55 protein-coding genes (1 of these 55 running past the window's edge) are annotated in these 57,671 nt (G+C 47.6%); 12 read left to right on the forward strand and 43 right to left on the reverse strand.

Going from position 1 to position 57,671, the window contains the following annotated elements; translation table 11 throughout:
• Window positions 1-102: 102 nt before the first annotated feature.
• Window positions 103-2,550, reverse strand: a complete 2,448-nt coding sequence (locus NXS08_RS03250; RefSeq protein ID WP_259137361.1) for an Rne/Rng family ribonuclease — start codon at window positions 2,548-2,550, stop codon at window positions 103-105.
• A 476-nt stretch (window positions 2,551-3,026) separates the two neighbouring features.
• On the opposite strand from NXS08_RS03250, the gene NXS08_RS03255 reads away from it, so the two are divergent.
• The 5 genes from NXS08_RS03255 (at window position 3,027) to NXS08_RS03275 (ending at window position 11,186) form a co-directional block, all read left to right on the forward strand.
• Entirely contained in the window at window positions 3,027-4,571 is a 1,545-nt protein-coding gene (locus NXS08_RS03255; RefSeq protein ID WP_259137191.1) for a cytochrome ubiquinol oxidase subunit I, read from the forward strand.
• Between the two features lie 19 nt (window positions 4,572-4,590).
• Window positions 4,591-5,715 (forward strand): cytochrome d ubiquinol oxidase subunit II, encoded by a 1,125-nt coding sequence (gene cydB / locus NXS08_RS03260; RefSeq protein ID WP_259137193.1) that lies wholly within the window; start codon window positions 4,591-4,593, stop codon window positions 5,713-5,715.
• Window positions 5,716-5,887: 172 nt separating this feature from the next.
• Window positions 5,888-7,717, forward strand: a complete 1,830-nt coding sequence (gene cydD / locus NXS08_RS03265; protein WP_259137197.1) for a thiol reductant ABC exporter subunit CydD — start codon at window positions 5,888-5,890, stop codon at window positions 7,715-7,717.
• Window positions 7,717-9,489 carry a thiol reductant ABC exporter subunit CydC gene (cydC, locus tag NXS08_RS03270; RefSeq protein ID WP_259137199.1) on the forward strand — a complete coding sequence of 591 codons (1,773 nt, stop codon included), beginning with the start codon at window positions 7,717-7,719 and terminating at the stop codon, window positions 9,487-9,489. Before cydD ends, cydC begins: the two co-directional genes overlap by 1 nt.
• Window positions 9,490-9,500: 11 nt before the next feature.
• On the forward strand, window positions 9,501-11,186 hold the full coding sequence (locus NXS08_RS03275; protein WP_259137201.1) for a GAF domain-containing protein: 1,686 nt from the start codon (window positions 9,501-9,503) through the stop codon (window positions 11,184-11,186).
• 91 nt (window positions 11,187-11,277) lie between these two features.
• Here the strand turns inward: NXS08_RS03275 and NXS08_RS03280 are convergent, their stop codons facing one another.
• From NXS08_RS03280 to NXS08_RS03320, 9 genes are read right to left on the reverse strand one after another with little or no spacing between them, the layout of a single operon-like run.
• Window positions 11,278-11,892, reverse strand: a complete 615-nt coding sequence (locus NXS08_RS03280) for a response regulator transcription factor (protein WP_259137364.1) — start codon at window positions 11,890-11,892, stop codon at window positions 11,278-11,280.
• A 32-nt stretch (window positions 11,893-11,924) separates the two neighbouring features.
• On the reverse strand, window positions 11,925-12,824 hold the full coding sequence (gene mutM, locus NXS08_RS03285; RefSeq protein WP_259137203.1) for a bifunctional DNA-formamidopyrimidine glycosylase/DNA-(apurinic or apyrimidinic site) lyase: 900 nt from the start codon (window positions 12,822-12,824) through the stop codon (window positions 11,925-11,927).
• A complete protein-coding gene (rnc, locus tag NXS08_RS03290; RefSeq protein WP_259137205.1) occupies window positions 12,817-13,593 on the reverse strand; it encodes a ribonuclease III in 777 nt (258 codons plus the stop codon). Before rnc ends, mutM begins: the two co-directional genes overlap by 8 nt.
• A gap of 2 nt (window positions 13,594-13,595) precedes the next feature.
• Entirely contained in the window at window positions 13,596-14,162 is a 567-nt protein-coding gene (locus NXS08_RS03295; RefSeq protein ID WP_259137207.1) for a DUF177 domain-containing protein, read from the reverse strand.
• Window positions 14,163-14,185: 23 nt separating this feature from the next.
• Window positions 14,186-14,890 (reverse strand): hypothetical protein, encoded by a 705-nt coding sequence (locus NXS08_RS03300; RefSeq protein WP_259137209.1) that lies wholly within the window; start codon window positions 14,888-14,890, stop codon window positions 14,186-14,188.
• Between the two features lie 23 nt (window positions 14,891-14,913).
• On the reverse strand, window positions 14,914-15,393 hold the full coding sequence (gene coaD, locus NXS08_RS03305) for a pantetheine-phosphate adenylyltransferase (protein WP_259137211.1): 480 nt from the start codon (window positions 15,391-15,393) through the stop codon (window positions 14,914-14,916).
• Window positions 15,386-15,955: a 16S rRNA (guanine(966)-N(2))-methyltransferase RsmD gene (gene rsmD, locus NXS08_RS03310; protein ID WP_259137213.1), complete on the reverse strand. Its 570-nt coding sequence runs from the start codon at window positions 15,953-15,955 to the stop codon at window positions 15,386-15,388. Before rsmD ends, coaD begins: the two co-directional genes overlap by 8 nt.
• 38 nt (window positions 15,956-15,993) lie before the next feature.
• Entirely contained in the window at window positions 15,994-18,087 is a 2,094-nt protein-coding gene (locus tag NXS08_RS03315) for an ATP-dependent DNA helicase RecG (protein ID WP_259137216.1), read from the reverse strand.
• Between the two features lie 5 nt (window positions 18,088-18,092).
• A complete protein-coding gene (locus tag NXS08_RS03320) occupies window positions 18,093-19,685 on the reverse strand; it encodes a hypothetical protein (protein WP_259137218.1) in 1,593 nt (530 codons plus the stop codon).
• A 207-nt stretch (window positions 19,686-19,892) separates the two neighbouring features.
• Here NXS08_RS03320 and rpmB point away from each other — a divergent pair, with 207 nt between their 5' ends.
• Complete coding sequence (gene rpmB, locus NXS08_RS03325) at window positions 19,893-20,084, forward strand: 50S ribosomal protein L28 (protein WP_259137220.1); 192 nt, start codon at window positions 19,893-19,895, stop codon at window positions 20,082-20,084.
• A gap of 68 nt (window positions 20,085-20,152) precedes the next feature.
• Here the strand turns inward: rpmB and NXS08_RS03330 are convergent, their stop codons facing one another.
• The 9 genes from NXS08_RS03330 to NXS08_RS03370 form a co-directional block, all read right to left on the reverse strand.
• Window positions 20,153-20,650 (reverse strand): methylated-DNA--[protein]-cysteine S-methyltransferase, encoded by a 498-nt coding sequence (locus NXS08_RS03330; RefSeq protein WP_259137222.1) that lies wholly within the window; start codon window positions 20,648-20,650, stop codon window positions 20,153-20,155.
• A 39-nt stretch (window positions 20,651-20,689) separates the two neighbouring features.
• Window positions 20,690-21,631 carry a thiamine-phosphate kinase gene (gene thiL / locus NXS08_RS03335; RefSeq protein WP_259137224.1) on the reverse strand — a complete coding sequence of 314 codons (942 nt, stop codon included), beginning with the start codon at window positions 21,629-21,631 and terminating at the stop codon, window positions 20,690-20,692.
• A gap of 12 nt (window positions 21,632-21,643) precedes the next feature.
• Window positions 21,644-22,492, reverse strand: a complete 849-nt coding sequence (locus NXS08_RS03340; RefSeq protein ID WP_259137226.1) for an RNA methyltransferase — start codon at window positions 22,490-22,492, stop codon at window positions 21,644-21,646.
• Window positions 22,493-22,499: 7 nt separating this feature from the next.
• Window positions 22,500-22,880, reverse strand: coding sequence for a 50S ribosomal protein L20 (gene rplT, locus NXS08_RS03345; protein WP_259137228.1), 381 nt, complete (start codon window positions 22,878-22,880; stop codon window positions 22,500-22,502).
• Between the two features lie 29 nt (window positions 22,881-22,909).
• Complete coding sequence (gene rpmI, locus NXS08_RS03350; RefSeq protein ID WP_259137230.1) at window positions 22,910-23,104, reverse strand: 50S ribosomal protein L35; 195 nt, start codon at window positions 23,102-23,104, stop codon at window positions 22,910-22,912.
• Window positions 23,105-23,138: 34 nt separating this feature from the next.
• A complete protein-coding gene (infC, locus tag NXS08_RS03355; RefSeq protein WP_259137366.1) occupies window positions 23,139-23,771 on the reverse strand; it encodes a translation initiation factor IF-3 in 633 nt (210 codons plus the stop codon).
• A 309-nt stretch (window positions 23,772-24,080) separates the two neighbouring features.
• Entirely contained in the window at window positions 24,081-24,818 is a 738-nt protein-coding gene (locus tag NXS08_RS03360; protein WP_259137232.1) for an SseB family protein, read from the reverse strand.
• A 5-nt stretch (window positions 24,819-24,823) separates the two neighbouring features.
• Window positions 24,824-25,459 (reverse strand): hypothetical protein, encoded by a 636-nt coding sequence (locus NXS08_RS03365; protein WP_259137234.1) that lies wholly within the window; start codon window positions 25,457-25,459, stop codon window positions 24,824-24,826.
• A gap of 155 nt (window positions 25,460-25,614) precedes the next feature.
• Complete coding sequence (locus tag NXS08_RS03370) at window positions 25,615-26,832, reverse strand: dicarboxylate/amino acid:cation symporter (RefSeq protein WP_259137236.1); 1,218 nt, start codon at window positions 26,830-26,832, stop codon at window positions 25,615-25,617.
• Between the two features lie 234 nt (window positions 26,833-27,066).
• Between NXS08_RS03370 and NXS08_RS03375 the strand changes: the two genes are divergently transcribed.
• Together NXS08_RS03375 and NXS08_RS03380 are read left to right on the forward strand one after the other, a co-directional pair.
• A complete protein-coding gene (locus tag NXS08_RS03375; RefSeq protein ID WP_259137238.1) occupies window positions 27,067-27,507 on the forward strand; it encodes a hypothetical protein in 441 nt (146 codons plus the stop codon).
• 8 nt (window positions 27,508-27,515) lie between these two features.
• Window positions 27,516-27,758 (forward strand): RNA-binding S4 domain-containing protein, encoded by a 243-nt coding sequence (locus NXS08_RS03380; protein WP_259137240.1) that lies wholly within the window; start codon window positions 27,516-27,518, stop codon window positions 27,756-27,758.
• 29 nt (window positions 27,759-27,787) lie between these two features.
• Here the strand turns inward: NXS08_RS03380 and dnaE are convergent, their stop codons facing one another.
• The 21 genes from dnaE to NXS08_RS03485 form a co-directional block, all read right to left on the reverse strand.
• Complete coding sequence (gene dnaE, locus NXS08_RS03385) at window positions 27,788-31,330, reverse strand: DNA polymerase III subunit alpha (RefSeq protein WP_259137242.1); 3,543 nt, start codon at window positions 31,328-31,330, stop codon at window positions 27,788-27,790.
• A gap of 41 nt (window positions 31,331-31,371) precedes the next feature.
• Window positions 31,372-32,289 (reverse strand): RluA family pseudouridine synthase, encoded by a 918-nt coding sequence (locus tag NXS08_RS03390; protein ID WP_259137245.1) that lies wholly within the window; start codon window positions 32,287-32,289, stop codon window positions 31,372-31,374.
• Entirely contained in the window at window positions 32,282-32,830 is a 549-nt protein-coding gene (gene lspA / locus NXS08_RS03395) for a signal peptidase II (RefSeq protein WP_259137247.1), read from the reverse strand. Before lspA ends, NXS08_RS03390 begins: the two co-directional genes overlap by 8 nt.
• 107 nt (window positions 32,831-32,937) lie before the next feature.
• Entirely contained in the window at window positions 32,938-33,528 is a 591-nt protein-coding gene (locus tag NXS08_RS03400; protein WP_259137249.1) for a DivIVA domain-containing protein, read from the reverse strand.
• Between the two features lie 137 nt (window positions 33,529-33,665).
• Window positions 33,666-33,971, reverse strand: coding sequence for a YggT family protein (locus NXS08_RS03405; RefSeq protein ID WP_259137251.1), 306 nt, complete (start codon window positions 33,969-33,971; stop codon window positions 33,666-33,668).
• A gap of 17 nt (window positions 33,972-33,988) precedes the next feature.
• Window positions 33,989-34,450: a cell division protein SepF gene (locus tag NXS08_RS03410; protein WP_259137253.1), complete on the reverse strand. Its 462-nt coding sequence runs from the start codon at window positions 34,448-34,450 to the stop codon at window positions 33,989-33,991.
• Window positions 34,451-34,549: 99 nt separating this feature from the next.
• Entirely contained in the window at window positions 34,550-35,311 is a 762-nt protein-coding gene (locus NXS08_RS03415; protein WP_259137255.1) for a polyphenol oxidase family protein, read from the reverse strand.
• A 12-nt stretch (window positions 35,312-35,323) separates the two neighbouring features.
• Window positions 35,324-36,562, reverse strand: a complete 1,239-nt coding sequence (ftsZ, locus tag NXS08_RS03420) for a cell division protein FtsZ (RefSeq protein ID WP_259137257.1) — start codon at window positions 36,560-36,562, stop codon at window positions 35,324-35,326.
• A gap of 166 nt (window positions 36,563-36,728) precedes the next feature.
• Window positions 36,729-37,826 (reverse strand): cell division protein FtsQ/DivIB, encoded by a 1,098-nt coding sequence (locus NXS08_RS03425; RefSeq protein ID WP_259137259.1) that lies wholly within the window; start codon window positions 37,824-37,826, stop codon window positions 36,729-36,731.
• Between the two features lie 28 nt (window positions 37,827-37,854).
• Window positions 37,855-39,228, reverse strand: a complete 1,374-nt coding sequence (murC, locus tag NXS08_RS03430; RefSeq protein WP_259137261.1) for a UDP-N-acetylmuramate--L-alanine ligase — start codon at window positions 39,226-39,228, stop codon at window positions 37,855-37,857.
• Between the two features lie 12 nt (window positions 39,229-39,240).
• Entirely contained in the window at window positions 39,241-40,380 is a 1,140-nt protein-coding gene (gene murG / locus NXS08_RS03435; protein WP_259137263.1) for an undecaprenyldiphospho-muramoylpentapeptide beta-N-acetylglucosaminyltransferase, read from the reverse strand.
• Between the two features lie 112 nt (window positions 40,381-40,492).
• Window positions 40,493-41,719, reverse strand: a complete 1,227-nt coding sequence (locus tag NXS08_RS03440; RefSeq protein ID WP_259137264.1) for an FtsW/RodA/SpoVE family cell cycle protein — start codon at window positions 41,717-41,719, stop codon at window positions 40,493-40,495.
• Window positions 41,716-43,203 carry a UDP-N-acetylmuramoyl-L-alanine--D-glutamate ligase gene (murD, locus tag NXS08_RS03445; protein WP_259137266.1) on the reverse strand — a complete coding sequence of 496 codons (1,488 nt, stop codon included), beginning with the start codon at window positions 43,201-43,203 and terminating at the stop codon, window positions 41,716-41,718. Before murD ends, NXS08_RS03440 begins: the two co-directional genes overlap by 4 nt.
• Entirely contained in the window at window positions 43,200-44,285 is a 1,086-nt protein-coding gene (gene mraY, locus NXS08_RS03450) for a phospho-N-acetylmuramoyl-pentapeptide-transferase (protein ID WP_259137268.1), read from the reverse strand. Before mraY ends, murD begins: the two co-directional genes overlap by 4 nt.
• 45 nt (window positions 44,286-44,330) lie before the next feature.
• On the reverse strand, window positions 44,331-45,713 hold the full coding sequence (gene murF, locus NXS08_RS03455; protein WP_259137270.1) for a UDP-N-acetylmuramoyl-tripeptide--D-alanyl-D-alanine ligase: 1,383 nt from the start codon (window positions 45,711-45,713) through the stop codon (window positions 44,331-44,333).
• Between the two features lie 33 nt (window positions 45,714-45,746).
• Complete coding sequence (locus tag NXS08_RS03460; RefSeq protein ID WP_259137271.1) at window positions 45,747-47,393, reverse strand: penicillin-binding protein 2; 1,647 nt, start codon at window positions 47,391-47,393, stop codon at window positions 45,747-45,749.
• A gap of 134 nt (window positions 47,394-47,527) precedes the next feature.
• The gene (locus NXS08_RS03465; RefSeq protein ID WP_259137273.1) at window positions 47,528-47,920 is read right to left on the reverse strand and encodes a hypothetical protein; all 393 of its coding nucleotides are present in this window, start codon (window positions 47,918-47,920) and stop codon (window positions 47,528-47,530) included.
• Window positions 47,917-48,942, reverse strand: coding sequence for a 16S rRNA (cytosine(1402)-N(4))-methyltransferase RsmH (gene rsmH / locus NXS08_RS03470; protein ID WP_259137276.1), 1,026 nt, complete (start codon window positions 48,940-48,942; stop codon window positions 47,917-47,919). The genes NXS08_RS03465 and rsmH overlap by 4 nt, the downstream gene beginning before the upstream one ends.
• Window positions 48,943-49,095: 153 nt before the next feature.
• Entirely contained in the window at window positions 49,096-49,521 is a 426-nt protein-coding gene (gene mraZ, locus NXS08_RS03475) for a division/cell wall cluster transcriptional repressor MraZ (RefSeq protein WP_259137279.1), read from the reverse strand.
• Between the two features lie 283 nt (window positions 49,522-49,804).
• Window positions 49,805-50,098 carry a hypothetical protein gene (locus NXS08_RS03480; protein WP_259137281.1) on the reverse strand — a complete coding sequence of 98 codons (294 nt, stop codon included), beginning with the start codon at window positions 50,096-50,098 and terminating at the stop codon, window positions 49,805-49,807.
• Between the two features lie 9 nt (window positions 50,099-50,107).
• Window positions 50,108-51,718, reverse strand: a complete 1,611-nt coding sequence (locus NXS08_RS03485) for an ABC-F family ATP-binding cassette domain-containing protein (RefSeq protein WP_310546910.1) — start codon at window positions 51,716-51,718, stop codon at window positions 50,108-50,110.
• Window positions 51,719-51,786: 68 nt separating this feature from the next.
• On the opposite strand from NXS08_RS03485, the gene NXS08_RS03490 reads away from it, so the two are divergent.
• The 4 genes from NXS08_RS03490 to NXS08_RS03505 are packed head-to-tail and all read left to right on the forward strand — an operon-like array spanning window position 51,787 to window position 56,082.
• Window positions 51,787-52,458, forward strand: coding sequence for a queuosine precursor transporter (locus NXS08_RS03490; protein WP_259137370.1), 672 nt, complete (start codon window positions 51,787-51,789; stop codon window positions 52,456-52,458).
• Complete coding sequence (gene tgt, locus NXS08_RS03495; protein WP_259137284.1) at window positions 52,458-53,765, forward strand: tRNA guanosine(34) transglycosylase Tgt; 1,308 nt, start codon at window positions 52,458-52,460, stop codon at window positions 53,763-53,765. Before NXS08_RS03490 ends, tgt begins: the two co-directional genes overlap by 1 nt.
• A gap of 1 nt (window position 53,766) precedes the next feature.
• Complete coding sequence (locus NXS08_RS03500; protein ID WP_259137286.1) at window positions 53,767-54,909, forward strand: CPBP family intramembrane glutamic endopeptidase; 1,143 nt, start codon at window positions 53,767-53,769, stop codon at window positions 54,907-54,909.
• A gap of 60 nt (window positions 54,910-54,969) precedes the next feature.
• Complete coding sequence (locus NXS08_RS03505) at window positions 54,970-56,082, forward strand: CPBP family intramembrane glutamic endopeptidase (RefSeq protein ID WP_259137289.1); 1,113 nt, start codon at window positions 54,970-54,972, stop codon at window positions 56,080-56,082.
• 81 nt (window positions 56,083-56,163) lie between these two features.
• Here the strand turns inward: NXS08_RS03505 and NXS08_RS03510 are convergent, their stop codons facing one another.
• The 3 genes in view from NXS08_RS03510 to NXS08_RS03520 are tightly spaced (at most 27 nt apart) and all read right to left on the reverse strand, a layout consistent with a single transcriptional unit that may run on beyond the window.
• Window positions 56,164-56,568 (reverse strand): metal-sulfur cluster assembly factor, encoded by a 405-nt coding sequence (locus NXS08_RS03510; RefSeq protein ID WP_259137291.1) that lies wholly within the window; start codon window positions 56,566-56,568, stop codon window positions 56,164-56,166.
• A gap of 27 nt (window positions 56,569-56,595) precedes the next feature.
• Complete coding sequence (gene sufU, locus NXS08_RS03515) at window positions 56,596-57,066, reverse strand: Fe-S cluster assembly sulfur transfer protein SufU (RefSeq protein ID WP_259137294.1); 471 nt, start codon at window positions 57,064-57,066, stop codon at window positions 56,596-56,598.
• A 1-nt stretch (window position 57,067) separates the two neighbouring features.
• On the reverse strand, window positions 57,068-57,671 hold the final stretch of the coding sequence (locus NXS08_RS03520; RefSeq protein ID WP_259137296.1) for a SufS family cysteine desulfurase. The gene runs 689 nt beyond the window's last position; 604 of the gene's 1,293 nt are visible here — the last part of the coding sequence; its start codon lies beyond the right edge, outside the window; the stop codon is at window positions 57,068-57,070.

Consider the following 57,671-nt stretch of genomic DNA (forward strand, 5'->3'; position numbering starts at 1 on the left):
CTACGATACGCTATTTCGACAGTCAATATCAAACCGTCCTGGGATAGTTCACTGACTTTTAACTGTGCAATGCACCACCTCGGGTTCGGCTTTTTGGAAACCTTAGCTGGTTTCCTCAGTTTTCGCTGGTTCGGATACTACTACCCGACGGCTTTTCTTCACCGGACGCTCTAAAGTAGCTCCGGAATTTGTTCCAGCTACTGGACGCGCAATCGAAACTGCGGGCACAGTTATGGTTTCTTCTGCAACCACCTGGGGTTGCCCAGCCGCCATCACTGCCGTGCGCCGCCCGGTGCGCGCCGGCTTAACCTCAGCTTCTGCAGAAGCCGCGTGTTTTTCTTCAGCTTTAACTGTCAGCACAGTATCGATACTGTCAAGCAATGCTTCCGCATCGTCAAGCAGGCGATTACGCGCCCCTTTACGGCGATCTTTCAATCCTCGTCGAGGGCGGTCTTTTGACTTTTCTGATTTTTGTTTAGAAAGCTGAGTTTGCTCAACCGATTGTTCTTCCACAACACTAGCGGTAGCTTTTTCGCTGGTTTCTTCCGCCTCTTGTTCAACCGGTTTTTCAGCAGATCGCTTCTGGGTAGTTTTTGTCTTAGCTTCGGCTTGTTTCTTACCGTTTTCTTTTTCAGTATGAGCAGAGGCTGTTGCCGCTGCGATTGCGGACAGTGCGGAACGAACTTTCTCTTGCTTTTCCTCAGCTTGGGGATCGACGGCTGGTTCAGCTACCGGACGAGCCTTAGGAGGAATCGACACGCCAGCATGATCTCTTTCAACCGGATCATGATGGACAATGAACCCTCTTCCGTCACAACATTCACAGGGAGTTGAAAATGCTTCAACCAGGCCTTCGCCAACCCGTTTACGGGTCATCTGGACTAATCCTAGTGAAGTAATTTCCGTAACCTGGTGACGGGTGCGATCCCGCCCCAAACATTCAACCAGACGGCGGAGCACCAGATCACGGTTAGATTCTAAAACCATATCCACGAAGTCAATCACAACGATCCCGCCGATATCTCGCAGGCGCAGTTGCCTCACAATTTCTTCGGCAGCTTCCAGGTTATTCTTGGTCACGGTTTCTTCTAAAGTACCCCCGGAGCCAATGAATTTACCCGTGTTTACGTCGATTACCGTCATTGCTTCAGTACGGTCAATCACCAGTGACCCGCCGGAAGGCAACCAAACTTTCCGATCCATGCCCTTGGTTAGCTGTTCATCAATCCGATGGACTGTAAAGATATCTTCTTTACCTACCCAGCGTTTTAAACGGTCACGTAAATCAGGAGCTAATTCATCGACATATTCCTGTACCGTATTCCACGTTTCTTCCCCCTGCACAGTTAGGGTTTGGAAATCTTCTGTGAATACGTCTCTCACCACGCGCACAGCAAGTTCAGGTTCTGAACGAAGCAGGTAGGGAGCTTTTTGCGTTTTCTTTTGCTTTTTTTCGATATCTTCCCACTGGGTTTGGAGGCGAGTAACGTCATCCCTTAATTGTTCTTCAGTTGCGCCCTCGGCAGCAGTGCGGACAATCACCCCGTAATCTTTGGGAACAATCTTAGAAAGAAGTTTCTTTAAACGGACTCGTTCGCGCTCAGGCAGTTTCCTTGAAATCCCCGTCATCTGCCCAGCAGGCACCAGCACCAGGTAGCGTCCAGCCAGGGTGATTTGCGAGGTTAAGCGCGCTCCTTTATGTCCGATTGGGTCTTTAGTTACCTGCACTAAAACAGTGTCACCAGATTTGAGGGCCTGCTCAATTCTCCGAGGGCGCCCCGCTAACCCAACTGCTTCCCAATTAACTTCCCCCGCGTAAAGGACCGCATTACGTCCTTTACCAAGATCAACGAAAGCGGCTTCCATTGAGGGAAGCACATTTTGCACTCTACCAAGGTAAATATTTCCCACCATGGTCTGCTGCGTACGGCGTGCCACATAGTGTTCAACCAGTAAACCATCTTCCAAAACAGCAATTTGGTTTAACCCGTTTTGTTCACGCACAATCATTTCGCGTTTAACTGATTCACGGCGAGCCAAAAACTCTGATTCAGTGATAGTTTGGCGTCGACGATTTTCCTTACGAGTGTCTTGACGCCTTTGCCGTTTTGCTTCTAAACGGGTGGAGCCCTGCACTCCAGCTACTTCGTCATTTACTTCTTCAAGTTCGTCTGGACGTACTCGTCTGCGGCGGCGTCTGCGGTTTAATCCGTTTTCTTCAGCTTCTTCTATTTCTGTTTCTGAATAAAATTCGGGAGCTGTTTCTTCAGACTCTTCAACTACTACCGCTCTTTTTCGGGTTCGACTCCGCGTCAGTGGCTCAGTTTCAGGATCTTCTGAAATGTAGCTTTCTTTTTTGGGGCGCGCAGGTAAGGTAGTGATCTGCGGAGCCATAAATAATAGATCTGCATAGGTGCTTGCAGGTGGATTATCGACCGCCAGAGGTACTTCCGGGGTCTGTGCCTGCGCGGCAGAAAAAAGTGGCACAGCGAAAGGTGAAGCAATTGAGGCTTCAACACTATCTAAACCGCTGAACTCAGGTTCAGACATAGTTTCGTTTGACAATTAAGTTCTCCAAAATACTTACAAGCAAGCTTACATACTTGCTAACTTCGCCCATTCAAGGACGGAAACTTTCGTGCGTGTCTGTTTATCTAAGATGCACTGCTGACAATTATGGCATAGTTTTTCACCCTCATGCCACCTCAGCACACCTGGTGAACATTGTTAAATGTAGCTCTCTATTTCTCACCTTAAACGAAGAATAATTATCGAAGAAGAAATTAGGTCACAAATTTGTTTTCTAAATGAGTTTTTTACCCTGCTTTTGAGGGCTTAAAAAGATGACACTTACTGGAAAGTCTGTCACCAAATCTAACCTTGAGAAGCTAAATTTTAGAAATTCTCAATACAATCACTTAGTTTGCTATAAAACTTAAAAAAATAATCTTATGCTTTTAGTATGCCCGAGCTATGTTCTCGGCTAATCTTCAATCTATTAATTCGACACAAGGAAAGGTGGACGCATGACAGTCCTCCCAGCGGCACTCGATGCTGTGTCCCTGGCACGTTGGCAGTTCGGTATCACTACCGTCTACCACTTCATCCAGGTTCCACTCACCATCGGCCTGAGCCTACTGGTTGCAATTATGCAAACTAAGTGGCACCGCAGTGGCGACGATGTCTGGCTAAAGGCAACTCGTTTCTTCGGCAAGCTATTTTTGATTAACTTCGCCCTCGGCGTTGCAACCGGTATCGTACAGGAATTCCAGTTCGGTATGAACTGGTCAGAATATTCACGTTTCGTGGGCGACATTTTCGGCGCCCCACTGGCGGTTGAAGCGCTCCTTGCTTTCTTCATTGAATCCACCTTCCTGGGAATTTGGATCTTCGGTTGGGGACGCGTCTCAAAGGGAATGCACTTAGCTTCCATTTGGTTAGTCGCCATCGCTACCAACGTTTCCGCACTTTGGATTCTGGCAGCTAACTCTTGGATGCAAGAACCAGTTGGAGCATTCTTCAACCCAGAAACCGGACGCGCCGAACTAAACGGAAGCTACGGATTCGTTGAACTTATTTTGAACCCTATCTTGGTTTACACCTTCACTCACGTTTTCTTCACCGCAGTATTCACCGCAGGTACCTTCGTAGCCGGCCTGGCCCTTTGGTGGGTTACCCGCGCTGCTAATGCTGGTAAAGAAGGCGAAGCTGAAGCCCGTAACTACTGGAAGCCAATCGCCCGTTTCGGCGCTGTTGCCCTCTTAATTGGTGGCACCGGTGTTGCAGTTACCGGACACTTCCAAGGTCAGCACCTCGCTGAAATCCAGCCCATGAAGATGGCAGTAGCCGAAGGTATCTGTATGGATACTAAGGGAGCTGCTTTCACCGTCGCTGGTTTTGGTGAATGTCCTCTTGATGACAGTGGTGACATGACTCGTTTCATCACCATTCCAGGTCTGGCTTCCTTCCTCTCCCACGATGATTTCAACGCCGAAGTTGAAGGTGTACGTGACATCCAAAAACGTATGGTGGAAGCACTTAATCAAAACGAGTCCTTCACCTCTCGTTACGGTGACGCCTCCCAGTACGATTTCCGTCCTCCATCAATGCCTACTTTCTGGTCATTCCGCGTAATGACCACTTTAGGGCTAGCTTCTATCCTCACCGGATTAGGAATCCTGATTGGACTGCGTAAAGATCGTCTAATCAAGTCCAAACTAGTTGGCAAACTGGCCCTTTGGTCTATCACAGCACCTTTCATTGGTGCTTCCGCCGGCTGGATTTTCACTGAAATGGGTCGCCAGCCTTGGATCGTTTACCCGAACCGAGCAGCTGCTCTACAGGGTGATCCAGTAGGTGGAGTTCTTCAGCTAACTGAGTATGCCGCCTCTGGCGCAGTTCCAGTCGCCCAGGTAGCTACCTCAATGATTATCTTCACGATCCTATACGGCGCCCTCGGTGTTGTCTGGTATCTTCTAATGCGTCGCTACGCTTTAGAAGGTCTAAATGTACCTTCCCACTATGCAGAAGACAGCAATAACGCTGACACTCTTCTAAAGTTCGGTTACTGAGAAAGGCTAGGTAAATAAAATGGATTGGCTAAGCATTCTTTGGTTTATCCTAATCGCCGTTCTCTGGACCGGCTACTTGATTTTAGAAGGTTTCGACCTTGGCGTGGGCGCGCTAATTCCTTTCGTCGCCAAAAACGATGAAGAACGCTCCCAAACAGTAAAGACCATCGGCCCCCACTGGGACGGCAACGAAGTATGGTTACTCACCGCTGGTGGAGCTACCTTCGCTGCATTCCCCGAATGGTATGCAACCATGTTCTCTGGCATGTACCTGGCCCTCCTGCTGGTTCTAGTACTGCTGATTCTGCGTATCGTTGCTATCGAATGGCGCAAAATGATTGACACCGTACAGTGGCGTAAGATCTCTGACTACATTCACACTGCAGTTGGTCTCTTAGTTCCTGTTTTACTGGGGGTAGCTTTTGCAAACCTAGTTCAGGGTATGCACATTGAAGTTGTTAATCCACTGACTAACGAGCCTCTTACTGGCCCAGTAACTGAGGCAATGTTAGCTACCGGAGTTCACAACATCACCGGCGGATTCTTCTCCTTGCTTACCCCATTCACTGTTCTAGGTGGTCTGGTAGTATTGGCTATCTGCCTCTCCCAGGGTGCACAGTTCTTAGCTCTAAAGACCACTGGTCCAGTTTATGAACGAGCCGAGAAATACTCTGCAGTGTTCTCTCTAGCTGCAACTGTATTAACTGCAGTTTGGGCTCTATGGGCAGTCCTTGTTCACGCTGAAACTGTTTGGGCATGGCTCCCGCTAACCATTGCGGCTCTTGCTCTGATTGCCTCAGCTGTCCTCTCACAGCCAGCATTAAATAACTCCAAGTTGTCCTTTGTCTTCTCATCTTTGGGAATCGCCGGTGCAGTTGCGTTCATCTTCACCGCTATGGCTCCTAACGTAATGAAGTCCTACTTGGATCCCAGCTACTCACTAACTATCGCTCAGGCTTCCTCATCTCACGCTACCCTCGTGGTGATGACGATTGTGGCAGTTCTGTTCGTTCCAATCGTGTTAGCTTACACCGCCTGGTCCTACTGGGTATTCCGCGCCCGCGTTACCTTGGATGATATTCCTGAAGGTATGGGTCTGCTTCCTAAGCAGATTCGCGAAGGCGCTAACTTCTTAAAGGGTTAATCTTTAAAAGATCTACCCTGTGGGGGTTAGGAAACGAAAGTTTCCTAACCCCCACATTCTTTTTCCCTGCTTACAACCTCTCCCTAAGTCCATCAGCAAGTATAAAAATACAAAGTTAAGAAGAACTAAGTACAATCGTAAATAGTATTCTTAAAACAATAAGGACCGTGCTTTGAAACCATTAGATCAGCGTCTGCTCAAATACGCGCAGTCTGCTCGCCAGTACATGATTTTCATCGTCTTTACTGGAACTTTAGGTACCCTCTTAACCATCGCCCAGATCCTGGCAATCAGTGCAACTATTTCTCCGATCATCACTGGGGAAGCAACCTTTATTGCGGTTTTTCCGACGATTCTCATCCTAGTGAGTATCGTGATTGCCCGCCTTGCCCTAACCTACATACACCGCGCCTACGCCCACCGTGCAGCTAACCAAGCTATCGCTCAGCTTAGAAAAAAGGTCTTAGCTCAAGCCACGGCATTAGGTCCGCGTTGGCTGTCTACCCATGCAACAGACACAGTTACCTTAACTACTCGTGGTTTGGACGACCTGGGTCCTTATTTCGTTGCCTACCTACCTCAGCTAGTTTTAACTCTGATCGCAACTCCACTGGTACTAGCAGTTATGCTTTACCTGGATTTACTCTCTGCTTTCATAGCGGTGATCACCATTCCCCTAATCCCAATTTTCATGATCTTAGTAGGTAAACTCACTGAAGAATACTCTTTGCAAAAACTAAAAACTATGGAGCGGTTAGGAAGCCAACTTTTAGATCTCATCTCTGGCTTACCAACTTTAAAGGCCCTAGGCAGAGAACAGGCACCCACTAACCACGTGAAGAAATTGGGACAAACTCACGCGCGTACCACAATGCAAACTTTACGAGTAGCTTTCCTATCCGGAGGTATCTTAGAGTTCATCGCTACCCTCTCAGTCGCCCTGGTAGCCGTTGAAGTAGGCGTCCGTTTAGTCTATGGCAACGTTAGTCTCTTCGCTGGCTTAGCAATTATTATGCTTGCCCCTGAAGTGTATGCGCCTTTAAGAGAAGTCGGAAAAAACTACCATGCTTCTGCAGATGGAGTGGCCGCCGCCAACGCAGCTTTTGAAATTATCGAAACTCCGCTACCGGCAGCGAACACGCAACAAAATACAGTAACCTCCCCCCAACAGATTTTCACTGACGCAGTAGTTTCGCCAATCGAAATACAGTTTGTTGACGTGTCTATTGCAGCTCGCGGAGCCTGGGCTCCTCACCAACTTAATGCCATTATTCCCGCCGGTTCTATCACAGCTTTATCCGGGGTTTCCGGCGCCGGGAAAACTTCTACGGTAATGGCAATTTTAGGTTTACTTCCTCTCACCCAAGGAAAAATCTGGTTATCTGTTCCCACAGCTAAGCATCCTGCTAAGCGTTTCCAGCTTGAAGAAATCGCCCTGGAAAACTGGTGGGAACAAATCACCTGGGTCCCCCAAGCCCCCGCAATCTTACCTGGTAGTGTGTTAGAAAATGTAACCCAAACAAACCAGTATCCTCCAGCTACTCTGGCTAAAGCCGCCCAAGCCACCGGTTTTGATTCAGTAATTGCCAGTCTTGCAGATGGGTGGCACACCCAGTTAGGGCATGCCGGAATTGGTCTTTCTGTAGGGCAAAGACAACGCCTAGCTTTAACTCGGGCGCTTTTGAATCCAACCCCGCTGATAATCCTTGATGAACCAACTGCACATTTAGATTCACTCACTGAAAAGCAAGTTATTGAAACTATTAAAAAGTTACAGGCAAAAGGCTCAACTGTGCTGGTAATTGCTCATCGTAAGGCAGTTCTTGAAGTTGCAACTCACGTGATTGAAATAACCTCACAATCTGCTACCACAGCAGAGATAAAACAGTTCCCCCAATTGCAGGTAGATACTGTAGAAGTCGATAATCTTTTAGCTACGCCGCATTTACTGCATGACCTTTTAAAAGCTGAAGGCGAATCCGTTGAAAAGGAAGCGAAATAATGAGACTCTTTATTACTTCCACCGAATACGCTGCCCTAAAACGGGTTATTCCTTTACTGAAATTAAATAAAGGCACTTTTATTTTGGCAGTTGTCTTAGGAACTTTAGGGTTAGCCGCTTCCCTAGGCTTAGCAGCTACCTCCGCGTGGTTGATCGCCCGAGCTTCTGAGCATCCTCCGGTACTTTACCTAACTGTCGCTACTGTAGGGGTTAGATTCTTCGGTATTTCCAAAGCCCTTTTGCGCTACGTCCAAAGGTTAGCTTCCCACCGGGTGGCTATGGACGGGATTGCCCAACTGAGAACAAATGTGTATCGAAAATTAACTAATGCGCGTACCTCCACTTTAGCGGGACTTAAACGTGGTGATTTACTGGCCCGTACCGGAGCAGACGTAGATGCTTTAGGCGATCTTTTAGTTAAATCCATTTTGCCTCTGGTGGTTTCCTTAGTAATCGGTATAGTCACAGTTTTAGGGATCGCTCTTATCTCCATTCCAGCTGCTTTAATCCTTGCCTGTGCCCTTTTCCTTTCGGGGGTGGTCGGCCCGATCCTCACAGCCCGCCATGCTCGTTTAGGGGAGCTTGCTAATGATCGGGCTCGGATTGGGCTGGTGGAATCCACCACTACGCTACTGACTAATTCTGCTGAATTACAGGTAAATGGCGGGTATCAGACTGTTTTAGCTGATATTCAGTCAAATGAAGCTGAACTGATTTCCTCCCGCGATAAGGCCGCTAAACCTGCAGCTGTTGCCGCCGTAATCGACCAGTTAGCGATTGGCATTGCCGTGATTGGAGCAATCTTAGTTTCTATCCCTGCTGCTGAAGCCGGACTTATCTCTGTCCTTTCTATTGCGATTCTCACCCTCACTCCCCTAGCTGCCTTTGAAGGTACCTCTGAGCTGGCTCCAGCTGCTGTCCAGCTAGTTCGCTCAGCTCGTGCAGCAGTGCGCATTGACCAAATTATGCTTCCCTCCACCTTAGAAAAGAATCTGGATCTTCCTTCTGCAGCACTCACAGCTCCTGTCTTAGAAGCGAAAGATTTAGCAGTTGGTTGGCCCGGTGGTCCAGTAGTTGCGGAAAATATTAACCTTACCCTTCGCGCCGGAAGTTCCCTGGCTTTAGTGGGTAAATCCGGAATCGGAAAAACTACCCTCCTTTACACGTTAGTTGGGTTACTAAAACCCGTAGCAGGAACAGTTCGTGTTAATGGAGTTGATATCCATCGGATTAAATCCGAGGACGTTGGTAAAACAGTTTCGTTCACTCCTGAGGACGCACATATTTTTGCGACTTCTGTATTAGAAAACTTACGGGTAGCCAATCCAAAGACAGACATTCATCAAGCTGAAAAACTACTAACTGCAGCCGGTTTAGGAACCTGGTTGGCGCAGCTCCATGAGGGGGTAGAAACTGTTCTGGGAGCCGGGGGAACTTCCATTTCTGGAGGAGAAAGACGCCGCGTTCTGCTGGCGCGGGCTTTAGCCAGTGAAGCTCCCCTGCTGCTAATAGACGAACCGGGTGAACACTTAGAGGCAACTACGGCTGATGCTTTGGTTAAAGATTTACTTTCTGTGAAAGATTCTCACCGCGGTACCCTTTTAGTTAGCCACCGTGTCTCTGCTTTAGCAGCAGCCGAACAGATTTTGGTGATGGAAACCGAAAACGGAGTCACTACTGTTGTTGCCAGCGGATCTCATAGTGAATTACTTGAAAACGTCCCCGCTTACCGACACGCTTACTTAGCTGAGTCGGCAGAAGCAATCATTTGAAAGGCTTTAATGTGCTGAAAGATTTTAATCTGCGAAGCAGTTCAGATCCGACTTCTTTGGTATCAGCTACCTTAGGTTTAGCTCGACAGTTGGAAGTGGGTGAGATTCTTCAAGAATTTGTTGATCAGGCTAGCCAGTTGACTAACTCTCGTTTCGGGATGCTGGCGACAGTGGACACCTGGGGGTATCCAACAAATTTTCTCTATCATGGGTTCTCTTTAGAGGAACAAAAACAATTAACCCAAGCTGGTTTACACGCGCATTTTTTCGCAAAAGTTCCTGACGATCAGACTATCTTCGTTAATGATATAACTGCATCTGCCCAAACTGACTTTGCTACTTCTTCATTTCCGATCCGCAATTTTTATTCCTGTCCCGTCCAACTCCATTCACAAGTAAATGTGCGAATTTTCTTAGCTGACAAGTTCGGCGACTACACCGAAGCGGATACTCAGCTGCTTACGCTTCTTACGCAAGCTGCCTCTGTGGCGATTGAAAATGCTCGGCTCTATCGGGAAGCACAAAATAGAGAACGTTGGATTAGTGCTTCTCAAAAGATTACTTCAACGCTCTTACATGACACTGATGAAGAAGAAGCGCTGGCGTTGATTGCGCAAACCGTTTTAGAAGTGGCGCAAGCAGACACGGCATTAATTATTCTTCCTTCTGTGGGTTACACCTGGGCTTGTGAGATTGCTGAAGGCTACTTAGCGCCGCAAATGCTTGGCGTGGTTTTCCCTGCAGAGGGTCGGGCTATGGCAGTTCTTTCCGAGGGCGCTGGGATGATTGTAGATTCATTACAAAGAGCTTCAACAATGCGGGTTGAACAACTCCGCGATTTTGGACCTGCCCTCTATGCACCGATGATGAACCGTGAAGAAGGCATTGGGGTGCTTTTGCTGCTTCGTAAGCCCGGTGCACCTGAATTTGAGTCAGATTCCCTCCCGCTAGCTGAAGCATTAGCTTCCCAGGCTGCGTTTGTGTTAGAGGTTGTTTCTGCCCGCCACCTGGAAGACGTGGCAGCTTTTTATGATGAACGTGACCGGATTGGCCGTGACCTGCACGATTTTGCGATCCAGCAACTATTTGCCACGGGAATGCAGTTAGAAGCAGCTAAAAAGCGGGTTACTGCCGGCGGTATGAATAACGATGAAGTTGTTTCTTTATTGCAAGATTCACTTACCTCAGTAGATGAATCTGTCCGCCAGATTCGCCAGATTGTGCACAGCTTACGCGATAAAGATTACGATACGGAACTTTTAGAACGGATTCAAAGAGAAACCTCTATTGCCCGCACCACCTTAGGTTTCGCTCCGGGACTGGTGATTAAAGTAGATGGGCAGGTAGTTTCTACTGAAGATGAAGAACTCCTCGTAGAGGTAAATAACCGGATTGGAGCTGATTTAAGCGACGACATCGTGGCAGTCATTAGAGAAGGTATCTCTAATGTTGCCCGCCATGCGAAAGCTACTGCTGCTAACATCATCGTGAAAGTAGATGGGAAAGCCCCCCAAGGTCAGGTAACGGTGCGTGTAATCGACAATGGTAGGGGGATTCCTCTGGATCGGACTCGCACTTCCGGCCTCGGTAACTTACGGGCGCGAGCACGCCGCCAAGGCGGAGACTGCTCGGTCCTCCCCCGTGAAGATACTTCCGGTACTATCCTCACCTGGTACGCTCCAATTTTTGACGAGTAAGTTACCTAGTTTAAGCAGATCAGGCACCGCCCTCGGAATAAAAATAGCGACGCAACCAAAAAGATTAGTTGCGTCGCTAGCTATTTTAAGTTTAATTCCGCCAGGCAGCTGCGCGTTGCCCAGCTACCCAAGCAGCTACCTGTGTGCGCCGTTGCAACCCCATTTTTGCCAGCAAAGAAGTGATATGGTTCTTCACGGTTTTTTCAGCTACCCCCAGTTTTTCACCGATTTCTCGGTTGGAAAGCCCATCACCAATTAGGTTCAGCACTTTCCTTTCAGCAGGGGTTAAATCAGCAGTCGGATCACCGTGGTCAGCCCGCCGACGGGTCACTGTCCGTTCGTCTAAGAGAACTCGCCCATCAGCCACAGCTTTAATTACTTCAGTGATTTCCGCACCGTGTACAGATTTTAGAACGTAAGCTAAGGCTCCGACTTCCAGGGCTTCTGCTAAGGCTGCGTCATCATCAAATGAAGTCAGCACAATCGGTTTAATCGACGGGCAGGATTCTTTCAGATGTCGCATTACATCAATGCCAGTTCCGTCTGGAAGTTGTAAATCCACCAGCATCACGTCAGGAAATACCAGTTCTGCTCTGCGGACTGCGTCCAGCACGGTTCCGGCTTCAGCAACAACTTCTAAACCATCAGTGCGATCAACAATCTCAGCGATTCCTCTGCGGACAATCTCATGATCGTCAATGATCATAACCTTAGTTTGGGTTCGCTTAGTTTCAATATTCATTGCTTTCGCTTTCTTTTGGCTAGGGGCTGACAGCGTCCACAAAAATGGTGGGACCGTCCGCCGATAGTCTCTTTCTCAACGAGAGTACCGCATTTGTAGCAAGATTTCCCATTTCTTCCATAAACCTGCAGGTTGATCGCAAAATATCCTGGTTCACCTGAAACGTTTACGTAAAGGGCATCAAATGAGGTTCCACCAACTTTAACTGCGGCTTCCATAACTTGTTTCGCAGCTATTAAAAGCGATTCAGCTTGTTTTTGGGTTAGGCTGGCCCCCGGTTTACTGCCTCTAATTCCCGCTTGGAAAAGCGCTTCATCCGCATAGATGTTACCGATTCCAGAAACTAATTCTTGTTTCAACAAAAGCGTTTTAATTGCGGTTTGAGATTGGCGGATTTTTGTTGCTACAGCTTTCAAGTTAAATCCCGCATCTAACGGGTCTCTAGCAATATGTGTAGCCGATTCGGGGAGCGCCTTTCGGCTGGTTCCTTCTCCCGCAGGATAGCCGTCTAAACAGGGAGTTAAATCAACTACCTCTGTTTTTCCAAAGGTGCGTTGATCAATGTGTGAGTAACCTGTTCCGTCAGTAAAAGTTAAACGAATGTGCTCATGCTTGCGTTTTTCCAGGGGGACTTCATCCCAGGCGTGGACTTGCCCGGACATTCCTAGGTGGATTACCAGCGCCTGATCGTCATTTAATTCAAGCCACAGAAATTTCCCTCTTCTTACCGCTGCTTTAATTTCAGCGCCTTCTAAGAGAGTGGAAAACTGTTGGATTCCACCTGGCTGGGTGCGCAGCATCCGCTGATTCCAAACTTCTACTTTGGCAATCTGCTTTCCCACTACGCGACGGGCTAAACCAAGTCTGATAGTTTCAACCTCTGGTAGTTCAGGCATTTTCAGCTACCGGACTGTCTGCTGGCATGAATTCATCTACAGAGGTGCCTTGGGTGATATTGAAATATCCGGCGCGGGCGGCTTCTGATTTGGCACCTTTTTTCGAGGACGCCTGGCCCCGTCCCACTAACTCATTTCCCACGTGAACTGTGGCGATAAAGTAACGGGCATGATCGGGCCCGTAACCTTCCGCTTCATAAACGGGTTCACCAAGGTTAGCTTCTGCACAGTATTCTTGCAAAGTTGTCTTATAGTCAGAGGTTTTCCCTAACTCAACGGCAATGTCTAAGAAAGGACGTAAATGCCGCTCAACGATCCGTCGAGTAGTTTCTAAACCATGAGTTAGATAGGTTGCTCCAATCATCGCTTCAGTAACGTCACACAGGATTGAGTCTCTGTCGCGTCCGCCGGTTAGGTTCTCACCTTTTCCAAGCAAGATGAAGTCCCCTAGTTTAAGGTTTCGAGCTACCTGCGCTAGAGTTTTCTCTGAGACTATGGCTCCGCGCATACGCGACAGATTAGCTTCAGAAAGTTGCGGGTAAGAGTTAAAGAGATATTCAGTGACGATAATAGAAAGTACTGAATCCCCCAGGAATTCTAGGCGTTCATTTGTTTCCAAATTACCGACTTCAAAAGCAAATGAGCGATGTGTTAGTGCCAGGATAAGAAGCTCCGGGTCGAAACTTATCTGCCAAAGTCCGAAAAGATCTGCCAGGTTAGAGTTTACTGCTGGCGGGGGCGCTTCTTTTTTGAGTTTCTTTCTTCCCAAAGCTAGGCTCCGGATTCTTCGTTAAATAACGCATCTAAAGCCGACAAACGCGGATCTAAAAGAGTGTGACTATGGTCGTCCGGTAAATCTCTTAACGGTTCCCCGCAGTCCTCACATAGCCCGGGACAGTCTGCTTCACACAGGGGGGAGAACTCCATATCTGCGATGATGGCGTCTCTTAAAATTGGTTCCAGCTCAATCTGGTCGGCTTCTAGAACTGCCAGATCTGTAATTGCTTCTTCCCCTTCTGCTTTTTCTATCCGTTTAATAGCTTCGGGAGTGAAAAATAATTCGTCTAAAGCAAGATCGACGGTTTGTTCCACTTCATCTAAACAGCGTACGCAAGCAAATACGATGGGCACTTTTGTAGCTAGTCTCAGCAGCACCCCATCAGATAATGATTGGGCCTGCGCTGTAACGTGTAGTACCGTGCCTTTTTCCACTCGCATAACTGAAGTACCCAGGTCATCACCCACCAGTAAATCTAAGTCATAGTCGCGAAAATGATCTGGGCGAGTGGGTAAATCAACGAAAGATAGTTTTGCGCCGTTGAAGTCAGTAGTAGTCAAACCCTAGTCCTTTTTATCTAAACTTATTCGCCGCGGCGTTCCTGCCGGCGTTCAATCAAAGTATTCTGACCGTTCAATACCTGCTGGTAAATGCTATCAAGCTCGCGCAGCATATCATCTAAAGTATTTTCACAGTATGCGTCTGCTTTGTCTGTTAAATCAATCGCGTGATTACGAGCTACGGTGACGATTTCTTCCGCCCGCCGTTCAGCTTCTTGATACACGTGTTCTTGACTTACCAGGCGATCTGTTTCTGCGTGTGCCTGGGATAGCATTTCTTGTACTTGCTGCTGTGTTTCTTCCCGCAGCCGATTAGATTCTTCCTCAGCGCGGGTACGCAGTTCTTCAGCTTCTTTACGGGAGCGTTCTTTCAGCGCGGTTGCTTTCGCTTCCGCTTCGGTGATAATCGCCTCAGCGCGGGCAATTGCTTCTGCTTCCGTAGATTCTTTTTGTTCGTCAGCTTGGGCGATTAGTTCATCCATTTGGGACAGAACCCGATCGGCTTCTTTCATATCTTCGGGAAGTGAAAGCCTAATCTGCCCTAATAGATCAAGAAGTTCTACTTTATTTACGGTGACGTTTGAAGTGAACATAAAAGACTTAGCAGAACCGACCATATTTTCGATCTGATCCAAAATTGAAATCACCGTTGAAAATGAGTAGAAGTCACCTTCTTCCTCATAGGAGTCATCTTCGTAAACTGGCGCGTCGTATTCATCGTAAGCCATGAGCGTACCTTCTGCTTTAGATCTTAATTTGTTTCTAGTCTACGTTTTAATGCTGCAAATACTGTTTTTGACACCAGGTTTTCAACATTTCCCCCGTAGGAAACTAACTCTTTTACAATACTGGAAGAAATATGCCCCAATTGTGGGTTAGAGGGAAGAAAAACTGTTTCCACAGCAGCTAGGTCAGCATTAAGCACAGCCTGCGGATATTCGTACTCAAAATCTTGCCCGCTTCGCAAACCCTTAACGATAACTTTCACTTCATGGGCAGCACACCAAGCAGCCAAAAGACCCTCTACCGCAACCACTTCCACATTCGGAAACTGCTTTAAAGATTCTTTCGCTAAAGCGATTCTTTCTTCTAAAGTAAACCAATAGTTTTTTGCACTATTATGCGCTACACCCACGTAAACTTTAGTAAACATTTGACTGGCTCGTGCAATGACATCCGCGTGTCCGTTAGTGAGTGGGTCAAATGAGCCGGGCACAATTGCTTTAGTCATCTGTTTCTTCTTTCCGGTAGGTAACAAACCATACTCTGGTTTCTCCCCAGTCTCTATAGGATTCTAAAGTATAAGCCTTTGGCCAGTTCGGTTCAGCAGTCCGTTTAGACGCCTCTATAACTAAAAGTGCATTATCTTTTAGGTGGGAAGTTAAACCGGCTAAGAGAGTTTCTAAGTCAGCAGCGGGAAAATCATAGGGCGGGTCGATGAACACCAGCGTGTAGTTAGCGGCCCCCACAGAATTTGCAAACTTTACTGCGTCAGCGCGGATAGTCTGAAAAAGCTGCGTTTGTCCGATTGCTTCAAGATTTCTTTTTATGACGTTAATGGCATTTTGCCGGAACTCAACTAGCGTAGCTTTCGCCGCTCCACGCGAAACCGCTTCTATTCCCAAAGCGCCTGAGCCGGCAAAAAGATCTAATACTTCCGCGTCACGCAGCTCATCCCAGGTTTCTAACCTGGAAAATAGGGCTTCTCTTACTCTCTCAGAAGTGGGGCGTGTCCCGTTCGCAGGTACGTATAAACTGCGCCCTCGATATTTTCCAGCAACTATCCGTGTCATAGTTTCAAGATTACCGGGATTTTATATTTTTCGGGATACTAAACGCGATCCATCCACTGTGCAGCTTGCTTCGCTAACTCAACTCTTTGTGCCAGCAAAGGTCGGTTAGTTAAATGAGGGTCAGCTGCAATCACCCGCTGCGCGAGTTCCCGGGCCGCGGTAATGATTTTTCCATCGCGAAGTACCCGCAGTGCTTTTAACGAAGTAACATTCCCTGACTGATTTTGCCCTAAAACGTTTCCTTCTTTCCGGAGTTTCAAATCAATCTCTGCCAGGTCAAAACCACTATTGTGCTGTGCAAATGCTTCTAAACGTGCCAGCGAATCCGCAGTTATTTCCGCTGTATGCACCGCGATGCAGGTGGCAGCTTGCCCGCCTCTGCCCACCCGCCCACGAAGCTGATGGAGTTGGGAAAGTCCGAACTGCTGGGCATCTAAAATCACCATTAAGGAAGCCGCGCGAATATCCACACCCACTTCAATCACCGTGGTAGTTACCAAAAGGTTTAACTTCCCAGCATTAAAATCATCGATAAGTGTCTGTTTTTCCTCCGCTGGCAGTTTCCCATGCAAAATCCCAATTTCGATTCCTTGAAAAACCTCAAGCTGCTTCAGCTTTTCTGCAGTTTCCACCACTGAAGCCAACTGTGAATCTGCTTCATCTCCAATCCGGGGAGCAACCACAAAAACCCTTCCCCCCGCGTTGATTTCTTCCCGCGAGCGCACCCAAACCCGCTCCATCCAACTGCTGTTTGCTTCATTTACAAGGAAAGTTTTTACCGGGATACGTCCGGTGGGGAGCTCACGAATTTCGGTTATATCGAGGTCGCCAAAAACTGTCATAGCGATTGTCCGCGGAATTGGGGTGGCGGTCATGGTCAATAGGTGTGGTACCTTTGTTTGGTTTTCGCGGAGTTTTTCCCTTTGGGCGACTCCGAAACGATGCTGTTCGTCAATTACCACTAGGGCTAGTCGGCTTAATTCCACGCTGTCTTGGAGCAGCGCGTGGGTGCCTACTAAAAGAGTTGGTTGACCGCTGGCAGCAATTTGGTTGATTCGCTTACGGTTTTTTGTGTTTGAGCTACCTGTCAGTAGTTCTACGGGGACGGGGAGAAGATTAGTTAAAGTTTCAAAGTGTTGGGCGGCAAGTACTTCGGTGGGAGCCAGCAGTGCAGCTTGGAATCCTGCATTTACTACTGTTGCCATTAAGATTCCCGCGACGATTGTTTTTCCAGCTCCCACATCGGCTTGTAAGAGCCTTTGCATTGGGGTTTCTTTTTCCATCTCACTGAGGATTGTGTCAATCGCAGTTTGCTGCCCGCCGGTAAGGGGGAAGCCGAAGTTTTCAATGATTTCTGCGTGGATTGCGGCTGCTGTTTTGGGAATGGGATGGGCTCGTTTTTCTGTATTCTGTTGTCGGTCCAGGGCAAAAGCAACCTGGAGTTCAAAGGCTTCTACCCATTTAAGGGTTTGTTTTGCGGCGCTTATTTCTGCGTCTGTCTCAGGGCGGTGGATTTGCTGGATGGCTTTTAACAGTGGTTGTAGTTGGTATTCTTTTTGTTCTGCTGCGGTAAAAGGGTCAAGTATATCTTCGGGGTGAAGCTGGTCTACTACAATGCCAACTGCTTTTGCAGTTAGCCAGGTGGGACACTTTGGGTTAGCTGGGTAAACTGCAATGGGGCGGGTTAAGACTCGGTTTATCTCATTGGGTTCAACTTCTTCAAAGCTGGGATGGGTTAGTTGTAGTTGCCCTTTGTAGTGGCTGATAGTTCCAGCGAAAAGATGTTGTGTACCGGGTTTTAACAGCCTCTGATGGACGCTTAGTTTAGCTGGGTGGGTGGCAAAAAAGGTGGCGTTTAGAGTGTAGAAACCGTCCGTTAGTTCTACTGTTAAACGCACTCCCCCATTACGATTTGCGTGTATTTGCGCATTTTTTACCGAGGCGAGGATAGTTGCTTCTTCCCCCGGAAATAAACTATGAAGTGGGGTTAGTTTCCCCCAGTGCAAGTATTTGCGAGGATAGAAGTGGATGAGATCAGCTGCAGTTTCTAACCCTAAGGTGGCAAGTTTTTTCGCGGTTGCTGTGCCAACTAGGCGTTCTAAAGGGGTTGCTAAAAAGTCTTTTGGGGGCATCTGTATTAACCGTTAATCAAAACAATATGCGGATCCGCAGATTCCACTATTTCTACTATTTCTTGCGCTTCATACCAGATTTGAGTTTGGCGCATCACCTGTTCATAGAGTTCTCGGTGCGTGTCATCGACAAAGAAAATGATGCGGTTTAAACCGAAACCACTTAACCGATCGATTTGTTCTTTTAACACCTCAGGATCTGTTTCTTTAATAACCGCGCAACGACGTAATCCTGTTGAAGCTGAAGATCGTAAAAGCTGGCGGGTAATTTCTTTAGTTTTGTCCCCCATTTGAGGCATGAAAATCGGTGCGCAAAGGGACGCGCACACACTGGTAATCGCGTCAGAATAAGGATAGTTCCCAAAAATGATGTCGATTTCTTCACCGGCTAAGTTCTCTGCCCGTTTAGCTACTGTAGCGGCGGCTTCATCGGCAACTAGGATTAGTCCCACCTGTCCGGGGGCTTCTGCTAAAAGAGAGGCGATCAGTGGAGCGTCCTCGGGAATCGGATTAAAAACTGTCCAGGCACCTGTGGCAGCAACTTCTTCAATGAACTGCCAGTGGCGCACTAAAGCAACTACTCGCACCGTGTCGGGACGCTGCCAGGTGGGGCGGGATAAGTAAAGGACTCCGGAAGTTTCTTCTTGAATGGCCAGCTCATCGTGACCAATCAGTTCTCCATAGCGTGCGTCTTTAATCAGCACATGACGTACCCAACCGAATCTGGGGAGGACTTCACGCGGATAAGTCGTGTCAATGTGGAACCGCCACGACCCCATTCCTAAAAGATCTACACTGCCTTGCTGCGAGTAGCGGACTTTCAACTGGTCTAGCTGCCGGCAGAACTCCTGGTAATCTTCGCTTAGACAGTCCAGGTGGAAATCTACTGAGAACTCATTGCCATGGCGTGGTGGATTGGGTTTATTTTGTCCGGTAAGTGCATCTGCGGTGATATTTTTCAACATTTCCCGAACTGCGTCAGAGGGAAGGGAGTTGCCTTCATAGAGGGAATGCAGTGTAGACATGAAAATGGTGAAAAAGGCCGCTCCCGCGTTACACCAGCCTTCAGTTTTTTCGATAATGACTTCTTGAGCGCAAAGGGAAGCTTCGCCAACCATCAGGGCCGGGTGGCGGATAGGGTCGATTTCTAGTTGTCCCACGATCGACATTTTCGTGGCCATATCCAATAAAATCGGCTCTGGAGTGGGAAAACACTCTTCCACGGTAGAGGGCAGATTTCTTAAGAATCTTCTGATTTCTATGGGGCGCAGGCGGGCTCCGGAACAGTTGTTCTCTAGGGCGGCAAATAAGCTGGCAATAAATACCCCAATGTGCCCCAGGCCGAATGTACGAGCGTAAGTGGTGCAAGCGGTTAGAACCAGCTGCGCGGAAGTTAGTTCTGTTTCACGTTCCAAAAGACGCTGTTTAATGATTTTGAAAAGCTGGGCAGCGTTGGATCCAGTATCGAAATCTGCTCCTTCTAAGGAGTTTAGATCGTCAAGTAAGGGAGCTAACTGTTCTAGGTTCGCACTTACTTGCGAGATGAACTGAAGTAGCTCTGTGGCACTGAGGCTTTCCAAACGTTTTCCTGCAAACATACCCCTAGTTTCTCATAAAATGTGTCTGACCTGACAGTTAGATTAGAGTGGGCAAGTTGGATTATGGGAAGAACTAATATATTCTGGATTAGTTGTCTGATTTTCTAGTGAAATACCTATCAATCAGACTCGCTGGGCTTTGGTGTTGAACTTTTTCGCGCTAAACTGGCGTAGGTAATGTTTTAATCGAGATTCGGAGATAAAACCGTGGCTTCTAAGTGCGACGTCTGTGGCAAGGGACCCGGCTTCGGCAAGAGCGTTTCGCACTCCCACGTGCGAACCAACCGCCGTTGGAACCCAAATATTCAGCGTATTCGTGCAATCGTAAATGGCGCACCAAAGCGTCTGAACGTATGCACCACCTGCATCAAGAGTGAGCGTGTAGAACGCAACATCTGATCGCAAACAGCTTTTAAGAACCACTACTTCGGTAGTGGTTCTTTTTTATTTAAATACCTTTGTTCAGCTTATTTTTCGGACGATTCTAAGCACAATAAAAACTCTTTACGCGCTAACCCTCCGGCGTAACCCTTTAGATCACCATTTGCGCCCACTACTCGATGACAGGGCAGAAAAATCGTAAGCCGGTTGCGTCCCACCGCATTTCCCACTGCTTGCGCGGAGACTTTCCTTCCCCCGTTTTGCGCCGCCAATTCTTTAGCCAGCTGCCCGTAAGTAACCGTTTTTCCAAAGGGGATTCGTTGCAACAGTTGCCAAACCGATAGTTGAAAATCAGTTCCCACTAATTTCATTGGTGGAAGCTGCGTTAAAGGATGATTCATAAAATAGGCATCTAACCAAGCTACCGCGGTAGAAAAAATTTCCAGTTCTTGCTTTGTTGCACTCTCACTTAAACCAGCGCCGAAATGAGTAGCTCCCTCAAACCAAGCTCCCGTTAAAGCAACCCCATCAGCCGCTAAAAGCATAGTTCCGATCGGAGAATGATACGTAAACTTATACAACATACCAGCCCTCACTACTTTCGCTTAGCAGTCGGTAAACCTTTACAGTAGATGATCCCACCCCGTAGGCAGAATCTCTTTATCATCTAACCAAACTCCCACTGAATCAGCAGATACTGTACCGATTGGAATGAATCCTGTGGGAAGCTCAGTCTGTTTTGGAAAACAACCTAGCAGCGCATGATCCTCTCCCCCTGTTAAAACTAACTCTAAGGGAGGTTTCCCTACTTTTGCAGCTACTTCCCTTAGCTGTGAAATAAAAGGATTAAGAGCGTCCTCGGAAAGTGTTAAACGGACTTGGGAAGCCTTAGCTAAACGCCGCAAATCGGTGGAAAGACCATCAGAAATATCCATCAATGCGTTGGCTCCAGCCCCAGCTGCCAACGGCCCTAACTCCAGCGGAGGTTGCGGAACCTTATAAATGGAAATAAAACGCTCCCAGCGTGACGCTGTTTCTTTAGCGGAACAAAGTAAAAAACCGGCATACGAGTGTCCTAATGTACCAGCCACCGCAATAACATCTCCCGGCTGCGCCCCGCTGCGCACTACGGAACCGGGCAGCTTCCCCGTCACAGCTTCACCGCAAACAGTTACTGACATTACCAGTTGGTTTCCCTTAGAAATATCCCCGCCAACCACTCCCGCAGAAGTAGCTTTCACACAGGAAGAAAATCCTTCCACCAGGTCACACAGCCACTCAGGATCTAAATGAGGTGGGATTACCAAAGAAACTACCACGGCGGTGGCGCGGCCTCCTTGAGCCATAATATCGGCCAGATTCTGCGCGGCAGCGCGAGCCCCAATCTCAAAAGGAGAAGACCAGTCTAAACGAAAATGTACATTTTCAACTAATACGTCAGTTGAAATCAAAAAGGAACCTGTTGGGCTAGCTACTTCTGCGCAGTCATCACCTGACCACACTAAAGTCCGTTCCCCAACTGGTAAAAGTTCACGCATTCGCGCAATCAGCTGGTCTTCGCCCATCAGGTTCCTCTCTTAAAGATTTTGGAAACGCCGTGCTTTTGCAGAAGCAAAAAGACAAACTGCCGCAGCAGCAGAAACATTAAGCGACTCAGCGTGCCCACCTAAAGGAATCGAAACAAACTCTTCAATCTCACTGGTGTCAAGCTGCGCAAAACCGTGCGCTTCATTTCCGAAAATCCACGCAGTCGGTTCAGCTAAATCTACTTCCCCGATACAATCAGCTGCGTCAAAGAGATCTAATGAACCATTTCCATCGGCTGCTAAAAGCTGCATTCCTCTGGATTTAGCCCACTCAAGAACTTCCGGTAAACCCACATTAACAATACTGGGAAGGTGGAATACTGATCCGGCAGAAGCCCGCACTACCTTCGGTGAAGTTACATCAACCGAACCAGAGCAGATGAACACGGCATCTGCACCGGCGGCATCAGCGATTCGGATCATTGTTCCGGCGTTACCGGGATCTTGTGTCTGTGCCAGCACAACAATAAATGACCAGTTAATCTTAGGCAGCCCATCGGTGCGGAAATCTTTAACCACTGCGGCAATCCCTTGGGAATCAGTTGAGATTGCTTTACTAACTTCATCAGTTACCAGGTGAACCCATTTAGTAGCTGCTTTTGCTTCGCGCACCATTTCGGGGTCGCGTTCCCAATAGGTTTGGGAAATGTAGACGTCCAGCAGATCTTTACCACAAAAGCGCAATGCTTCACGGACTGCTTGGGGGCCTTCTACCAGTACTCTTCCACTACGCCGACGTGCAGAACGCCCGACCAAAGCAGCAACTTCACGGATTCGATCCGAGTTAGGGTTGCTTAAAATGGCCGGGCGGTGCTGACGCGGCTGTTTTTCAGCCGTCATCTTAGCTTCAGTTCTTTGGTGCGTTTACGTCTGCTGGAAGTGCCTTGCGTGCAGTTTCAACCAAAGCGGTGAAAGCTGCTGGGTCGGATACTGCCAGTTCAGAAAGCATACGACGGTCAACTTCAATGCCAGCAAGAGCCAAGCCCTGCATGAAGCGGTTGTAGGTCATACCGTTTTCGCGTGCTGCAGCGTTTACACGCTGAATCCACAGTTTGCGCATTTCGCGCTTGCGGGTACGGCGGTCACGGTAGGAGTAAACCATTGAGTGAGTGACCTGTTCCTTTGCCTTACGGTATAGGCGGGAACGCTGACCACGGTAACCGGATGCGCGTTCTAATACAACGCGACGCTTCTTCTGGGCGTTAACCGCCCGCTTAACACGTGCCATTTTCTAAATCTCCTCTATAGTCCCCTGGATCACAGACCCAGCAGGCGACGAACGTTCTTCTGGTCAGCTGGGGCAACCACCTGGTCGCGGGAAAGGCGACGGGTACGTACGGAAGACTTAGCTTCCAACAGGTGACGCTTATTTGCGGTTTCACGCATCAGCTTGCCACTTCCGGTTACGCGGAAACGCTTCTTAGCACCAGAGTGCGTCTTGTTCTTAGGCATTGTTTATCCTCTATTCAATCTTCAATCAGAAATCTCAAGCCAATTCAGCTTCGTCAGCTTTACTGCGGCTTTCTTTTGCTGATCTTTCGGCCTTACGGTCGCGTTTTGCAGCCCGTTCAGCTTCACGACGTTTGCGCTGTTCATTCTTAGCATCTGACTTCTTACGGGTTGGTGCTAATACCATCACCATGTTGCGGCCATCTTGACGTGGCTGAGACTCAACTGTAGCCTGTTCTGCCACATCGTCAGCTAAACGCTGTAGTAGGCGGATCCCCATCTCAGGGCGAGACTGTTCGCGTCCGCGGAACATGATCATAACTTTTACTTTGTCGCCACCGCTTAGGAAACGTTCTACGTGACCTTTCTTAGTAGCGTAGTCGTGATCATCGATCTTCAGTCGGAAGCGAATTTCCTTCAGGACCGTGTTCGCTTGGTTACGGCGTGCATCACGGGCCTTTTGGGCGGCTTCATACTTGAACTTTCCGTAGTCCATCAGTTTAGCTACTGGTGGACGAGCATCTGGAGCCACTTCTACCAGATCCAGACCGGCTTCTTCAGCAAGACGCAATGCATCTTCTACACGCACTACACCTACCTGCTCCCCTTCTGGTCCGACTAAGCGTACTTCTGGGACGCGGATGCGTTCATTTACCCGAGGCTCGTTGATGAGTTGCTCCTAACTCTCGTAAGACGTTAGACACGAAGAAGACCTTCGCATCTAAAGCATGCGAAGGCCCACAAAACACAGTAATCTTAATGAACTTTAAGATTCTTATGAACCCGATTCCGGTTTAGCATTTGCCCCTTATAAGGTCCTCTTAAAAAGAGTTGGAATCACAGGTGGGATTTCTCCGCTTGCTATTTGTGGAACTCTAGGTGAGTTCCACTGGTCGGACGTGAAGCCCGAACATTCGTATTTAAATATACCAGTTTTACTGAAAAATACGCCAGTTACTTCCCCGCCCGAGACGTGAAATCAACCACAGTGGCCGTCGGTTTGTACCATCAGGGGAATAAACTCGATCCTCTCCCCTGCAGTTTGCAAACGCTCCACCTTTGAAAGCTCCTGATGGAACCTTCCCACCTCTGCTTTCATTTCATACCCGCTTATTCCACTGGGCACAAAAAATTCGATGAGAATCTTTAAGGTTGGTTCGGTATCAGCCAGCACCGAAATTAAGGGGGGCGTAACTGGGTTTATTTCAGCAGCTTTAGCCTGCAGTTCTTGATGTAGTTCGGTGTCTCGCCAAGCGGGCAGCCAACTATCCCCATGGGCTAAGGCTTGCACCGCTGGGCGCGGTAGTCTATAACCTGAGTCTGCCACTAACTTACCATCTAAAAGTACTGGGTTAATTAAAAGACGCCCACCGGTTTCTGCCATTGCTAAAAGAGCTTGCTGCCTTCCACTGACGGGGATCGGCCGAGCCTGCCTATTAAACCGTTGCATAGCTTCAGTATCAGTAAAAGCTACCGTGACTATTCCCGTCGCGGTCTCTACCTGAGCGGTTTTACCGTGGCAGTCTTCTGCTTCTGCAACTATCGCTGGAGCAAGGAGTCTTTCAGTTTCCAAAGCAACTACAAGTTTTTCTAATCTTTGGATCGGATCGGTTTCAAAAAGAGCTGCCGTTGTTAAGGGCATTGCTTGCCCACGGTCAGTTTTATCTACTTTTCGTTCTAAACGAGCCTGTAAGGAGGCAAAGTTATGCTCAGCCATAGAATTCACTTCTTAGTTTTCGGGTTTTTTGCGGCTTTCACAGAATCACTGTAATCTTGCGGGGCAGTTCTACCCAGTAGTAGATCCTCAACTTTAAGTTCTACTCCGGCCAGTAACAGTCCCGCAGAAACAATCTCTTCCGGTTTCCCCTTTAGATAGCGGCGTGCCCTGACGGAACCACTGACTTCTCCGTCTTCTTCCGATAGGTTGGAAACCACAGCGATTACCCCAAGTGGGCTCAGTTGGGAAAGTACTCGCGCAAAGGCATCACATTCTTCTGGCATGGGGCGTTCATCGCCTAAAAGCTGCTCTACACTACTGTTATCTTCAGCTTCTAATTCGCACCAGATAGCCACTTGTCCGTCAAGTTGCACAACCCAGCGTTCAATCCCATAGATTTCTAGAATATGAGCGATCTGCGTGGCATCGATAAAAGGAGCAAGCACACATCCAACTGTTTGCGTGCCGTTTTCCAGATGTAGGCTTTCATCTTCGGGAATATCTAAGGGGTCTATTGCTTCTAAAGCGTCGTTTAGGTCTTTATATTCTCCAAGTAAAGCGTCTGCGTCTGTCGTCTCTGGCAGTTGTTCTGGAGACATACCAGAAATTATTTTCTGGAACTCCTCGTCAATATTGCTCACTGGGGGACCTTTCGGAACTCTTTATGCCACTACTTATATTAAACACTACTTCCGGGTAGGAAAATACTTCGACCATGCTTCATCGCCTGGTTCTTCTGTAAATTCTAAAAGAAGCGCAACGGTTTTTCCGTTGCGCTTCTTTTAGCTCAGTTTTATTATGCTTCGTTTACTTCGGCAAGTTTCTTACCTAAGAACTTATCCATAATCAGTGCGATTGCTCCGTCACCAGTTACGTTGGTGGCAGTTCCGAAGGAATCTAAAGCAATGTAGGTGGCGAACATTAAGCCGATTTGGCTTTCGTCGAATCCAAGCATGCTGCCAAGCAGACCTGCTGCTGCTGCGATTGCGCCACCGGGAACCCCTGGAGCTGCAATCATCATGATTCCCAGCAAGAAGATGAAGGGAGCGTAGCTAGCTAGGGACATATCCCCTCCACTGAGGAAGATTACGGCCAAAGAGAAACCTACGATTTTGATGGTGGAGCCAGAAAGGTGAATGGTTGCACATAGTGGAATGGTGAATGAGGCAACTGGCTTTGATACCCCATTTGCTTCGGTGCATTTCAAGGTGACTGGAATAGTTGCGGCGGAAGAAGAAGTGCCGAGGGCGGTCAGATACGCCTCTTTCATATTCCAAAGCGCTTTTAGTGGGTTGCGTCCCGTGATCGCACCTGCGAGGGCGTACTGAATTAGCAGGTAGAGGATGGTTAGCGAGAAAGTCAGTACAACTACAGCCATAAAGGTGGAAAGAACTCGTCCTACCTGGCCGCTCATGGTCAGTTGTAGGAAGATTCCGAAGATGTGGATTGGTAGTAGTGGGATGAGGATTCTTTCAACCATCGCAACAATGATTACTCTGAATTCAGCGAAACCTCGACGAACTACATCACCTTGCACCAGGGACAGTCCCAGGCCGGTAATGAAAGCTAAGATAAGTGCGGTCATTACTCCCATTAGTGGGGTGATGACAATTTCAATTCCTTCACCGCTGGCACTGTTTGAAACAACAAAGTAGGGGGTGAGTCCTTCTACCGTACTTCCGGTGAGTTCTTTCCCCTGTCCTGGGTCAAGGAAAGCGGGGAGTACCAGTTGGCTTGCTCCCCAGGTGAGGAATCCGGCGATTAACGCCGATGTGTATGCGATACCTGCTGTTAAGGCAATCCAGCGTCCGGAACCGGAGCCAAGTTCAGCAATAGCTGGAGTTACCAGCCCAATAATAATCAGTGGAATAACAAACCCTAAGAAACTACCGAAGATTGAATTGAATGTGAAGAATAGGCGGGCTATTTCTACGGGCATAAATTGGCCAAAGGCAACAGCCAGGATGATGGCTAGAAGCACCCAGGCAAAAAGCGGAATTTTTTTCAGATTCACGATTATTTCCTTTTATCTTTACGCGGCAAGCTCCGGACGAGCTTGTCACACTCGCGTATCTTTACATATTATTTACTTTTTCATTCCCTCCTCCCAACCTGTCCACTATTTAGACACACTTATACCATTTTCCCTTAGTAGCTGAGAAAAGTTTCAGCATTTTAAGTTTCCCCTAACGAATCGCCGAAAGCCACAAAGTTGATTTACCCAGCTAAAACATCGAGAATTACATCTATGAATCCCTTCTCGCTGACTGACTACTATCACCGTGACATCAACCCCAACTACCGCTGGCTAACCGTAGGGGTTATTTTCCTAATTATCCAAGGATACCTACTCTTTAATGACACTCCACCTACAAAGCCAGCCGCTTGGGTACTCACCCTTAACCAGTATTTAACTCCCCTACCCGGAGTAACCTCCCCAGCGGAAACAGGATTTGATTTAATCTTCCATTTCACAGGTTTCGCGCTCATCACCATGGCACTCCTTCTGTCACACCTGCGCCCTGGATTCGTCTTACTCACCCTGGGCACTTACGCTTGGGTAACAGAAATCATTCAAGATCGCCTGCTGTACTATCGCACCGGCAGCTACCTGGACGCCCTCGCCGACCTAGCGGGGATTCTCTTTAGCTTCATCATCTTCTATTTCTTCTATCACCGTAAACTCTAAGGCAAAACATGCAAACAGAAAATCTACCTACCATAACCGTAACTGGCACGATTCGCCTGGGACAGCTTCTAAAACTCGCCAACTTAGTCGAGGACGGCGCTGAAGCCCGCAGCGCCATTCAAGGGGGCTGGGTACAAGTTGATGGCGTAGTACAAACCCAACGCGGAAAACAGCTCCAAGACGGGCAAATTATTTCAGTTGATTTCGGCGACCATCTTGAATCAGTCCGTTTAGAGGTACTCCCCCAATAGTCTTAGCAGATAAAGCTAACGCTTCTTCCTTAAGCTCGATGTAGGGCCGCTGGCCCTAAAAGTGCTTTCACATCAGCATGAAGCGCCGTAGAAATAGCTACTGCATGTTTAGTTCCTAAATCCAAAACTGTAGTATTCATACCGGGACGAGTCACACGCAAATACGCCGGAGAATCTCCCGGATGCTGAGTGAGAATCTGCGCTAAGGCTTCCATAGTTTCTTCCGTGCACTTATGCCACGGAAGTTCTAAAACAAAAGGAACTGTCCCATCTTCACCCAAATCTAAAATCGTCATAGACTGGCCAGTTAAAGAAATCTCATCATCCCGATTTTGCACGCGAGCTTCAACTTGCACTACCAAATCCGTAGCCAAGGCATGCGAAATAGAAGCATAGTTACGCGGGAAGAAAAGTATCTCAATTGAAGAAGACAAATCCTCCAAAGTAGCGATCGCCCAAAGCTCACCTTTTCGAGTGGTCTTAATCTGTACGTTAGTTATTAAACCAGCTACTTTCACCATCTGCCGGTCACGTTGCGTCTCTGCCTCCGCAGTTTTAATCTGCGCGATCTGCTCATCTTGATAACGCTCTAATGCTTTTTGGATCCCCGAAAGTGGATGGTCAGAAACATAAAGACCCAGCATATCTCGCTCATGAGCAAGTTTTTCAGACTTCGGCCAGTCAGGCATCTTAGGTACGTCCACAGTCATCATCTGCACTTCAGCAGAATCAAACATTGCACCAAATAAATCAAACTGTCCCGCTGCTTCATTACGCTTTAACTTAACCGCAGCTTCAACAGCTTCTTCATGTACCGCCACCAAAGCACGCCGACATGACTCCACTGAGTCAAAAGCACCCGATTTAATCAAAGATTCAATAGTGCGCTTATTACATACCTGTGCCGGCACCTTATCTAAGAAAGACGCAAATGACTCATAGTTGCCCTTTTCTTTACGAGCAGCCATGATACCTTCCACAACATTAACCCCCACGTTGCGAATTGCAGCTAACCCAAACCGAATATCATCACCAACTGCGGTGAAGTTCGCATCCGATACATTCACATCCGGTGGGAGCACAGTAATTCCCATGCGACGACATTCAGCCAGATAAAGCCCCAGCTTATCCTTATTGTCTTTTTGGGAAGTTAAAAGTGCAGCCATGTATTCAACCGGATAGTTCGCTTTCAGCCAAGCTGTCATATAAGAAACTAGCCCGTAAGCAGCAGAGTGGGATTTATTGAACGCATAGTTAGAAAACGGCACAAGAATATCCCAAAGAGTTTTCACACAGTCTTCCGAGTATCCCCGTTCAATCATGCCGGCGCGGAAAGGAACGTATTCTTTATCCAGAATCTCCTTCTTTTTCTTCCCCATTGCGCGGCGCAGCAAGTCTGCTTGTCCCAGCGAGTAACCCGCAACTTTTTGGGCGATTGCCATAACCTGTTCCTGATAAACAATCAGCCCGTAGGTTGTCCCTAAAATATCCCTCAAAGGCTCTTCCAGCTCAGCGTGAATCGGCTCGATTTCTGCACGCCCATTCTTTCGATCCGCATACTTATTATGCGAATCAGCGCCCATCGGACCAGGACGATAAAGCGCCCCCACAGCAGAAATGTCTTCGAAGTTATCCGGCGCCATCCGTTTAAGAAGTTTTTGCATTCCGGCACTATCAAGCTGGAAAATCCCCAGCGTTTCACCAGTTCCCAACAGTTCGAAAGTTTTACGGTCAGTGAGTTCAACATGATCAATATCGGGACGAACCTTACCGTTTCGCTCGATATTATCCAAAGCATCAGAGATTACGGTTAAGTTACGTAACCCCAAAAAGTCCATCTTCAACAAACCCAACGATTCACAGGTGGGATAGTCAAACTGGGTGATAATCGCCCCGTCCTGCGGACGCTGCATAAGTGGAATCACCTGTTGTAAAGGAACCGAAGACATAATCACCGCACAGGCGTGCACACCCCACTGGCGGGTAATATCTTCCAACCCCTTAGCCATTTTTACAACCGGATGAGTATCCGGGTTTTCCTCGTAAAAACGCCTAAACTCTGCGGCTTCCTCGTAACGTTTATCTTCTTTATTGAAAATACCGGCAATAGAAATATCTTTACCCATCACCGTAGGTGGCAGCGCTTTAGTGAGTTGCTCCCCCAAAGAAAAAGGCCGTCCCATGACCCGACAAGAGTCTTTCAACGCCTGTTTAGTTTTAATCTTTCCGTACGTAACCACCTGGGCAACACGATCGTCACCATATTTTTTAGTTACATATTCGATCACTTCACCACGCCGACGTTCGTCAAAATCAACGTCAAAGTCCGGCATAGAAACACGTTCCGGATTTAAGAAACGTTCAAAAAGCAGCCCGTGATCTAAAGGATTTAGATCAGTAATCTGCATAGCATAGGCCACCATAGAACCAGCCCCAGAACCACGTCCTGGCCCTACTCTAATCCCCTGTTCTTTAGCCCAGCGAATAAAATCAGAAACCACCAGGAAGTAGCCGGGGAATTTCATCTGGTTAATGATTCCCACTTCATAATCAGCTTGCTTCCGCACCGCATCAGGAATCCCTTGAGGGAACCGAAGGTGCAACCCGCGTTCTACTTCTTTGATGAACCAAGAGGTTTCATCTTCGCCCTCGGGAACAGGGAAACGCGGCATATAGGAAACGCCCTCGGTAAACTCAACATTGCACCGCTCCGCTATTAAAAGCGTATTATCACAAGCCTGCGGCAAATCCTGCCAATCTCGGCGCATTGATTCCGAAGAACGAATGTAATACCCGGTACCATCGAACTTAAAGCGATCCGGAGTATCTAAAGTAACACCCGAGTTAATACACAGCAACGCATCTTGCACTCCCGCATCTTCAGCAGTCACATAGTGCGCGTCGTTCGTAACCACCGTGGGAATTTGCAAATGATCGGAAAGTCTAATCAAATCCGTCCGAACCCGATTCTCAATCTCAATCCCATGATCCATGAACTCGACAAAGAGATTTTCTTTCCCAAAAATATCCTGCAAACGCCCCGTTGCCGCAACCGCTTCATCCCACTGGCCTAAACGCAAACGAGTCTGCACCTCTGATGAGGGACAGCCGGTGAACGCAATCAACCCTTTAGAGTACTGCTCTAAAAGCTCCATATCTATCCGCGGCCACTTCCCCCACTGCCCTTCTAAAGAAGCCATCGACCCTAACCGAAATAGGTTATGCATTCCCTCGGTAGTTTCCGCGATTAAAGTTAAGTGAGTGTAGGCACCGCGCGCAGAAACATCATCTGTAGACTGCCATTCTTCACCCCAGCGCACGCGAGTGCGATCAAAACGAGAAGTCCCCGGGGTCACGTATGCTTCTAACCCAATAATTGGTTTCACGCCCTGCTGGCGCGCTTTAGAATAAAACTCGTAGGCTCCGAATAAGTACCCGTGGTCAGTAATCGCAATTGCCGGTTGCCCTAAACGAGCTGCTTCTTTCACCATCGGACCGATTTTTGATGCCCCATCGAGCATCGAATATTCCGTGTGATTATGTAAGTGAACGAAAGAGTCAGAAACAGCCATAGAATTAGTTTACCCGTTTTTAGAAAGGGTGCTAACTAGGGTTACTGCCATTGGCGAAATTTAGTTAAGACACGCAGTAAATCATCGGTATAGGGAGCTTTCACCACGGTGTGTTCATTGGTCCGCGGGTGGGTGAACTGTAGTTCTACTGCATGTAACCACTGCCGTTTTAGCTCTAACTGGTCAGCCTGTTTCGGGTCTGCTCCGTAGAATGTGTCACCGATACACGGGTGTCCAATGGTAGAAAAATGCACCCGGATTTGGTGGGTGCGTCCAGTTTCTAAAGTAACTTCCACCAAAGCCGCCCCGGGTAGAACTTCCAAAGTCTGATAGTGGGTAATTGCCGGACGCCCTCCGGCCACTACCGCCATTCGCCATTCTTTTGAAGGGTGTCGGGCAATCGGTGCATCAATAGTGCCCTTTGCAGGATCGGGGTGTCCAGAAACTAAAGCATGATATATTTTGTGAACTTTTCGTTCTTTAAAAGCGTGCTTTAGTTTTGTGTAAGCCAGTTCTGATTTTGCCACTGCCATTGCCCCGGAAGTGCCCACATCAAGGCGATGGACAATCCCTTTACGTTCCGGAGGGCCGGAAGTTGAAATACGAAAACCGGCTGCTTCTAGGTTTGCAAGCACAGTTGGACCATCCCAACCAGGCCCGCCGTGTGCTGCTACTCCAACGGGTTTATTTACAACTACTAAGTCTTCATCTTCATAGATGATTTCCATGCCAACTACCGGCGCGGGGCTTAGTGTGGGCGGAGCTAAGTCAACCTCTATCATTTCCCCTAAATTTAGCCGGTGGCTTTTGGAAACTGCGGTACCATTCACCCGGACTTTTTCATCTTCAAGTAGTTTACTTACGGCACTGCGTGATAGCCCAAGCATTCTTGAAAGTGCACTGTCGATCCGCTCGGTGGCTAAACCATCCGGGACGGGTAGATAACGAATCTCACCCATCTATTTCTCCAGCTGCAGTGGTTTTAGTTTCTAAAGAAGCGGACTCTTTCTCTTCTGTTGCGGTGGCAGCGTGGTTGGTGAGGGTGAGTAAAACGATGAGGGCGCCCGCGCAAACTATCCAGATATCGGCAACGTTGCCAATGAAAAAGTCAGCATAGTTAAGAAAGTCAATCACGTGGCCAGTACCAAATCCTGGTTCACGAATTAATCGGTCTATTAGGTTTCCACCGGCACCGCCAAGCAGCAGTCCTAAAGCTACTGCCCAGGGAAGTGATTGAACTTTGTACGCATAGTAGAATAAGAAAAGTATTACCAGGACTGCCAAGATAGTGATAATCCAGGTGGCATTAACTAAGGAAGAGAAAGCGGCTCCTGGGTTGTAGTGGAGCTGTAAAGTGATGATATCTCCGATAAGTGGTTTTTTAGTTCCGGTGGAGAGATTTTTTATTGCCCATTCTTTAGTTAAATAGTCGCTTACTATCCCTAAAATTCCGACGAAAAGAAATACTAGATAGGGCGTTTTAGAACGGCTTTGTACCATTTATTTTTCCCTTTTTACTTTACCTATGCGAATTGAAAAGCGGCGATTCCTTTTAGGTTTCGCCGCTTTTCTATAAAGTTCTGCGTCTAGCTGAGCAGTTCAGAGGCTTACAGTTCTCCCAGTAGGTGCTGGAGGTGTTCGCGCATCCGGTTACGGTAGTCAGCTTCGAAGCTCTTAAGTTCGTTGATCTTACCTTCAAGCAAGTTACGATCGGATTCAAGCTGGGAGAGAATATCATTACGCTTATCTTCTGCTTCTCGCACAATGATGTCGGACTGTGCGTGTGCCTGAGCGATAATCTTTTCGCTCTGTTCGCGTCCTTCACGTACATAGTCGTCGTGTACGCGCTGTGCAAGTGCCAACATAGAAGAAGCATCTTCATGTACCTGCACTGCAGGAGCTGCGGATACTTCTTCCGCAACTGGCGCTACTTCTTCTACTACTGGAGCGGCTGGAGCCACTTCTTCTGCTACTGGAGCGGCAACTACTTCAACTGGTGCGCCTGCTTCAAGTTCTTTGATGCGCAGTCGAGCTGCTTCAAGTTCTTCTTTTAGTTCAGTATTTTCGAGCTGTAAGACGTAGATAGTTTCTGTAATTTCATCAAGGAACTCGTCTACTTGACTCTGTTCGTAGCCATCGCGAAACCTCACAGTGTCGAAAGTCTTCTTGATAATTTCGTCCGTGGTCAGCAGTGCCATTTTCTCACCTCATGAATCATTATTTTATTTATTCGGCTAGTAAGTCGATTTCTAAAATCTGAAACTGCCGACCTTTTCTGTAGTCTGATGACTACACCAAAATAGATACTTACAGAGTACCTGTATTTACTTCACTTTTACATACTTATCAGAAAAATGGCAATTTTTCTCACGATTATTACCAGTATGAAAAGCACAATAAACCCCATATCAATAGAAATTTCCCCAAAGCGTAAGGGTGGCAAAAACTTGCGTAAATATTCTAATGGAGGATTGGATAGTTTATAGACCAGATTAGCTAAAACCGCGATTACTGCGGGAATTTCTAACTGTGGGGCAAGGATACTTAACCAGTCCAGGATCATTCTTGCGATCAGAATAAAAACGGCTAGCTGCGCTAAGATGAGTATCCCGTGTCCTAAGAAATTTATTGCAGATGTCATAGACTTAGTTCCTTCGCTTAGAAGAAACTTGGCCGTTGGTTAGTTGCTGGTTTTCCCTGTACTTTTACTGAAGCTGGGGAAAGTAAAAGTACCTTTGGGGTGATGATTTCGATCTGTCCGCGTAATCCGTGGACCAGACCGCAGCAAAAATCTAAGGTGCGACCTGCGTCTACTGTGTCAGTTAGGTTGACGATCACCGGGTACCCATCTCTGAAGGCTTCTCCGATTAATTCGGCCTCTCCGTAGCTTTCAGGACGAATAGTGACAATCCGTGAAATGTCTACGTTATTTTCTTCTACCTGTCGGCGAGAAAAAGAAGATGCGAAAGCAGATGGTTGCGCGTAGGTTTCTTCTTCTTCATAGATTTCTTCATCAGCGTAATCGTAGTTATCCTCTTCAGGATGTTCCACGCCAATCCAGCCGATCTTTTCTTTCATCCGGTCAAAGCTGCCCAAGGTCTTCCCCTTAATCTCTTTCATTTACTGAACTAACTTAAAAGTAGTTTATTTGTGATAATTTTCCTGGTTGTCACTTCGGCGTGTCAATAATATATGTTTTGTTTCTGCTGCGGTGTTTGTTTATGGTGTGGTTTCTGGCGTGGGGAAATAGGCCCAACCGATTTGTCTGCCGCAGGCGGGTTCTTTACGATACGAGTTCAAGTCTTCACTTTCAAAAGTGCAGGCCTGATCGTGATAGATGTTTTCAATTCCCATTTCTTTGAGCTGTTCAACAACTATTGCTCTTAGTCGGATTGATTTCGTTCCCCAACTGGTGCGTGCTCCCCCATTTGGGAATTGGTCTACATACTTTTGGTAGATTTCTTCACCGACTTCATAGCAGTTTTCGCAGATACAGGGGCCTACTGCACTGTAGAGATTTTTTGGGTTGCTTCCGGCGGCGACTAGTTTAGTTATTGTGTGAGCGAGGATTTCTTTTTCGATCCCGGCTCTGCCAGCGTGTACGGCGGCAACTAATTTTAAAGTGGGGTCGATAATGATTACCGGCACGCAGTCAGCTATTTGCACGGCAGCTACAGTACCTGCAGGGACGATTACGGCATCTGCTTTAACGGTATTTTCGTTACTTTCCAGATTTTCACTCAGTTCCGTTGCTTTAATGGTGGCCACTTCCGCTGAGTGAGTCTGTTCCATCCAGATTATTGGGGCTTTGAGTTTTACTGCGAGTTTTTTGCGAAATTCGGTTACTCTGGCAGCTTCATCCGGGGTATTTAACCCATAGTTTGGGTAGATTTGCGAGGCCGTTTTGTTAGATGCACTGACGGTGGGGGCGCATCTAGTAAATCCTACTAGGGCGCCACCCACCGTCAGAATATTATCCATCGTGAGGTTAGCTCAGCGGAGGAAGTCTGGTAGATCCAGATCGTCTGCGCTCAGATCAGTGTCGAATACGCGCGGAACTGCAAACTCAGTTGCTGCCGGAGGATTAGTTTCCTGCGGTTCAGCAGTTGGGAAAGCAGTTACTGGACGCACTGGAGGTTGCACTTGGGCGCGGTGTGATGGTTCGCGAGTAGCCGGACGGGCTGGAACTTCAGGTTCTACAGCTGGAGCACTGGGCTGTGCTGGTGCAGTCTGTGCGGGACTGGAGGTGAAAATGGAGTTGTGTAGTTCCAGTTCTTCTGCCTTGCTGTTATCTTCGTCAAATCCAGCGGCGATAACGGTGATCATTACGTCATCACCCAAAGAATCGTCTGTTACGGTACCGAAGATAATGTTTGCGCCTGGTTTTACGCTTTCCTTAATTAGGTTAGCAGCGCCGTTGAGTTCTTGAATGCCCAGGTCTGAGCCGGCGCGGAGGAACCAAAGTACTCCGTGAGCTCCGGTGATTGATGCTTCCAGCAGTGGTGAAGAGATAGCTTGTTCGGCGGCGCGTAGGGTGCGGTCTTCCCCCGAGGCTTGCCCGATTCCCATGAGGGCGCTACCGGCGTCTTTCATAACTGAGCGTACGTCAGCAAAGTCAACGTTCACTTCACCGGTGGTGGTAATCATGTCGGTGATACCTTGGACACCGTTGCGGAGGACTTCGTCAGCCATGCCGTATGCCTGGTTGTAGGTGACGTTATCGTCAGAGATCTGCAGCAAACGATCGTTGGGGATAACGATGAGGGTGTCTACCTCTTTGCGGAGGTTTTCAATCCCTACATCTGCAACAGTGGCGCGACGATCACCTTCGAAATGGAATGGGCGGGTTACTACACCTACGGTAAGTGCTCCCAGTTCACGAGCGATCCGAGCTACTACTGGGGCTGCGCCGGTACCGGTGCCACCGCCTTCACCGGCGGTTACGAATACCATATCTGCGCCTTTGAGGACGTCGCGAATGGATTCTTCATTGGCTTCGGCTGCGCTTTCACCTACATGTGGGTCGGCGCCTGCACCGAGTCCGCGGGTGATTTCTACACCCAGGTCAATCTTCACATCAGCTTCAGAACGCATAAGTGCCTGCGAGTCTGTGTTCATGGCGATAAACTCTACGCCTGATAGTCCGGCACGAATCATTCGGTTTACGGCGTTGCCGCCGCCGCCGCCGACACCGACAACTTTAATAACCGCTAGGTAGTTGGTTGCGTTCACTGCTGTTCCCCCACATATTACAGCCAATACATTCAACCTCAACTTGAAGGTACTGGTTTTTTTCGTTTATTTCAAAGTGAAATTAGGCTACCAACAGACCCTAATCAACTATTTATCTAGGCGTGTCTAAAGTAGCGGTGAATTTCTCTCTTATGCTTGTAGATTTCTAAGCAGTTACCGGCTTAGCCGGAACCGAAACATCATAGACTTTTGCCGGTACTTGACTGACTAAAACTTTCAGCACTTTCAGTTTCAGCTCGCCCTCAGAAGTATCGCCCCATTTGACTACAGCTCCTGACTTAAAGACAAACTCAACCAGGTTACCATCTGAACGGAAAGTCACAACTTCCGCTAAAATCTCAGCATCTAACTGCTTTTTCACCTGCTCTAGAATTTCGATTGCTTTAACCTGCCCCGCCGGTTCAACTGAGGACAGTTCAGCTACGAAAGTTCCATTAGGAACAGTAGCTTCAGTCGAAAGTTTTACACCTTCCGCATCGAATACATCCCAGCTACCGCCAGTAGATACTGCAAAGGTGGGCACTCTTAACTGCAGCTCAACTCCCACTCCATTTGGCCATTGCCTAGAGACAACAGCTTTTTTCACCAGGGGAATAGTCTCCACACTAACTGCTAACTCCCCTAACTTTAACCTTGGCAAAGGAGTCCCCACCCAGGGATTTAAGGTTTCTTGTACCTGAGCTGCAGAGACTTTTTCATCTCCGCCTACAACCGTAATTAAATTGCGATCTAAGCTAAAGAAACTTGAAAAGAAAATCCCCCAAATAGTGGCTACCAGTGCAGCTAAACTCAGAAAAACCCCCAGCCCATACCAGCTGTAAGCCCGTAATTTAGCTTTCCGAATTTCACTTCTGCGAGCTTCTAAATCAAAACCCACCTTCGTTTTCGATGCAAACGCTTTAGCGGCCCGTTCCGCTGAAAAATAACCTCTTAATTTGGAAGCAACCCCCGGAGTTTTTTCGGAAGGTAAAAGCTTTTTCGGATCGACCTCAGGCAGTTGCGGAAGGGTAGCATCCCCCTTGCCCTGCTGGGTAGGAATCTGCGGAACCGCCCTGCCCGGCTTAGCCGGTCGCTTCTTTCGCCGTGACGGATTCTCGTCAGAAACTGGCTTCTTCCGACTAGAAACAACCCGGTCTTCGGCCGTAACTTGTAAGTCTTCACCCTGCTTATCACTTCCAGCAGATGCTGCTGCGCTAGAAGTGCGTTTTGCCCCACGACTGTGAGGAACCTGTGGTCTTCTCACCCGATTTTCCTAATCCACTACCTACAAATTACTCAAATTGATTCTGCCATGCTTTTAGAATCAACTCACCTGCACCGGTGACGCTACCAGCCCCCATCGTAATGCAAATATCTCCCGCGTGCGTTAAATCAGCAGCCACTTTAGCGGCAGCTTCTAACGCCCCCACAAAACTAACTTTCTCAGTATGCTCAGCAATCAAATGCGAGGTAACTCCCCCCATAGGTTCTTCACGCGCCCCGTAAATATCTGCCAACACCACCGCATCTGCTAACTCTAAAGCAGACGCAAATTCAGCTTGAAAGTTCAAAGTCCGCGAATACAAATGCGGTTGGAATAAGACAACTACTTTTCCGCTCCCGGCCACAATCCGCGCCTGCTTTAAAGCTGCCTGCACCTCTGAAGGATGGTGTGCATAATCGTCGAATAAACGCCGCTGAGAAATCTCCCCCTTGAACTCAAACCTACGTCCCGTCCCACTAAACGCAGCTAAAGACTCTGCCACAGTTCCCACGTCCAACCCCAGTTCCAGGCCCACAGCTAACGCTCCGGTTGCATTCAACACGTTATGGGCTCCAGTAACATTCAGCTCAACTGGAATCTGCTTAACACCGTATTCCACAACAAACTTAGCTTTATTTTCAAAAAGCTCCAGCTGCGAAATCTTTAGATTTTCACCGCCCTCGACAATATTTTCTAAACCGTAAGCCCAGACGCGCCGCCCGGCAGCAACTGCCCGATTCCCCAACGCTTGGGCCCCGGGATCGTCAGCACACACCACCAACGCACCTTCTGCAGTTATCTTAGAAACAAACTTATCGAAAGCCGCTTCAAAAGCAGCTTCCGAACCATAGTGATCCAAATGATCTGGCTCCACATTAGTAACCAACGCAACTCTAGGAGCATAGTTTAAAAACGAACCATCCGATTCATCAGCCTCAGCAATGAAAAACGGGCCAGCCCCTAAACGCGCACCGGTACCAAACTTACTAACTATGCCACCAACTGCAAAAGACGGATCAGCACCCAAAGCAGAAAAAGCTGCCGCCAACATTCCCGAAGTTGTAGTTTTCCCGTGCGCTCCCGCCACCGCAATGAACTCCAGCCCACTGGCCGCTAATGCCAAGGCCTCCGAACGGTGAATAACCGGCATCCCCATTTTTAATGCGTAAGCTAACTCTGGATTAGTTTCTTTAACAGCGGTTGAGATAACCACAGTTGCCTGCGGGGGAACCTGCTCAGCTTTATGCCCGGCAAAAACTGTAATCCCCAGATTACGTAACCGCGTTAAAGTAGCTGAGTCAGCTTGGTCAGAGCCAGAAACCTCATACCCACGTGCCTGAAGCAACTCAGCCACAACTGACATTCCGGCGCCGCCAATACCAATTAAATGGTAATCAATCATCCGTTTGCCCACCTATTTTTTCTCTAGTAAAGCGGCAACTGCCTCAGCCACCAACGCAGCTGCCTCTACCTGTGCCAGTTCTTGAGTCCTACTTCGCATTTGTGCCAAGCGATCCGCAGCAGCTAAAAGTGGTAGCACCTGAGTTTCAATTACTTCCGCTGAGAATTCAGCGTCGTCTACCAGCAACGCCCCATTTGCTTCCACGTGTTCAGCCGCATTGAGCTTTTGCTCCCCGTTGCCAATCGGTAAAGGAACGTAAAGTGCAGGAATACCCAAAGCACAAAGTTCCGCTACCGTCCCCGCACCAGAGCGACAAATTGCAAAATCAGTAACTGCAAAAACTGCCGTCATATCTTCAAAATACTCATGTACCTGCCATTGACAGCCAGGGGGATTCTCAGCCAAAGTAGCTAAAACTTCCGCGCTCTTCCCCTTTCCAGTTAGGTGGAGAACCTGAACGTCTTTGGGAAATAGGTGAGCCGTTTGAGAAAGCACTCGATTAAGTTTTAAAGCCCCTAAAGACCCGCCGGTAACTAAGAGAGTTAGTTTATCAGGGTCTAACCCCAACTTTTGAGCAGCTTTAATTTTCGTTTCTTGCCGAGTTTGCGGGTCAGCTAAATCGTGAGCCAGTTTTTCAATCTCAGCTCTTAAAGGCAACCCAACTACCTGAGTTTTACCCTGTCTAGCTTTTAAAGGAGTTTCCGCGAAGGTTAAAAAAACGGTGTTAGCCCAGTCTGCGCCAAGTTTATTTGCCATTCCGGGACGCAGATTCTGTTCGTGAATAACCACTGGAATCCCCAGGCTCCGTGCCGCTAAATAAGCTGGTGCAGCCACATAGCCTCCAAAGCCCACTACGGCTTCAATCTGGCGAGTCTTCAAATATTCGCGCGTAGTCTTATAGGCAGTTAGCAGACGGGGAACGAATTTAACTAAATCACCGTTCACTCGCCGAGGGGCGGGAACTTTTTCAATCGTTAATAGTTCTATTCCTGCATTGGGAACCAGTTCTTTTTCTAATCCGCGGTCAGTTCCTAAGGCAACTACAGAAATATTTTTCTCCCGTAGTTTAGCTGCCACTGCTAAAAGAGGATTAACGTGCCCAGCGGAGCCGCCTCCTGCTAAGAGAATTCTCGTTGCTACCGGTTGTGTCATAGTTAGTCCTTACTAACAGTTAGCATCTGAAAAACAGTTTCTGAAAACTATTCTATCCGAGGGCGGCGGTTTTAACTCATTCACTAAGCACGTATCTAAGTACAGAGCCTAACTAGCTAAGTTGGCGGCGTAGAACTTTACCGAAACGATTTTTCTCGTTAAAACCGGCGGCTTCTCTGGCGATACTAAGGACCACCCCCACGCATACTGCAGTGATAATGAACGAGGTTCCCCCATGAGATATAAATGGCAAAGGAACACCAATAATTGGCCCATACCCAGTTACAGTTCCCAGGTTAATTAGAGTTTGCATTCCCATCCAAGAGAGCATTCCCACTACCACTAAACGCTTATATAAATCTGTCTGCGATAAAGCCAGTCGAAACATCCCGTAAAAGAAAGCAATAAAAACTAGCACTACAGAAGCTGTTCCTAAAAATCCGAACTCTTCACCCAAAACAGCAAAGATGAAATCCGTCTCAGCAGCAGGCAGTGAGAACCATTTTTCTTTTGAGGCTCCCGCTCCTACGCCAGTTAAACCACCGGAACCTAAGGCGCGCAGTGAATAGTCAATTTGTTCAGGAGCATTGGGGTCTCTTGGAGTTCCTAAGCCTATTGGCCGCAGAATACGCTCAATTCGGGAAGGTTTTTGTAATACTGCAGCGGTAATCCCAAGAACACCCACAATAAGACTAATCTGGTAAAACTCTCTGGGCATTCCTGCTACGGTGATTACCCCCACTGCTAGTGCAATAATCACCAGGGCAGTTCCCAAGTCCTCGCTGTACATAATGAATGCGATCGAAAAAAATATTGGCGTAACCACCCACACCATGATGGGGAGCATGTCTCTGCGGTTACGCAAAATGCAGGCAAAGGAATAGGCCAGCATTAAAGTTAAGCCTAATTTAAGAGCTTCAGAAGGCTGGAATGTTGGTAGCGGACCAATTTCTACCCAGTTAAGGTTTCCGTTCACACGCTTGCCAAACGGGAAAAGCAATGTTTGCAGCATAAGAGCAAGAACGAAAGCGATAATGGAAAGTTTACGAATAGTTTCCACTTTAAACCGGGAAGTTATCATCATTGCGATAAAGCCACCCGCCATGATGATAGCAGTACGTGAATGTGCGAGATAAGGATCTGCCCCGGCACCTAGTTCCTTAATGGTTTTAGCAGAAAAGATCATAAAGAATCCGGTAATCATCAAAAAGGTAGCCGGAATCAAAATCAGAAAATAGACGGTCACTGCCCGCGGCGGCTCACCTATTTGCGTAACAATCTTTGGAATCTTAGAAAATTTTGTAAAAACGGATTGAGTAACCTCACTGATAGGTTTCATTTTCCTGCTCCCTCACCATACTGTTTTTGCCATGCCCGATCTAATCGAGAAATTGCTTCAACAAAAAGATCGCCCCGTTGTGCATAATTTTCAAACTGATCCCAAGAAGCGCAAGCTGGTGCCAATACAACTGTATCGCCTGGTTTAGAAAGAGCTACGGCCTCATTGACAACAGAGAACATTAGGTCTTCTTCTTCGCTAACTACTACATAGGGAATCTGCGGCGCTTCAGCTTTTAATGCACTTACCACCGCGGTAGGATCGCTTCCGATAACTACGACCCCACGTAAACTAGCTTTAATTTTGGCAACCAGCTCATGGAAATCCTGCCCTTTTGCGTCTCCTCCGGCAATCCAGATGATACTTTGCGGAGGAAAACCGTTTAATGAAGCCAGTGCGGCATGAGTGTTAGTAGCTTTAGAGTCATTAATCCAGACCATATCGGCTACCTGCCCCACTATGCTGCGGCGGTGCTCGGCTGTTTTAAAGTTCTGTAATCCCTGTGCAATGGCTGCGCTACTGACTCCATAGGCGCGGGTTAATGCAATTGCCGCTAAAGTGTCTTTGACTAAAGCAACTGAAGGATGTTGGGAGGCGAAGCCATATATATCACTTAATTGGGCGACTGCTTCAGCTTGCTTCTGGCGGTTTTCCACAAAAGCTCGATCCACAAATAGATCTTCTACTATCCCAATTTGCGATGGGGTGGGGGTTGCTAATGTGTAGCCAACGGCGCGAGCCCCTTCAACTACCTCAGCGTTAGCAACCATATTTTCAATCACTTTATCGTGCGCGTCATAAACGCAAGCAACTTGAGTGTTTTCGTAAATTTTTGCTTTCGCTGCCCGATAGTGTTCTGTACTTCCATGCCAATCTAGGTGATCAGAATCAACGTTGAGACATACAGCAGCGTATGCAGAAAGCGAATGGGTGGTTTCTAACTGGAAGCTGGAAAGCTCAACTACCATTACTTCTAAATCTTCTTCTAGCACAGTAGTAACTATTGGTTTTCCAATATTGCCTACTACTGCGTGCTTTATCTGCGCAGCTTTAAGAATCTCTCCGACAATTCCCACTGTGGTGGTTTTACCATTTGTTCCAGTTACGGTAAGCCAAGCGGTTTCTTTACCTAAAGACTGTTGTAGTTGCCAGGCAAGCTCAATTTCGCTCCAGATTACAACCCCTTGTGCAACCAAAGCTTTGCGGGTTATAGAGTGCGGCGCAATCCCTGGAGAAACTACTGCGTAGTCAAGCATACTAAGCTGGTCTAAACCCGTGTTTTCAGGATGTATCTCTACTTGCGGATACTTTTCACTAAGCTGGGTTAGATCGGCACGGGAACGGGCATCATAGCCGATGACTTTTACGCCCAGTTGTAAAAGCGCTTCAATAGAAGCAGAACCGCTTTTGCCTAAACCAAATACGCCAAAGGTTAGTTTGTGCCAATCTGACAGGGGTAGTTGAGCTTTATCACTGCAAGTCATAGCTTAGCAACCCATTCTCCGTAGAATAAGGAGACTCCGACGATGGCGAATAATCCAGCGATAATCCAAAACCGAATTACGATGGTAATTTCTTTCCACCCTAATAGTTCAAAATGATGGTGCAGAGGGGCCATTCTGAAGACGCGTTTACGGGTAAGTTTAAAGACCCCAATCTGGATTACATCTGAAATCACGATGATAACGAATAATCCACCGATGATTACGGCGAGGAATTGTGTATGCGTCAAAATGGAAAGCCCGGCCAGTGCTCCACCTAAAGCTAAGGCACCGGTATCTCCCATAAAGATTTGTGCGGGGGAAGCATTCCACCAGAGGAATCCGAAACAAGCTCCCACAATAGCTGCTGAAGCAACTGCCAATCCAAAGGGGTCGCGTACTTCGTAACAGACTGAAGCAACCGCATTGGGATTCGCACAGCTTTGGTAGAACTGCCAGAGGCTAACCAGAGTGTATCCGGCAAATACCACCATCGAAGCACCGGTTGCTAAACCGTCTAACCCGTCAGTTAAATTAACGGCATTAGACCAAGCTGACACCAGGAAATTAACCCAAATAATAAAGAGAATGACAGCGAAAATTGTGCCTGCCAAAGCAAAATCTAAGGAGGTGTCTCTAACCACTGAAATGGCGGTTGAAGCCGGGGTTAATCCGTGCTGATTTGGGAAGGATAATGCGCCGATGGCAAAAATAGTGCCGATTGCTAGCTGTCCGATAATTTTCGCACGCGGATTCAGCCCTAATGAACGCTGCTGGGAGATTTTAATGTAGTCATCTACGAAGCCAACAAACCCAGTTCCGGCGAAAAGAAACATTAGTAGGCTGGAGGAATAATCCGGGAGTTTACCAATAATTAAATGCCCAATCAGCCACCCCAGGATTGAGGCAATGATAATTACAATGCCCCCCATCGTTGGTGTCCCACGTTTAACGTGGTGTGCGGTTGGCCCATCTTGTCGGATGAACTGTCCGTAGTTACGCTTCACCAAAATGCCGATGAGAATCTTTGTACCAAAAAGTGTCACTATAAGGGACACTGCGGTTCCAAAAACCAGTGCTAGCACAAGCTCTTCCTTTCCTATTTTGTATCTGCTTTACAAAATAGCTACTCACCCCTGGGCGAAGCTATCTGCGATTTTCCACACACCTGATCCGTTGGATCCTTTCAGGAAAACCACGTCACCAGATGAAATCTTCTCTTTAAGTAGCTTAAAGGCATCTTCTGCCGAAACTGCGTGATGACACTCAATTTTACCTTGCAATGGGACAGCAATCTCTTTTGCTCCCTCCCCTAAAGTCACCAGTAAATCTACTTGTGCAGCTTCAACAGCATAACCAATTTCTTGGTGAAGTTGATCAGAGGTATCTCCCAACTCCATCATTTCACCTAAAACGGCGATTCGTCGGGGCGCATGCTCCCCCAGTTCTGTAAGCACTTTTAACCCAGCTCGCATTGAGTCTGGATTCGCATTATACGAGTCGTCGATGAAGGTAATGCCAGCGTTTTTAAATACGTTCATCCGGTGGGGACTAGATGCTTTTAACCCATTTAGAGCTTTAGCAATCTCTGTTAAACTCAGCCCACAGGTAAGTGCAATAGTGGCGGCTGCGAGCGCATTATTAACCTGGTGAATTCCAACTAACCCTAAGTTAATCTGCGCGGTTTCAGTTTCAGTTCTGATTTTGAAGCCTGCGCATGATGACTCATCTAAAGTAATCTCTTCGGCCCGCACACCTGCGTTAGGTTTTCCAGTAGCAGAAAAAGTGATTACTCTAGCATCGGTTTGTTCTTTCATTTGCAGCACTAACTCGTCGTCTGCATTGAGGATTACAGTTCCGTGTGGGATTACTCCGGCAACCAGTTCAGCTTTAGCTGCTGCCAGGGATTCAATACTTCCAAAGCCCCCTAAATGAGCCTGTCCCACTGCAAGTTCAACTACGATATCCGGTTTCACTAAGTCAGTTAAATAAGCTAAGTGGCCTGGGCCAGAAGCGCCCATTTCTAAAACTAGGAAACGAGTTTCTTCGGTGGCAGCAAGTGCGGTCAGCGGCATTCCCACTTCGTTATTAAATGAAGCGATGGCCGCTACGGTAGGGGCAACGGTTTTAAGAATATTAGCTGTTAAGTCTTTAGTGGTGGTTTTCCCAACTGAACCAGTTATCCCAATAACTTGGATCTCTCCCAGCTCTCGTAATCTCGCAATATGCGCTTTAGCTAACTTACCCAGAGCTAGAGTTGCGTCGGCTACTAAAATCTTGGGGTGTGCTGGATTTCCATGGGAACAGTCTGTGACAATCGAACAAACTGCCCCATTTTCAATTGCTGCATCAATGAACCGGTGTCCATCTGTTGTTTCTCCCAGGCGGGCAACGTAAAGCGATCCTGGGGTGCAGGCACGTGAGTCAGTTTCGACGCTGCCGGTTATTACTACATTTTCGCCATGTAGTGTTCCGCCGATTGCCTCGGCAATCCATGCTGCTGAATAATTCATTTCCCCTCCTCAGGTGCTTCTTTTAGTCTAATTTTAGTTTGCATATACCGGATAGGTTTGCGGTTGAGAGTCAGAGGCTGGGATATTGCGTGCTCGTACTGCTTCTGTCACCACAGATTTAAATAAGTCTGCCAAAAGCACCGTAGCATAATTATTGGTTGCTGGACGATACATATGTACTGCAATAGCCAGTTGCGGGTCTTGTGCTGGAACTACCCCGGTAATGTTTAAGGAGTTGCCAACGTATCTTCCATTTTCAAAGATTTCTGCGGTACCTGTCTTTAAAGCAGTGCGGTAACCAGGTACTTGGAAATGCTGGCCAGAGCCTGAGACTGAGACTGTCTCCATCATTTTCATTAGTTCCGCAGCTACTTCAGGTCGAAGCGCTTTTTGTGCTTGCTCATAAGGTACCTGCTCATAGGATCCATCAGGCAGGGTATATCCATCAACTAGCCTGAGGGGCAGGTAGGTTCCCCCGTTGCCGATAGTGGCGAAAGCGTTCACCAGTTGAAGTTGATTCACTGAATAGGCCTGCCCGAACATATTGACGTATTTTTGGCGCCCATCCCAGGTATCTGGAGGGGGAAGGAATCCAGCTGATTCACCGGGCAGTCCTACCTCAGTTGGTTTTCCCAGTCCCAGACGCTGCATGACTTCGTAACGTTGCTGATCAGAAATCTTAGAGCCGATAAATACCGTGCCTGTATTTGATGAGTTCGCTAAAACTCCCGCAGCAGTAAGTACCTGATAACCGTGTGGTTCAGCGTCCTTAAAGCGTTCTCCGTTGGGAGCTACAAAAATGTCAGGAGCTGGAACCGGAGTTAAAGCCGTAATCACATTATGTTCTAAGGCTGCTGCCATAGTAAATACTTTTCCAACAGAACCTGGTTCGGCCGCATACTGTACAACTTTAGAAGCTTGTGGGGTAGTTCCAATCGGCTGATTGTAGGCATCTGCAAGTACCAGGATATTTCCCGTTTTTAGATCTGTAATCACAACGGAAGCAGCCTGCGCATTATTTCGTTTGGCAGTTTCATTTACTAAATCTTCAATCCGGTGTTGCAGATCAATGTCTAAAGTTAAGTGCACACTCTTTCCATTAATTGGCTCAGTTAGTTCCGCAAACTGTGAGGGAAGCACCTGCCCGTAGCGGGAATATTCGTTAGTTACTTTTCCGTCTGTTCCTTTTAGGTTTTCTTCCTGGCTCAGTTCAATCCCACCGTTACCAGTTCCTTCACGGGTTACGAAGCCAATCACTGAGGCAGCGGTTTCTTCAGCCGGATAGATTCTTTTAGTTTTGGCTTCCCATTCGATTCCTCTGAAACGAAGATTACGGATCTTTCGCCAAGTGGCTACTTCAACGTCTTTTGCCAAGATGACATAGGTGCTGTTGCCAACCATTTTTCCGCCCAGCTCAGCTTCATCCATCCCAAGAATGGGGGCGAGGAATTCAGCTACCATTCCCGGACCGCGTTTAGTTTGAACGATCTCTCCCTCTTCGTTAGTTTCATGCCAGATCGCTTCAAGAATGAGTCTTTGGTTTACCGCTATATCGTAGGTTTGTATGGTAGTTGCTAAAACTGTTCCTTTAGCATCAACAATATCCCCTCTTTGCGCGGGAAGATTCGTAGTTCCCAATCGACTGTTCGCAGCTATTTCAGCTAGGTGAGGACCTTGCACTAACTGGATTTGAAACAAGAGAACGATTGAAATTAGAAACAACGGCAAAAAGAAGAAGTACCAGATTCTCTTGATGACCTTGTCACTGTTATTTGGGTTGCTCGCAGCCATTCCTACCCTTTCAGAGACTCTCTTTAGAAATCTTTGATATTTCTGTGAATCGCATTCTTTTCAATGCTAACGAAAAGTGATTCTTTGGCTGGAACCATACCTAAGCGAACCGCGTTCTTTTCCAACACAGTAGGTGAAGATGAGAGCTGAATTTTCTGTTTAATCGCTTCATTTTCTTCGGTGATTTGAATGTACTCGCGACTCATGTTGAGGACTTCAAAGGAAGTTTTAGCCATTTGGGTATTAATGTAGAAGTGACCTAAAATGACTGCGATTAAGGGCACTAAGACGATTAAGAGAAGTTTAACCTTCGATGATTGCGTATTGGGAGAATCAATCACCTTCAAAGGAGAAACTGATGCTACCTTTTGGGGTGCAAGCTGCCTGGGCTTGAGACGAGCTGCTGCTGTGTTCATCGTTTTCTCCTAATCTGGGTTGGGCGAGTATAGTTTTTAAGTTTTTCGGCTGCTCTTAAACGCACTGAGGCAGCTCTGGGATTAGCAAGTATCTGCGCTTCATTTGCTTGGATAGCTTTGCGAGTTACATTTTTTAAACTTGGTTCTAGTTCTTTTGGAATAATTGGCAGACCATGAGGTATGTCTACTTCAGAGCCTTCTTTAATCACGTTTTTGACAATCCGGTCTTCTAAAGACTGGTAGGATTCCACTACCAAACGGCCACCAATTTTCAAGCATTCTAGGGCGGCTGGAACTGCGTCCGCCAGAATATCAAGCTCTTGATTCACTGCTACACGCAGAGCTTGAAAAGTACGTTTCGCTGGGTTTCCACCCTGCCTACGGGCTGGAGCAGGAATCGCTGCCTTAACTATTTCGGTTAGCTGTCCAGAGGTTTCAATCGGCGCGTTTTCTCTTTGGGTGACTATTTTTTTCGCGATTTTTGCAGCGAATTTTTCCTCTCCAAAGGTTCTGAGGATTCGTGTAATCTCTTCAGCTGAAGCCGTTGCGATTAGTTCCGCAGCGGTGATTCCTTGTGTGGGATCCATTCGCATATCTAAAAATGTTTCCCGAGAATAAGCGAAGCCACGTTCGTCATCGTCTAGCTGTAGTGAAGAAACTCCCAGGTCCATTAGGACCGCGTCGATTTTGCCAGCTAAGCCAACTTCTGCCGCAACTTCGTAAACTGCATCGTAGGTGGTGTGAAAAGCGCGGAATCTTTCTTTAAAGGGTTCCAGGCGTTTACTTGCCAGTGCAATTGCGTTTGGATCGCGATCGATTCCCAGTACAGAAACATTAGGGAAGGCTTTGAGTACCGCTTCGGTATGTCCGCCCATTCCTAAAGTGCAGTCAATCATTACTGCTTTTTCTACTTCGGCAAAAGCAGGGCTGAGTAGTTCTAACACTTCGTCGATTAACACAGGAGCGTGCAATGATGCGATTGTTTCGGAATCAATCTGCGTGGTTTCTGGTTTCACCGTCATTGAGGCTCCTTTCTGTGTCTATTTCTGATTTGGTGTTCCGCTGGTGGAGGGAGGTTCTCAGGCAACCAGGACTCTCAACAGTTCCGTTACCGGGGAAGTAATCTCGGAACTACTAAGAGACCAACTTGCCTGAGGGGTTATTTAGTTGTGTGGTTAGAGTGGGAAGATTTCATCTGCGATGCCGGCAAATGATTCTTCTGCTCCAGAGAGGTATTCGTTCCAACGGGTTTGATCCCAGATTTCAATCCGGTTTCCTGCTCCGTTTACGACTACTTCTTTTTCCAGTTGGGCGTAGGCGCGCAGTGGTTGTGGGATGGTGATGCGTCCCTGCTTGTCGAAGAGTTCATCTGAGGCGCTGGCTAAGAGGACACGAATGTAATCGCGTGACTGCTTAGAGGTGATGGGCGCTTTAATGAGTTCTTCATAGAGCTTTTGAAATTCCGCTTTGGTGAATACGTAGAGGCAGTATTCTTGCCCGCGGGTTATTACCAGTCCGTCTGCTAAGTCTTCTCGAAATTTAGCTGGGAGGATAACGCGTCCTTTGTCATCGAGCCGTGGTTCGAAATTACCTAAAAACACTTCACACCTCCTGCAAATTTCGTACCTGCACCTACAATCCTCCACTTTACGCCACTTCCCACCACAAATCCACCATTTTCCTCCACTTTTATGAAAAACAAATAAAAAACCGCGATTTTAACTACTAAAACCGCGGTGGTGGACAGTGGAGGAGTTTCGCCGCAAAACACCTCCCCCCTCCCCAAAAACAAAGAAATCCCGAGGACGCCAAACAAACTAAACGTTCATTTGCACCGTCCTCGGGAAAAACTCTCCCCTAAGTGGAGGGAAGTGGAGGAAACTCCTAACCCTCCCCTGCCAACTGGCTTCGCTCCTGCTCCGTCAAAGAACTAGGATCAACCTGCTTCGCACTCTCACCCACAGCCTCCCCTAACTCACTAACTGGGACAATCCGGTAAGGAAAACCCCGCAACGCAACAAACTCAGCCAAAAACTCCCGATGCCCCTCACAGGCTAACCAAGTTTTTTCTCGCCCCTGATGAATCCGCGGATTACGCCAAATCACAGCCCAACGCGCCACCTCAGTACACTGACGCGCCGAACAAACATGAAACCCACGCACCTTACCTAATGCCACAACCACACCTTACGTTAAAGTAACCAAATCCAAATACTCGTCATCCCACAAATCCTCATCACCATCAGGCAAAATCAACACGCGATCTGGCTCCAAAGCAGAAACCGCGCCCGGATCGTGAGTAACTAAAACCACTGCCCCCTCATACACGCGCAACGCATGTAAAATCTCTTCTCGCGAAGCCGGATCCAAGTTATTAGTTGGCTCATCCAAAAGCAACACATTAGCAGCAGAAACCACCAGCATAGCCAGTGAAAGCCGCGTCCGCTCCCCGCCCGAAAGCACCCCGGCCGGCTTATCAACATCGTCCCCAACAAATAAAAACTGTCCCAAAACGTTCCGCACATGCGTATCATCTAAAGCCGGCGCAGCATAAACCATATTCTCTAAAACAGTCTTATCAAGATCTAGGTTCTCATGCTCCTGCGCATAATACCCCAACTTTAAACCATGGCCTGCAATCACTTCCCCACTATCAGGAGCCAAAACCCCCGCCAGTATCCGCAGCAAAGTAGTCTTACCAGCCCCATTCAAGCCCAGCACAACTACTTTTGAACCGCGATCAATCGCCAAATCAACGCCAGTAAATACCTCTAAAGAACCGTACCCCTTAGATAAACCTTCCGCAGTTAAAGGCACTTTCCCACACGGCGCTGGCTGCGGAAACCGCAAACGGGCTACTTTCTCAACTCCCCGTTCAGGTTCCACACTGGCTTCCAACTCTTCCGCCCGACGTAACATCTGCTGCGCAGCCACTGCTTTAGTAGCTTTCGCCCGCATTTTCTCACCCTGTGCGCGCAGCGTCTTAGCTTTCTCTAAAGCCACCGCACGCTCTTTCCGACGCCTGCGTTCATCTTCTTCACGCTGCTTTAGATACAAATCCCACCCCATGTGGTAAATGTCCATCTGCGCCCGATCTGCATCTAAATGGATCACCTGATTAACCGTCTCACGAATCAAATTCACGTCGTGAGAAATAATCATGTAACCACCCGCATAGTTCTTTAAATAATCCCGCAACCAAATAATCGAATCATGATCCAAGTGGTTAGTTGGCTCATCTAAAAGCAGCACCTCAGCTTCTGAAAAAAGTACCCGCGCCAACTCTACGCGGCGACGCTGCCCCCCAGAAAGTGTCTGCAAAGGTTGCGCCAGTAACCGTTCATCAATCCCTAAAGAAGCTGCAATTTGCGCTGCCTGAGCTTTCGCGGCGTAACCACCTTGATTGGTGAACTCTTGATCTAAACGCACGTAGCGTTCCATTGCCTTAATCTGCTTACTACCCTCAGAAGTAGCCATCAGGTGCTCAGCTTTACGAATCCGCGCTAATAGTTCGTCGATTCCGCGAGCGCTTAAAATCCTATCTAAAGCTAACTGATTTTGGTCACCCACGCGGGGGTCTTGTGAAAGGTAGCCAACGCTTCCTTTTACTGAAACTGTCCCCCCGTATTCCGCCTGCCCATGGTCGGCAACTCCAGCTAGCATCCGCATGGTAGTGGTTTTCCCGGCTCCATTGCGCCCCACTAAACCAATCCGAATTCCTTTGTCGATTCGGAAGCTAGCATTTTTAACTAGCACTCTGGGGCCGATTCTTACTGAGAAGTCCTGAACATTAATCACGTACCTAAGTATAGTAATTTTGTTGGATATAGTAATTTCTTACTATGAAGAATTTTGAGGTTTCGGAAATGAAGCTGCCTGTTTCTGCTTCAATTCCTGCGGTAGCCCCATCTCGGGTTTACGATATTATCGCCATTGCATTTGTTAGTTTACTGTTACTTTCTAATATTGCGGCTACGAAGTTAATCGCTTTCAATATCGGTGATTTTTCGCTAGTTTTTGATGGCGGGGCGATTCTTTTTCCGATGACCTATGTTTTAGGTGACGTCCTGGCGGAAGTTTATGGATTCGCTAAAGCTCGGCGGGCAATCTTATTAGGCTTCTTTTATTCGATTTTAGCTTCTGTTGTTTTTCTTTTAGTTGCGGTTGCCCCACCGGCAGCTGAATACGAAAATCAAGCTGCTTTTGAAGCGGTTTTAGGGTTTGTTCCCCGGATTGTGACTGCTTCTTTGGCGGCTTATATTGTGGGTCAGTTACTGAATTCTTGGATTTTAGTGTTTATAAAAAATAAATTTGGGCAGAAGCATTTATGGGCGCGGCTCATGGGGTCCACGGTTGTTGGCGAGTTAGCTGACACGCTTATCTTCTGCACTATCGCCTTTTATGGGGTGGTTTCTAACCAAGTGTTAATCAACTACATTGCGGTTGGGTACATTTATAAGGTGGCGGTTGAATTTTTGATTCTCCCAATTACCTATCCCACAATTCATTACGTTAAGAAATTAGAAGGAGTGAAGTGATGTCTGAGTCAGTTACCGCTAATTTAGATTTTGCAAAAATTGATAGTCAGCGGGGCTTTTCAGTTGAAAAACGTTTAGATGAAGTCCTCACTGAGACTCCTTACGGGGAAAAACCGTTGGGGCGTGCCGGAATTTTAACTACCGCGCACGGGGTGATTGAAACTCCTGCGTTTATCCCCGTTGGCACGTTAGCTAACGTTAAAGGGGTTCTCCCTGAGATGATGGCAGAGTTGGGAGCACAAGCTCTGTTGGCTAATGCCTACCACTTGTACTTAACTCCAGGGGCGGATATTGTTGCCGAAGCTGGGGGCCTAGGGAAGTTCATGAACTGGGATAAACCCACCTACACTGATTCGGGTGGTTTCCAAGTTTTATCTTTAGGTTCGGGTTATAAGAAAGTTCTTTCTCAAGAGTTTTCCGGAGAAAAACCTACTGCCGCCCAAGAAGCGAAAGAGGCAGTGAAGCGCTCACGTAAATCAGTTGATGAGGACGGGGTTGTGTTTCGTTCCCATCATGATGGAAGCGTTCATCGTTTTAATCCTGAGATTTCTTTGGATATTCAGCACCAGTTGGGTGCTGACATCATGTTCGCTTTTGATGAACTCACTTCTTTACTGCACCCCTACCGCTATCAGGTAGAGTCCTTAGCCCGCACTCACCGTTGGGCACAGCGTTCCTTAGATGCGCATTGGAAGCTGACGGCTGCTAATCCGGAGCTTCCCTACCAGCAGTTATTCGGAGTTTTACAGGGTGCTCAGTTTGAAAATTTGCGTCGTGAAGCTGCGCAGACCCTGCGGGAAATGGAGTTTGAGGGGCAGGGATTTGATGGTTATGGCTTAGGGGGTGCTTTAGAGAAAGAGAACTTAGGGCAAATCGTTTCCTGGCTGACTGCTGAGTTACCTGAGGATAAGCCTCGGCATTTGCTGGGAATTTCTGAACCTGATGACTTCTTCCGGGCTGTGGAAGTGGGAGCTGATACTTTCGACTGTGTGAATCCTTCCCGCGTAGCTCGCAATGCGGCAATCTATACTCCTGATGGGCGAGTTAATATCACGAATGCGCGCTTTAAACGTGATTTTTCCCCGCTAGTGGGAGGTTGTGGCTGCTACACCTGTACGCATTATTCCACGGCTTATGTCCATCATTTGTTTAAGACTAAAGAAATCCTTGCTTCCACCTTAGCGACGATTCACAACGAGTGGTTTACAGTTCACTTAGTTGATACCATTCGCCAAGCCATTAAAGATGGTGACTATTTGGCTTGTAAAGCTGAAGTGCTGGGTCGTTTTTACGCAAAGAAAGCCTGATATGTTTTATCTTCCTCAATCTATGCCCGCTACGCCGGTAGAGTTTCAAAGGACTTTCAGCGGACCAGATACCAGTTGGGCACGGCTTTTGCTGATGCCGTTTAGTTTCGTTTTAATCTATCTGGTTTTACTTATCTTCTTATTGTTTATTCCCTTTATGGTTGTCATGGGGGCGGGTGAAGCAACTAATTTTTTTGAAAATCTAGACAAAGATCCTAATTTGCACGATCCTGCGAATCTAGTTTTCTTAAGTGGTTTGCTGGCCCTGCTGATTCCGGCTAGTTTACTAACTGGGGTAATTACTTTTCGTTCTAAAATTGGTTTCTTACACTCAGTTACCGGCCGGTTTCGTTGGAATTGGTTTTTCCTTTCCCTGCCAATTACTTTAGTTACTTCCGCACTTTTCATGTTGGCTGGTTTTATGCTTCTCGAGGGCGCTCAGCTACGTCTAAGATCTCTTGCAGATGTTCTGCCTACACTGGTTTTAATAGTATTGATTATCCCTTTCCAAAGTGCCGGCGAAGAGTACTTTTTCAGGGGACTTCTCCCCCAGTGGTTGGGAGCTATTTTCCCCTGGAAAGAAGCGGGAGCAATTTCTTTGTTCGTCAGTTCGATAGTTTTCGCACTGGGGCATCTTGAGTTAAACCCGTTGCGTTTACTAAACCTGATTATTTTTGCTGCCGGCGCTTGGATTATCACTTACCGCACTGGTGGTTTGGAATCTGCGATAGCCATCCACGTGGCGAATAATGTGATGGCTTTTAGCACTACAGCGTTTATTGATGATTCCATCGGAAACGATTACTCTGTGCTTTGGCTGGTCACATTATTTTTCTTAGTGGGCGATCTATTACTTATCCTGGAAGTTTTTGCCTTAGATTTCCTCTACCGCAAGTGGCATCAGGGCCGGCCAGAGCGCGCCCATTTAACTAACCCTGCGCAGCGTCCTCTTCCCGATCGGGACTATTTGCATAAGCACTATCGGGAAGGAAAATTCTATCCCCAGTGGTTTGCTCTTTATCCGTATGCGGTGCAACTGCAATACGCGAACGCCTATCCACAGTATGCGCAGTATCTGAACTATCTGGTACAGACCGGGCAAGTGCGCCCACCCGCTCGGGCGGGAGTACCTACAGCTTACTAATTTCCTACTGATACCCTTAATGTGTAGATTTTACCGGAATTTAACTAATGAAAGGTCACTATGTTTTTTCCTCCCAGAGCTATCTCAAACACTCCAGTTGAGTACCCCTTAGCCTTCACGGGCCCAGATATTCGCTGGTGGAGAGTACTTTTAGGATTACCCACTCTAATCTTAAGTTTTCTTTTGTTTTCGATTATTTTTGTTATTGGACTGGGATTCTTCCTTACAGCAGAAGAACTTAGCAATATTCTAAGACTGGTTGAATCTTCCTCACTTGATGTACAAAATCCAACCCACTTTATCATTTTGGCCGTAAGCTTGGCCGTATTAATTCCTGCAGTTTACCTAGCCTACTTGGTTTCTTTTGGGGTTAAACCACGTTTCGTTACCTCGGTTGCGGGGAAAATTCGCTGGTCTTGGATGATGATTGCTTTTCTTATCGCCGCTGGTTTTTCCTCTTTCCTAATTTTTGGAGGAAGCTTTTTGGAAGCCGGTGGATTCCCTGAATATTCTCCAAACCCACGTTTAGGTCTAATGCTAGTTTTAGTATTTACCTTAATCCCTTTCCAAAGCGCAGCTGAAGAGTATGTTTTTCGCGCGTATATCCCCCACTTTATCGGTGCGCTGATACCTTGGCGCGGGGTAGCAATAATTACGGGCCTGGTTGTTTCTAGCTTCCTCTTTGCGTTGGCACATGGTTCGTTTGATCCTTCAACTTTTACTCAGCTAGCTGCTTTTGGCGCGATTGCCTGGTATGTTACTTACCGCACCGGGGGTTTAGAAGCTTCCATTGCCACGCACACGATGAATAACACCTTGATTTTCGCGCAAGAAATGCTTAAGGGTGAGTCAAGCGCTTTAGTAACTAGCGAAACCGTAACCTCTTGGCCTTCAACACTAATTGTGATCGGCTTTGGTTTACTTGAAGCAAGCGTGATCATTTGGGTTTACCGTAAGTGGGAAGCGCGTAAAGAAAATCGTAGCCACTTAACTAACCCTGCTTTACGTCCGCCAGTCACTGAGAAATACCTCTACAACGAATACACGAAGAATCGAGTCTACCTGGAGCTCTTCTCCCTCTACCCGATTAATGTGCAGCTTAAGATAGTTGAGCAATACCCGCATTTACGCGAGCAGTTGCCTGCTGCAGATCAGCCTGAACAATCCAACTGAGCTGAACTAAAATAAAAGTACTGAGCTAAAATAAAAGTAACGCGGGAAGTTATTTTCCCGCGTTACTTTTATGTATAAAACTCAGATATTGAATCCTAAGGCTCGTAGCTGTTCGCGACCGTCCTCGGTAATCCGATCCGGCCCCCATGGTGGCAACCAAACCCAGTTAATCACCACGTCAGAAGACAACTCAGAAAGAATAGTCTGCGCCTGATTTTCAATCACATCAGTCAGTGGGCAGGCAGCTGAAGTTAGCGTCATGTCAATGTTAATCCGATTATTCTCATCAATCGCGATCCCATAAACTAGCCCTAAATCAACGATATTGATCCCCAATTCTGGGTCAATCACGTCTTTTAAAAGCTCTTCCACTTGAGCGGCGTCAAAATCTCCTGCGGAAGAAAGTGACACTCCTTCTAAGCGTTCTGCTTCAACTTCAGCGAAACGTTGTTCCACCGGCTCCTGATTTGCCATTGGATTATCCATTTTCTTCTTCCTATATCTGTATCTGCTTTAAGCTTTTTTCTCTTCTAATGCTACCCCGGCTTTAGCTAATGCATCTTTCAAAGCATACCAACCTAAGAGCGCGCATTTGATCCGGTTAGGGAACTTAGCGGTTCCTTCTAAAGCAGCCCCATCTTCAATCCGGTCTAAGAGTTCTTCAGCTACCCCTTGTCCGCGAGAATGCATCATCGTTTCAAAATCTTCATACAGTTGGGCGATTTCTGCCAGAGTTTTTCCCTCTAACAGTTCGCTCATAATTGATAGGGAGGCTTGGGAAATTGAACAGCCGTCACCGTCCCAAACCAGCAGTTCGATTTCCCCATCTGCAGCTAAGTTAAGCCCTAAAGTAACTTCATCTCCGCAGGTAGGGTTTACCTGATAGGAGGTAGTTTGGATATCTGCTGGTAAAGTACCGCTGCCGTTGCGGGCACGGGAGTGATCTAAGATCACCTGCTGATACATGACTTCCAGATTTGACATATTATCCTCCAAAGAATTTCTGTACGCGGCTAAGCGCCTGCCCTAAGCGTTCTACTTCTTCTAGGGTAGTCGTCATTGCCGCCGAAGCGCGGGTTGACGAGCGGACATTAAAGAAAGTGTGCAGTGGAATAGCACAGTGATGTCCTACTCGCACCGCAATCGATGCTGAATCTAAGAACTGTCCCACGTCGTGGGGGTGGACACCTTCAACTGCAAATGAGACTACTGCTGCGCGGTCTGTAAGGTCGGTGGGGCCAAGGATTTTCACCCCGGGAACCTCAGCGATAGTTTCCACTAAGGCTGCGGTGATTTTCTCTTCAGAAGCAGCAATCCGCGCCATATCTACCTGTTTTAAGAACTCGATTGCTTCTGCCCAAGCAACTGCCTGCCCCACCGGCTGAGAGCCAGCTTCAAAACGGTGTGGGGGTGGCAGGTAAATGGCATTTTCCATATTCACAGTCGCGATCATGGAGCCACCTGATAGCACTGGAGGCATCGCTTCTAAAAGTTCGCTGCGTCCCCACAGCGCCCCAATCCCAGTGGGGCCGCTCATCTTATGAGAGGACATCACTGCAAAGTCTACGTCCAGGGCTTTTACATCAACT

Origin of the sequence: Gleimia sp. 6138-11-ORH1, from assembly GCF_024814355.1 — a bacterium.
Lineage (GTDB): Bacteria > Actinomycetota > Actinomycetes > Actinomycetales > Actinomycetaceae > Gleimia.

Excerpts from the sequence above, each read along its gene's own strand:
- murG (WP_259137263.1), bottom strand. The coding sequence starts at position 40,380 with ATGACACAACCGGTAGCAACGAGAATTCTCTTAGCAGGAGGCGGCTCC.
- NXS08_RS03320 (WP_259137218.1), bottom strand. The coding sequence starts at position 19,685 with ATGTTTGCAGGAAAACGTTTGGAAAGCCTCAGTGCCACAGAGCTACTT.
- NXS08_RS03490 (WP_259137370.1), top strand. The coding sequence starts at position 51,787 with ATGAAGCTGCCTGTTTCTGCTTCAATTCCTGCGGTAGCCCCATCTCGG.
- tgt (WP_259137284.1), top strand. The coding sequence starts at position 52,458 with ATGTCTGAGTCAGTTACCGCTAATTTAGATTTTGCAAAAATTGATAGT.
- NXS08_RS03510 (WP_259137291.1), bottom strand. The coding sequence starts at position 56,568 with ATGGATAATCCAATGGCAAATCAGGAGCCGGTGGAACAACGTTTCGCT.
- NXS08_RS03330 (WP_259137222.1), bottom strand. The coding sequence starts at position 20,650 with ATGTTGTATAAGTTTACGTATCATTCTCCGATCGGAACTATGCTTTTA.
- murD (WP_259137266.1), bottom strand. The coding sequence starts at position 43,203 with ATGACTTGCAGTGATAAAGCTCAACTACCCCTGTCAGATTGGCACAAA.
- rplT (WP_259137228.1), bottom strand. The coding sequence starts at position 22,880 with ATGGCACGTGTTAAGCGGGCGGTTAACGCCCAGAAGAAGCGTCGCGTT.
- NXS08_RS03255 (WP_259137191.1), top strand. The coding sequence starts at position 3,027 with ATGACAGTCCTCCCAGCGGCACTCGATGCTGTGTCCCTGGCACGTTGG.
- NXS08_RS03505 (WP_259137289.1), top strand. The coding sequence starts at position 54,970 with ATGTTTTTTCCTCCCAGAGCTATCTCAAACACTCCAGTTGAGTACCCC.
- coaD (WP_259137211.1), bottom strand. The coding sequence starts at position 15,393 with ATGACTAAAGCAATTGTGCCCGGCTCATTTGACCCACTCACTAACGGA.
- NXS08_RS03405 (WP_259137251.1), bottom strand. The coding sequence starts at position 33,971 with ATGACATCTGCAATAAATTTCTTAGGACACGGGATACTCATCTTAGCG.
- NXS08_RS03390 (WP_259137245.1), bottom strand. The coding sequence starts at position 32,289 with ATGGGTGAGATTCGTTATCTACCCGTCCCGGATGGTTTAGCCACCGAG.
- rsmD (WP_259137213.1), bottom strand. The coding sequence starts at position 15,955 with ATGACACGGATAGTTGCTGGAAAATATCGAGGGCGCAGTTTATACGTA.
- NXS08_RS03340 (WP_259137226.1), bottom strand. The coding sequence starts at position 22,492 with ATGACGGCTGAAAAACAGCCGCGTCAGCACCGCCCGGCCATTTTAAGC.
- murF (WP_259137270.1), bottom strand. The coding sequence starts at position 45,713 with ATGAATTATTCAGCAGCATGGATTGCCGAGGCAATCGGCGGAACACTA.
- NXS08_RS03500 (WP_259137286.1), top strand. The coding sequence starts at position 53,767 with ATGTTTTATCTTCCTCAATCTATGCCCGCTACGCCGGTAGAGTTTCAA.
- NXS08_RS03415 (WP_259137255.1), bottom strand. The coding sequence starts at position 35,311 with ATGGATAATATTCTGACGGTGGGTGGCGCCCTAGTAGGATTTACTAGA.
- NXS08_RS03440 (WP_259137264.1), bottom strand. The coding sequence starts at position 41,719 with ATGAAACCTATCAGTGAGGTTACTCAATCCGTTTTTACAAAATTTTCT.
- thiL (WP_259137224.1), bottom strand. The coding sequence starts at position 21,631 with ATGGGCGAAGACCAGCTGATTGCGCGAATGCGTGAACTTTTACCAGTT.
- mutM (WP_259137203.1), bottom strand. The coding sequence starts at position 12,824 with ATGCCTGAACTACCAGAGGTTGAAACTATCAGACTTGGTTTAGCCCGT.
- rsmH (WP_259137276.1), bottom strand. The coding sequence starts at position 48,942 with ATGACGGTGAAACCAGAAACCACGCAGATTGATTCCGAAACAATCGCA.
- NXS08_RS03360 (WP_259137232.1), bottom strand. The coding sequence starts at position 24,818 with ATGGCTGAGCATAACTTTGCCTCCTTACAGGCTCGTTTAGAACGAAAA.
- murC (WP_259137261.1), bottom strand. The coding sequence starts at position 39,228 with ATGATTGATTACCATTTAATTGGTATTGGCGGCGCCGGAATGTCAGTT.
- NXS08_RS03465 (WP_259137273.1), bottom strand. The coding sequence starts at position 47,920 with ATGAACACAGCAGCAGCTCGTCTCAAGCCCAGGCAGCTTGCACCCCAA.
- rpmI (WP_259137230.1), bottom strand. The coding sequence starts at position 23,104 with ATGCCTAAGAACAAGACGCACTCTGGTGCTAAGAAGCGTTTCCGCGTA.
- NXS08_RS03315 (WP_259137216.1), bottom strand. The coding sequence starts at position 18,087 with ATGCCCCCAAAAGACTTTTTAGCAACCCCTTTAGAACGCCTAGTTGGC.
- cydC (WP_259137199.1), top strand. The coding sequence starts at position 7,717 with ATGAGACTCTTTATTACTTCCACCGAATACGCTGCCCTAAAACGGGTT.
- NXS08_RS03280 (WP_259137364.1), bottom strand. The coding sequence starts at position 11,892 with ATGATCATTGACGATCATGAGATTGTCCGCAGAGGAATCGCTGAGATT.
- sufU (WP_259137294.1), bottom strand. The coding sequence starts at position 57,066 with ATGTCAAATCTGGAAGTCATGTATCAGCAGGTGATCTTAGATCACTCC.
- NXS08_RS03375 (WP_259137238.1), top strand. The coding sequence starts at position 27,067 with ATGAATCCCTTCTCGCTGACTGACTACTATCACCGTGACATCAACCCC.
- NXS08_RS03250 (WP_259137361.1), bottom strand. The coding sequence starts at position 2,550 with ATGTCTGAACCTGAGTTCAGCGGTTTAGATAGTGTTGAAGCCTCAATT.
- NXS08_RS03300 (WP_259137209.1), bottom strand. The coding sequence starts at position 14,890 with ATGGCTTACGATGAATACGACGCGCCAGTTTACGAAGATGACTCCTAT.
- lspA (WP_259137247.1), bottom strand. The coding sequence starts at position 32,830 with ATGGTACAAAGCCGTTCTAAAACGCCCTATCTAGTATTTCTTTTCGTC.
- NXS08_RS03380 (WP_259137240.1), top strand. The coding sequence starts at position 27,516 with ATGCAAACAGAAAATCTACCTACCATAACCGTAACTGGCACGATTCGC.
- NXS08_RS03410 (WP_259137253.1), bottom strand. The coding sequence starts at position 34,450 with ATGAAAGAGATTAAGGGGAAGACCTTGGGCAGCTTTGACCGGATGAAA.
- NXS08_RS03400 (WP_259137249.1), bottom strand. The coding sequence starts at position 33,528 with ATGGCACTGCTGACCACGGACGAAATTATCAAGAAGACTTTCGACACT.
- cydB (WP_259137193.1), top strand. The coding sequence starts at position 4,591 with ATGGATTGGCTAAGCATTCTTTGGTTTATCCTAATCGCCGTTCTCTGG.
- dnaE (WP_259137242.1), bottom strand. The coding sequence starts at position 31,330 with ATGGCTGTTTCTGACTCTTTCGTTCACTTACATAATCACACGGAATAT.